At 69.9% G+C, this 55,901-nt stretch carries 50 protein-coding genes (2 of these 50 only partly in view); 18 read left to right on the top strand and 32 right to left on the bottom strand.

What is annotated here, in order from left to right:
• Positions 1–3,737: the 5' portion of an alpha/beta fold hydrolase gene (locus QWJ38_RS05080; RefSeq protein WP_290357950.1), read on the bottom strand. The gene continues 352 nt to the left of window position 1, outside the view; only the first 3,737 of its 4,089 coding nucleotides appear in the window; it begins with the start codon at positions 3,735–3,737; the stop codon falls past the left edge of the window.
• Positions 3,700–5,490 (bottom strand): ATP-binding protein, encoded by a 1,791-nt coding sequence (locus tag QWJ38_RS05075; RefSeq protein ID WP_290357949.1) that lies wholly within the window; start codon positions 5,488–5,490, stop codon positions 3,700–3,702. The genes QWJ38_RS05080 and QWJ38_RS05075 overlap by 38 nt, the downstream gene beginning before the upstream one ends.
• 250 nt (positions 5,491–5,740) lie before the next feature.
• Here QWJ38_RS05075 and QWJ38_RS05070 point away from each other — a divergent pair, with 250 nt between their 5' ends.
• The 3 genes from QWJ38_RS05070 to QWJ38_RS05060 are packed head-to-tail and all read left to right on the top strand — an operon-like array spanning position 5,741 to position 7,520.
• Positions 5,741–6,325, top strand: coding sequence for a cytochrome b (locus QWJ38_RS05070; protein WP_290357948.1), 585 nt, complete (start codon positions 5,741–5,743; stop codon positions 6,323–6,325).
• A complete protein-coding gene (locus QWJ38_RS05065) occupies positions 6,322–6,888 on the top strand; it encodes a YceI family protein (protein ID WP_290357947.1) in 567 nt (188 codons plus the stop codon). The genes QWJ38_RS05070 and QWJ38_RS05065 overlap by 4 nt, the downstream gene beginning before the upstream one ends.
• Positions 6,889–6,944: 56 nt before the next feature.
• A complete protein-coding gene (locus QWJ38_RS05060; protein WP_290357946.1) occupies positions 6,945–7,520 on the top strand; it encodes a YceI family protein in 576 nt (191 codons plus the stop codon).
• An 88-nt stretch (positions 7,521–7,608) separates the two neighbouring features.
• Here QWJ38_RS05060 and QWJ38_RS05055 read toward each other — a convergent pair whose 3' ends face one another.
• Positions 7,609–8,091: a hypothetical protein gene (locus QWJ38_RS05055; protein WP_290357945.1), complete on the bottom strand. Its 483-nt coding sequence runs from the start codon at positions 8,089–8,091 to the stop codon at positions 7,609–7,611.
• 276 nt (positions 8,092–8,367) lie between these two features.
• Between QWJ38_RS05055 and QWJ38_RS05050 the strand changes: the two genes are divergently transcribed.
• Genes QWJ38_RS05050 through QWJ38_RS05040 form a run of 3 tightly spaced genes read left to right on the top strand, consistent with a single transcriptional unit; the run spans position 8,368 to position 11,053 of the window.
• Positions 8,368–9,783 carry a sensor histidine kinase gene (locus QWJ38_RS05050; protein WP_290357944.1) on the top strand — a complete coding sequence of 472 codons (1,416 nt, stop codon included), beginning with the start codon at positions 8,368–8,370 and terminating at the stop codon, positions 9,781–9,783.
• Complete coding sequence (locus QWJ38_RS05045) at positions 9,780–10,190, top strand: hypothetical protein (RefSeq protein ID WP_290357943.1); 411 nt, start codon at positions 9,780–9,782, stop codon at positions 10,188–10,190. Before QWJ38_RS05050 ends, QWJ38_RS05045 begins: the two co-directional genes overlap by 4 nt.
• A complete protein-coding gene (locus QWJ38_RS05040) occupies positions 10,187–11,053 on the top strand; it encodes a LytR/AlgR family response regulator transcription factor (RefSeq protein WP_434063941.1) in 867 nt (288 codons plus the stop codon). The genes QWJ38_RS05045 and QWJ38_RS05040 overlap by 4 nt, the downstream gene beginning before the upstream one ends.
• Before the next feature lie 41 nt (positions 11,054–11,094).
• Here QWJ38_RS05040 and QWJ38_RS05035 read toward each other — a convergent pair whose 3' ends face one another.
• A complete protein-coding gene (locus tag QWJ38_RS05035) occupies positions 11,095–11,778 on the bottom strand; it encodes a lysoplasmalogenase (RefSeq protein WP_290357942.1) in 684 nt (227 codons plus the stop codon).
• Positions 11,779–11,969: 191 nt separating this feature from the next.
• Here QWJ38_RS05035 and QWJ38_RS05030 point away from each other — a divergent pair, with 191 nt between their 5' ends.
• Complete coding sequence (locus QWJ38_RS05030; protein WP_290357941.1) at positions 11,970–13,013, top strand: SGNH/GDSL hydrolase family protein; 1,044 nt, start codon at positions 11,970–11,972, stop codon at positions 13,011–13,013.
• A gap of 37 nt (positions 13,014–13,050) precedes the next feature.
• On the opposite strand, the gene QWJ38_RS05025 is transcribed toward QWJ38_RS05030, so the two are convergent.
• Positions 13,051–15,111: an ATP-dependent helicase gene (locus QWJ38_RS05025; protein ID WP_290357940.1), complete on the bottom strand. Its 2,061-nt coding sequence runs from the start codon at positions 15,109–15,111 to the stop codon at positions 13,051–13,053.
• A 31-nt stretch (positions 15,112–15,142) separates the two neighbouring features.
• Positions 15,143–17,644 (bottom strand): hypothetical protein, encoded by a 2,502-nt coding sequence (locus QWJ38_RS05020; protein WP_290357939.1) that lies wholly within the window; start codon positions 17,642–17,644, stop codon positions 15,143–15,145.
• Between the two features lie 292 nt (positions 17,645–17,936).
• Between QWJ38_RS05020 and QWJ38_RS05015 the strand changes: the two genes are divergently transcribed.
• The gene (locus QWJ38_RS05015; protein WP_290357938.1) at positions 17,937–19,481 is read left to right on the top strand and encodes an alkaline phosphatase D family protein; all 1,545 of its coding nucleotides are present in this window, start codon (positions 17,937–17,939) and stop codon (positions 19,479–19,481) included.
• Between the two features lie 14 nt (positions 19,482–19,495).
• On the opposite strand, the gene QWJ38_RS05010 is transcribed toward QWJ38_RS05015, so the two are convergent.
• On the bottom strand, positions 19,496–20,530 hold the full coding sequence (locus QWJ38_RS05010; protein WP_290357937.1) for a serine/threonine protein kinase: 1,035 nt from the start codon (positions 20,528–20,530) through the stop codon (positions 19,496–19,498).
• 167 nt (positions 20,531–20,697) lie between these two features.
• Between QWJ38_RS05010 and QWJ38_RS05005 the strand changes: the two genes are divergently transcribed.
• Together QWJ38_RS05005 and QWJ38_RS05000 are read left to right on the top strand one after the other, a co-directional pair.
• Positions 20,698–21,663: an AEC family transporter gene (locus tag QWJ38_RS05005; RefSeq protein ID WP_290357936.1), complete on the top strand. Its 966-nt coding sequence runs from the start codon at positions 20,698–20,700 to the stop codon at positions 21,661–21,663.
• Between the two features lie 56 nt (positions 21,664–21,719).
• Positions 21,720–24,140, top strand: coding sequence for an alpha/beta hydrolase family protein (locus tag QWJ38_RS05000; protein WP_290357935.1), 2,421 nt, complete (start codon positions 21,720–21,722; stop codon positions 24,138–24,140).
• A 7-nt stretch (positions 24,141–24,147) separates the two neighbouring features.
• Here the strand turns inward: QWJ38_RS05000 and QWJ38_RS04995 are convergent, their stop codons facing one another.
• Both QWJ38_RS04995 and QWJ38_RS04990 read right to left on the bottom strand, forming a co-directional pair.
• Complete coding sequence (locus QWJ38_RS04995; RefSeq protein ID WP_290357934.1) at positions 24,148–24,588, bottom strand: ion channel; 441 nt, start codon at positions 24,586–24,588, stop codon at positions 24,148–24,150.
• A 15-nt stretch (positions 24,589–24,603) separates the two neighbouring features.
• Positions 24,604–24,963 carry an OmpA family protein gene (locus QWJ38_RS04990; protein WP_290357933.1) on the bottom strand — a complete coding sequence of 120 codons (360 nt, stop codon included), beginning with the start codon at positions 24,961–24,963 and terminating at the stop codon, positions 24,604–24,606.
• A 309-nt stretch (positions 24,964–25,272) separates the two neighbouring features.
• Between QWJ38_RS04990 and QWJ38_RS04985 the strand changes: the two genes are divergently transcribed.
• Positions 25,273–28,398, top strand: a complete 3,126-nt coding sequence (locus QWJ38_RS04985) for a DUF2135 domain-containing protein (protein WP_290357932.1) — start codon at positions 25,273–25,275, stop codon at positions 28,396–28,398.
• Positions 28,395–28,874, top strand: coding sequence for a hypothetical protein (locus QWJ38_RS04980; protein WP_290357931.1), 480 nt, complete (start codon positions 28,395–28,397; stop codon positions 28,872–28,874). Before QWJ38_RS04985 ends, QWJ38_RS04980 begins: the two co-directional genes overlap by 4 nt.
• A gap of 15 nt (positions 28,875–28,889) precedes the next feature.
• Here the strand turns inward: QWJ38_RS04980 and QWJ38_RS04975 are convergent, their stop codons facing one another.
• From QWJ38_RS04975 to QWJ38_RS04940, 8 genes are all read right to left on the bottom strand, one after another.
• Entirely contained in the window at positions 28,890–30,251 is a 1,362-nt protein-coding gene (locus QWJ38_RS04975; protein ID WP_290357930.1) for a sensor histidine kinase, read from the bottom strand.
• On the bottom strand, positions 30,248–31,624 hold the full coding sequence (locus QWJ38_RS04970) for a sigma-54-dependent transcriptional regulator (RefSeq protein WP_290357929.1): 1,377 nt from the start codon (positions 31,622–31,624) through the stop codon (positions 30,248–30,250). Before QWJ38_RS04970 ends, QWJ38_RS04975 begins: the two co-directional genes overlap by 4 nt.
• A 48-nt stretch (positions 31,625–31,672) precedes the next feature.
• Positions 31,673–32,896 (bottom strand): ABC transporter permease, encoded by a 1,224-nt coding sequence (locus tag QWJ38_RS04965; protein WP_290357928.1) that lies wholly within the window; start codon positions 32,894–32,896, stop codon positions 31,673–31,675.
• Between the two features lie 134 nt (positions 32,897–33,030).
• The gene (locus QWJ38_RS04960) at positions 33,031–34,350 is read right to left on the bottom strand and encodes an ABC transporter permease (RefSeq protein ID WP_290357927.1); all 1,320 of its coding nucleotides are present in this window, start codon (positions 34,348–34,350) and stop codon (positions 33,031–33,033) included.
• On the bottom strand, positions 34,350–35,660 hold the full coding sequence (locus QWJ38_RS04955) for a TolC family outer membrane protein (RefSeq protein ID WP_290357926.1): 1,311 nt from the start codon (positions 35,658–35,660) through the stop codon (positions 34,350–34,352). The genes QWJ38_RS04960 and QWJ38_RS04955 overlap by 1 nt, the downstream gene beginning before the upstream one ends.
• Positions 35,661–35,667: 7 nt before the next feature.
• Complete coding sequence (locus QWJ38_RS04950; protein WP_290357925.1) at positions 35,668–36,393, bottom strand: ABC transporter ATP-binding protein; 726 nt, start codon at positions 36,391–36,393, stop codon at positions 35,668–35,670.
• 29 nt (positions 36,394–36,422) lie between these two features.
• Positions 36,423–36,860: a DUF4440 domain-containing protein gene (locus QWJ38_RS04945; protein WP_290357924.1), complete on the bottom strand. Its 438-nt coding sequence runs from the start codon at positions 36,858–36,860 to the stop codon at positions 36,423–36,425.
• A 20-nt stretch (positions 36,861–36,880) separates the two neighbouring features.
• On the bottom strand, positions 36,881–38,152 hold the full coding sequence (locus QWJ38_RS04940; RefSeq protein ID WP_290357923.1) for an efflux RND transporter periplasmic adaptor subunit: 1,272 nt from the start codon (positions 38,150–38,152) through the stop codon (positions 36,881–36,883).
• 187 nt (positions 38,153–38,339) lie between these two features.
• Between QWJ38_RS04940 and QWJ38_RS04935 the strand changes: the two genes are divergently transcribed.
• Together QWJ38_RS04935 and QWJ38_RS04930 are read left to right on the top strand one after the other, a co-directional pair.
• The gene (locus tag QWJ38_RS04935) at positions 38,340–38,789 is read left to right on the top strand and encodes an acyl-CoA thioesterase (RefSeq protein WP_290357922.1); all 450 of its coding nucleotides are present in this window, start codon (positions 38,340–38,342) and stop codon (positions 38,787–38,789) included.
• Positions 38,790–38,804: 15 nt separating this feature from the next.
• Entirely contained in the window at positions 38,805–39,047 is a 243-nt protein-coding gene (locus QWJ38_RS04930) for a hypothetical protein (protein WP_290357921.1), read from the top strand.
• Between the two features lie 21 nt (positions 39,048–39,068).
• Here the strand turns inward: QWJ38_RS04930 and QWJ38_RS04925 are convergent, their stop codons facing one another.
• Together QWJ38_RS04925 and hemE are read right to left on the bottom strand one after the other, a co-directional pair.
• Positions 39,069–41,177, bottom strand: a complete 2,109-nt coding sequence (locus tag QWJ38_RS04925; protein ID WP_290357920.1) for a primosomal protein N' — start codon at positions 41,175–41,177, stop codon at positions 39,069–39,071.
• Between the two features lie 332 nt (positions 41,178–41,509).
• Positions 41,510–42,580: a uroporphyrinogen decarboxylase gene (gene hemE / locus QWJ38_RS04920; RefSeq protein WP_290357919.1), complete on the bottom strand. Its 1,071-nt coding sequence runs from the start codon at positions 42,578–42,580 to the stop codon at positions 41,510–41,512.
• 97 nt (positions 42,581–42,677) lie between these two features.
• Between hemE and QWJ38_RS04915 the strand changes: the two genes are divergently transcribed.
• The 3 genes from QWJ38_RS04915 (at position 42,678) to QWJ38_RS04905 (ending at position 44,810) form a co-directional block, all read left to right on the top strand.
• Complete coding sequence (locus tag QWJ38_RS04915; protein WP_290357918.1) at positions 42,678–43,298, top strand: LemA family protein; 621 nt, start codon at positions 42,678–42,680, stop codon at positions 43,296–43,298.
• A gap of 17 nt (positions 43,299–43,315) precedes the next feature.
• Positions 43,316–44,227 carry a TPM domain-containing protein gene (locus QWJ38_RS04910; RefSeq protein WP_290357917.1) on the top strand — a complete coding sequence of 304 codons (912 nt, stop codon included), beginning with the start codon at positions 43,316–43,318 and terminating at the stop codon, positions 44,225–44,227.
• Between the two features lie 76 nt (positions 44,228–44,303).
• Positions 44,304–44,810 (top strand): TPM domain-containing protein, encoded by a 507-nt coding sequence (locus tag QWJ38_RS04905; RefSeq protein ID WP_290358062.1) that lies wholly within the window; start codon positions 44,304–44,306, stop codon positions 44,808–44,810.
• Positions 44,811–44,814: 4 nt separating this feature from the next.
• On the opposite strand, the gene QWJ38_RS04900 is transcribed toward QWJ38_RS04905, so the two are convergent.
• The 13 genes from QWJ38_RS04900 to QWJ38_RS04840 form a co-directional block, all read right to left on the bottom strand.
• A complete protein-coding gene (locus QWJ38_RS04900) occupies positions 44,815–45,678 on the bottom strand; it encodes a D-hexose-6-phosphate mutarotase (protein ID WP_290357916.1) in 864 nt (287 codons plus the stop codon).
• A gap of 93 nt (positions 45,679–45,771) precedes the next feature.
• Positions 45,772–46,185 carry a F0F1 ATP synthase subunit epsilon gene (locus QWJ38_RS04895; RefSeq protein ID WP_290357915.1) on the bottom strand — a complete coding sequence of 138 codons (414 nt, stop codon included), beginning with the start codon at positions 46,183–46,185 and terminating at the stop codon, positions 45,772–45,774.
• A 69-nt stretch (positions 46,186–46,254) separates the two neighbouring features.
• A complete protein-coding gene (atpD, locus tag QWJ38_RS04890; RefSeq protein WP_290357914.1) occupies positions 46,255–47,676 on the bottom strand; it encodes a F0F1 ATP synthase subunit beta in 1,422 nt (473 codons plus the stop codon).
• Between the two features lie 53 nt (positions 47,677–47,729).
• Positions 47,730–48,602 (bottom strand): F0F1 ATP synthase subunit gamma, encoded by an 873-nt coding sequence (gene atpG, locus QWJ38_RS04885; RefSeq protein ID WP_290357913.1) that lies wholly within the window; start codon positions 48,600–48,602, stop codon positions 47,730–47,732.
• Between the two features lie 58 nt (positions 48,603–48,660).
• A complete protein-coding gene (atpA, locus tag QWJ38_RS04880) occupies positions 48,661–50,220 on the bottom strand; it encodes a F0F1 ATP synthase subunit alpha (protein ID WP_290357912.1) in 1,560 nt (519 codons plus the stop codon).
• Between the two features lie 87 nt (positions 50,221–50,307).
• Positions 50,308–50,841: a F0F1 ATP synthase subunit delta gene (locus QWJ38_RS04875; RefSeq protein ID WP_290357911.1), complete on the bottom strand. Its 534-nt coding sequence runs from the start codon at positions 50,839–50,841 to the stop codon at positions 50,308–50,310.
• Between the two features lie 2 nt (positions 50,842–50,843).
• Positions 50,844–51,314: a F0F1 ATP synthase subunit B gene (locus QWJ38_RS04870; RefSeq protein ID WP_290357910.1), complete on the bottom strand. Its 471-nt coding sequence runs from the start codon at positions 51,312–51,314 to the stop codon at positions 50,844–50,846.
• Between the two features lie 39 nt (positions 51,315–51,353).
• Complete coding sequence (gene atpE / locus QWJ38_RS04865; protein ID WP_290357909.1) at positions 51,354–51,623, bottom strand: F0F1 ATP synthase subunit C; 270 nt, start codon at positions 51,621–51,623, stop codon at positions 51,354–51,356.
• A 53-nt stretch (positions 51,624–51,676) separates the two neighbouring features.
• Positions 51,677–52,555 (bottom strand): F0F1 ATP synthase subunit A, encoded by an 879-nt coding sequence (gene atpB / locus QWJ38_RS04860; RefSeq protein WP_290357908.1) that lies wholly within the window; start codon positions 52,553–52,555, stop codon positions 51,677–51,679.
• A 2-nt stretch (positions 52,556–52,557) separates the two neighbouring features.
• Positions 52,558–53,076, bottom strand: coding sequence for an ATP synthase subunit I (locus QWJ38_RS04855; RefSeq protein WP_290357907.1), 519 nt, complete (start codon positions 53,074–53,076; stop codon positions 52,558–52,560).
• Between the two features lie 138 nt (positions 53,077–53,214).
• Positions 53,215–54,129, bottom strand: coding sequence for an SMP-30/gluconolactonase/LRE family protein (locus tag QWJ38_RS04850; RefSeq protein ID WP_290357906.1), 915 nt, complete (start codon positions 54,127–54,129; stop codon positions 53,215–53,217).
• 71 nt (positions 54,130–54,200) lie between these two features.
• A complete protein-coding gene (locus tag QWJ38_RS04845) occupies positions 54,201–54,689 on the bottom strand; it encodes a GNAT family N-acetyltransferase (RefSeq protein ID WP_290357905.1) in 489 nt (162 codons plus the stop codon).
• Between the two features lie 31 nt (positions 54,690–54,720).
• A complete protein-coding gene (locus tag QWJ38_RS04840; protein WP_290357904.1) occupies positions 54,721–55,407 on the bottom strand; it encodes a cytochrome b/b6 domain-containing protein in 687 nt (228 codons plus the stop codon).
• Positions 55,408–55,535: 128 nt separating this feature from the next.
• Here QWJ38_RS04840 and QWJ38_RS04835 point away from each other — a divergent pair, with 128 nt between their 5' ends.
• Positions 55,536–55,901, top strand: the 5' portion of a protein-coding gene (locus QWJ38_RS04835) for a c-type cytochrome (protein WP_290358061.1). The gene runs 84 nt beyond the window's last position; 366 of the gene's 450 nt are visible here — the first part of the coding sequence; it begins with the start codon at positions 55,536–55,538; the stop codon falls past the right edge of the window.

Here is a 55,901-nt window from a genome sequence, read left to right as displayed (position 1 = left end):
ATGTTCAGGGGCCCGAAGTGGTCATCGATGAAATCGAACACCGGCTGGTCGACGTTCTTGATCGCGAAGTCGCGGCCGTAGAGCAGGTCCATCCGGTGCCGGGTGCCGGTCCAGGGCGTTTTCTTCCAGCGCGGGAACGGCGGATTCTCGATGTCGAACTCCTCGTCCGGATAGGGCAGGCTGGCCAGCAGGCGGTCGAGCAGCTGGTCGACCAGGCCTGGGCTTCCCTCGACGCGGAAGGCATAGTCCTGCAGCGGCAGGAAGCGGCGGATGTGCTGCATCATGAAGGCGCGCAAGGTATTGGTCGGCGAGAAGATCATCTTCGGCGTCACCTGCGAGATCACCAGCCGGCGGATGCGCCCCTGCAGCCGCTGGCGCAGCGGGTAGAAATGCTCGTAGGGCTGCGGCTGCGCCTCCAGCAGCGCCATATGCAGCATCACCGAGCCCATGCAATGGGCGAACACATCGATCTGCTCGAAGCCGCTGGCGCGCACGACATGGTCGACAGCCAGCGGGATGTCGTTCAGCGCCGCCTCCTCGAAGGTCCAGGGCAGGGTCGCCGTCGGCATGCCGGCACTGGTGCGCATGTCCAAGAGCCACACATCCCAGCCGGCGTCCCACAGCAGCTTGGCCGGGCCCGGCTGCACCGAGTGATGGGCGAAGGTCGTGCCGCTGGCGCTGTAGCCATGCAGCATCAGAATGGGCCGCGCACCGGGCCGCGCGGCGCGGTAGCGCGTCAGCCGCAGCATCACCGGCCGCTCGGCCCCGGCGATCGGCTTGGCACAGATCGGCCGGCGCGAGGCGCCGGCCTCGCCGCGCCGGCCGGCGGCCAGCTCGGTGATCTCCGGCGCCGGCAAGCCCGGCACCTCGGCCGGCAGGCGGCGGATCTCGCGCGGCGGCGGCGCATCGGGCTTGCGGAAGCTCCAGACATGCAGCGCGATCAGCATGCGCGCGATATAGGCCAGCAGCGAGCCGACGTCGCGGATCGCGCTGGGCGAGTCCTGCGCCTGCGTCAGCCGCAGCAGCGGCACCCGCTCGCGCGCCAGGTAGAAGAGGCACAGCTCCAGCCGCACGCCACGCGCGCCGGCCGGCGGCCGCAGCGGGCCCGGCTCGTCCAGCTGCAGGCTGCTCAGCTGCTTCCAGGGGTTGCCGCGACGCGTGTAGCTGATGCGCTTGGCCCCGCGCAGGCGCTGGCCGGCCAGCGCGCGCAGCCAGGCCGGCGCATCGGCCGCCGTGGCCTCGCCCAGCTCGATCTCGTACTCCATCAGGCGCAGCTCGCCGGCATGGCTGGCCAGCGCCCAGGCATCGCGCGCCTGCCGGCGCACCTGGCGCCAGAAGCCGGCGCGGCCGGGCTCCGGCGCCTTCGCGTCGCCCAGCGCCTCGAACAGAAACTGCATGCTGTCGCGCCAGCCGCGGTTGCGGAACCAGGCCGACAGCCCGTGCCAGCGCCGCGCCAGCGCCGTGCGCGGCGCGCGCGCGAACAGGCGCAGCTCGGCCGCGCGCAGCGGCAGCACGGCCAGCGCATCGGCATCGGCGCGCTCGGCATGCATCCACAGCTTGTCACCGCTGCCGGCGCGCACCAGCATCGGCCGGCCGCCGCCATCGGGATCGGGCGCGGTGTCGAAGATGCGCAGCCGGCCCTGGCCGCCGCTGTGGTCGAGCCGCAGCCGCCGCTCGGGCCCGGCCCGCAGCAGCGGCTTCAGCGCCGTCGGCGCATAGATGAAGCTGAACTCGGCGTATTTCAGCGCGCTGCCCGGCGCACCGGGCAGCTCGACGAAGCCGCCCATACGCTCGCGGATCTCGATCAGCGTCGGCAGGCCAGGACCATAAACCGGCTCGCTGGCACGCGGTCGCGGGCCCGGCGGCGGCAAGGGCGCGGCCTGTTCGCGCAGGCCCCAGCGGCGCTTCAGCTCGTCGAGCGCGCGCAGCGCCAGCGCGGTGATGGTCAGCGCCGGGTTGATGCCCAGCGAGCCGGGCACGATGGCGCCGTCGAGCACGACCAGGCCCTCGTGCAGCTCGCGGCTATCGCCTTGCCCACAAAAGACCCGCCCCCACTCGTCGACCACGCCGGCGGCCGCGCTGTCGCCCATCGCGCAGCCGCCCAGCGGATGAACGCTGATCATCGGCCCGCGCGCATCGCCGAGCAGATGCTGCAGGCCGGCCGGCAGCAGCCGCCAGAGCGGATTGGCCAGCAGCCGCCCGCCCTGCGCGCGCAGCCGCGCCTGCAGCCAGGCATGGCGCGCATCGACCCGCGCATCGCTGCGCGCGCCGGGCCAGTCCACCGCCAGCGTGCCCTCGGCAGCTTCCGCATCGGCCAGGCTCAGCCGGCCCAGCGCCGCGTCGCTGCCGATGATGGCCAGCGGCAGCATGCGCGCGCCGGCCTCGGCCGTGATGGCATGCGGATCGTCGAAGCTGGCGCCGCCGCCATGGCTGCGCTCGTCGCCGCGCGCCAGGCCGTCCAGGCAGGAGGCCAGCGCGAAGCCCTCCTCGAACAGCCAGCGCAGCGGGCCCGGGATGGCCAGGTCCTGCACGACGAAGCCGTGTGCCTCGCGCTGGTCCAGCATCGCCGTGATCGTCGGGCCGACGCCGCGTGCGGCCGGCTCCTGTGCCTCGTCGGCCAGGGCGTTCAGGTCGACCGGTGCGCGCGTCACCGCCGCCAGCACATCGCCATTGCCGCTGAACCGCTCGCCCAGCCGGTCGGAGACGGCCAGGCCGGCGGCGCGCGAGCGCAGCAGGATCTCGGTCGAGCCGAGGCTGCCGGCGGCCAGCACGACGCGGCGCGCCGTCAGCACCAGCGGCTGCAGCTGGCGGCGCTGCAGGAACTCGTCGGTATGGTTCAGCTCGACCCGCCAGCCCTTGCCCTCGCTCGCCGGCAGCACGCGCAGCACGCCGGCGCCGGTCACCAGCTGCACGCCGCGCTGCTGCGCCTGCAGCAGCAGATTGGTGTCCAGCGACTGCTTGGCGCCATGGTTGCAGCCGGTCGCGCAATCGCCGCAGGCCCGGCAGCGCTGCAGCTCCAGGCCGGCGGCGCTGCGCGGCTGCCCGGCCAGCGCCATCGTGATCGGCGGGCGGCGCGCGCTGTCGGCGTCCAGCATGGCCAGCCAGTCGGCGCGCCGCGGCGCGTAGCCGGCCAGCCGGTCGATGGTGTTCGCGCCCTGCGCGTCGACGGCACCGAGCAAGCGTCGGGCTTTTTCATACCAGGCCCTCAGCGGCGCCGGCTGAGCGCGCAGGCCGCTGGGCCAGGCCGGCTCGGCGAACACCGCGTCCAGCGCCGGCTCCATCACGCCGGCATTGATCAGCGAACCGCCACCCAGGCCATTGGCCAGCGCGACGCACATATCGGGCCCGAGGCGCAGATCGAACAGGCCCTCGCGGCGGCCGCGCGGCGCCTGGTCGCCGGGGCTGGCGAAGCGCACATGGCCGGGCAACTCGGCCATGGTCGCCGGGAACTGGCCGCCGAGATATTCGCGGCCGCGCTCCAGCACGGCGATGCGCAGCGGCCGCCCATCGGCGTCCACGCATTCGGACAGCTGGGCCGCGGCCGTCGCACCGCCATAGCCGCTGCCGACGATCAGCACATCGAAATCCGGGCCCGCCTCGGCGCCGGCCTGCAGACGCTGCTGGGCCAGCCGGTCCAGCAGCACCTCCAGCCCTATCGTCAGCCAGCGCGTCGCCGGCTCGCCAGCCGCGCCGCCGGCCTCAGGCATGCCGGTCGAGCGGCTCTCCCTCGTGGACATTGCGGCTGCCTCCCCTGGGTGCCATCGCGGTTTGAATGGCCGTCAGCAACTGCTCCTCCAGCACCGGCTTGTGCAGCAGCAGCAGGCCGGCCGCATGCGCCTCGCGCAGGCGCTCGGGCGCCGTGTCGCCGCTGATCAGCACGGCCGGCAGGCCCGGCAGCGCGCCGCGCAGCGAGCGCACCGCCGAGATGCCGTCGTCCCCGCCGCGCAGGCGCAGATCGCTCAACATGATGTCGGGGCGGCGCAGCAGGCACTTGACCAGCGCCTCGCGGGTGCTGCCGGCCGTCGTCACCTCGCAGCCATGGCCGCTCAGCAGCGCCTCCATCGCGCGGCGCACCGGCTCCTCGTCGTCCAGCACCAGCACATGCAGCTGCGGCAGCCGAGCCGCAGCCCGGCCGGCGTCGAGCTGCGGCGCGGCCACCGCCTCGGCGGCGCCGATCGCGAGGCTGAAGCTGCTGCCCTGGCCCGGCGTCGATTCCATGCCCAGGTGCAGATCGAGCAGATCGACCAGGCGGCTGACGATGGACAGGCCCAGGCCCAGGCCCTTGGCACGGTCGCGCTCCGGATTGCCGACCTGGTAGAACTCCTCGAAGATGCGCGCCTGCTCGGCCGGGTCGACGCCGCAGCCAGTGTCGCGCACGGTCACCCGCCAGAGCGCGTCGTCGCGCCGCACCCGCACGTCGACCGAGCCCTGCGCCGTGTACTTGATCGCGTTGTCGATCAGATTGCGCAGCACCCGCTCGAGCAGCATCGGGTCGGTCTCGACGAAGACGCCGTCCGGACAGTCCAGATGCAGGGCCAGGCCCTTGCCCTGCGCCGCCGGCTGCAGCTCCTGGCACAGGCGCGCGATCCAGGGGCTGAAGGCGAAGACCTGGCTGTTGACCGGCACCACCTGGGCGTCGAGCTTGGAGATGTCCAGCAGCGCGTCCATCTGCGAGGCCAGCGACTGCAGGGCCAGATTCATATTGCGGCCGATCTCGGCGCTGACCGGGTCGAGCGGCCGGCGCATCAGCGCCGCGCCGAACAGGCTCAAGGTGTGCATGGGCTGGCGCAGATCGTGGCTGGCCGAGGCGAGGAAGCGGGTCTTGGCCTGCATCGCCGACTCGGCCTGCTGCAGCGCCAGGCGCAGCTGCATATTGCTCTTGACCTGCTGCGCGCGGATCTGCACCGACTCGGCAAAGACGCGGTAGGCATCGCGGCCCAGGCCCTGCAGGATGATGGCGAAGCCGAGGATCAGGCCGCCCAGCACCCAGTCGACCCAGCTGACCAGGTGCACGCCGCCGCTGCCGCTGATCCAGGACAGCGCATTGGCCAGCGAGACCGGCACCAGAAAGGCCAGCAGCACCGGCCGGTAGCCGGCGGTGGTGGCGACCGAACCGGCGCACAGGCCCATCAGCAGAATCGTCTGCACCATGCGCTGGTAATCGCTCAGATAGGGCGCGAAGGCCAGCGAGAGGCCGAAGACGACGCCGTTCAGCGCGCTCAGGCCCACCGCCCAGCGCAGGCGCTGGCGCAGCGGCGTGTCCTGCATGCGCGGCAGCCGGCCCAGCATCCACCAGCGCAGCGCCAGCACGGCGAACACCAGCGCCACCCAGGCGCCGCTGAGCCAGAGCGATACGCCATGGCCTGCCATGGCCGCGATGACGACGGCGCTCAGCCCGACCGGATAGGGCACGCGCCGGCCCTGCCGCGCCAGCAGCTGCAGCAGTTCCTCGTCGACACTGCCCAGTTCGGGCAATGGTTCACTGGCCATCGGCATCCCACTCCACATGCTGCGGGCCGGGTTCGATGCCCCGGCTCTCCATAGTCTTTCAGTATCGCCGGCCCTTGCTCCGCCTCCTAGGGGAATATGACCGGAGCAGCCCGGTTCGCCAGCGAACAATCAACCGGTCGAGCATTCAAATCGGCTGAACATTGGCATCAAGTCGGGTGAACTGCCGGGCGGGGACGGACCCACATACTGCGAAGCCTGACGACCGTTCGCAAGCCCCAACGCCGATTCCATGAGCAGCACCTCGACTCTTCGCCCCGCCAGCCCCAGCGCCACCCGCCCGGCCCGTTACGGTGCGGTCGCGATTGCGCTGCACTGGCTGCTGGCCCTGGCCATCGTCGGCGCCTTCGGCGTCGGCCTCTACATGAGCGGCCTGCCCTTTTCGCCGGCGCGGCTGAAGCTCTACAACTGGCACAAATGGGCCGGCGTGACGATTCTGGCGCTGTCGGCCCTGCGCCTGCTGTGGCGGCTGACGCACCGGCCGCCGGCCGATGTGGCCATGCCGGCCTGGCAGGCCCGCGCCGCGCACTGGACCCATGGCGGGCTCTACCTGCTGTTCTTCGCCGTGCCGCTGGCCGGCTGGGCCTACAGCTCGGCGGCCGGCTTTCCCATCGTCTGGTTCGGCCTGCTGCCGCTGCCGGACTTCGTCGCGCCGGACAAGGCGCTGGCCGAGACGCTGAAGCAGGTCCACAAGCTGCTGGCCTATGGCCTGGCGCTGCTGGTGCTGGCCCATCTGGGCGCGGCGCTGAAGCACCATTTCATCGACCGCGACGGCCTGCTGCTGCGCATGCTGCCGCAAAGGAAATCCTCATCATGAAACGACTGCTGCTCTCCACCCTGCTCGCCGGCGCCGCCTCGCTGGCCCTGGCCCAGGCCAAGCCGGCCCAGTTGCTGCCTGCGCAAAGCGAGCTGGTCTTCACCAGCAAGCAGATGGGCGTGCCGGTCGACGGCCGCTTCAAGCGCTTCGACGCCCAGCTGAACTTCGACCCGAAGAAGCCCGAGACCGGCAAGGTCGCCTTCACCATCGATCTGGCCAGCGTCGCGCTGGGCGCACCGGAGCTGGAGGCCGAGCTGGCCAAGACGCCCTGGTTCGACAGCAAGAAGATGCCGCAGGCGAGCTTCCAGAGCAGCGCCGTGAAGGCGACCGGGCCGGGCAAGTATGAGGTCGCCGGCAAGCTGACGATCAAGGGCCAGACGCGCGACATCGTCGTGCCGATCGCGCTGGCCCAGGCCGGCGCGGTCTCCACCGCCAGCGGCGGCTTCGTGCTGAAACGGCTGGAGTTCAAGATCGGCGACGGCGAATGGGCCGACACCTCGATGGTCGCCAACGAGGTGCAGGTCCGCTTCAAGCTGGCCTTCAATGGCCTCGCGCCACTCTGACGATTTTTCCTTTCCTCCCCAACCCCTTCCCACCACCGAACGGAACGATGACGATGATGATCAAGAAGTCCCTGGCGCTCGCCGCCACCCTGCTGGCCGCCGCCACCGCCGCCCAAGCCGCGCCGGCCACCTATGCGATCGACCCGTCGCATACCTTCGTGACCTACGAGATCCAGCATTTCGGCACCTCGACCAACCGCGGCCGCTTCGACAAGAAGGAAGGCACGGTCGTCTTCGACAAGGCCGCCAAATCCGGCAAGGTCGACATCAGCTTCGACATCGCCTCGGTCAACACCGGCGTCGGGCCGATGAACAAGCACCTGCTCAGCGACGACTTCTTCTCGGCCGAGAAGTTCCCGACCGCCAAATTCGTCGGCGACAAGTTCGTCTTCAACGGCGACAAGGTGGCCGAGGTCAGCGGCGAACTGACGCTGAAGGGCAAGACCGCGCCGGCGACCCTGAAGGCCCTGAACTTCAACTGCTACGACAACCCGATGCTCAAGCGCGAGGTCTGCGGCGGCGATTTCGAGGCCGTCATCGACCGCACCCAATGGGGCATCGACTACGGCCTGGCCTATGGCTTCTCCAAGAACGTCAAGCTGGTGATCCAGGTCGAGGCGATCAAGCAGTAAGGCGCCAGACCCGCGCGATTCGGCAAGACAAAGGCCCGCCTAGGCGGGCCTTCTTGCTTGGCGGCGCGGCCCATCGCCGCGCCCGCCGTCACTTGACCGCGGTCGGCGACGCCGCTGCGGCGGTCGTCGTCGGCTGGGCATCCGAGGCCGCCGCAGCCGGCGCCGGCGCGGCCTGGCCGGCCTTGGCCATCATGACCGTCAGCACGGCCGGGTAGTCGTAGGCGGCGCCGGTAGCGACGTCGACGCCGGCGCCGATGACGCCGCCGAAGATGATGTTGCCGAAGGCCATTGCCTTGGTGCTGGACTTGAAGGTGGCCAGGCCCGGCTCGTAGGCGGTCTTCTCGCACTTGACCGCCATGTCCTCGAAGCTGCGCTGCACGGTCACCGTGCCCGGGGTGGACACATACCAGGTGCCCTTGTTGTTGCTCAGCGTGCAGTTGGCGCCGGCCAGCACGCCGGCATCGCTGCGGGCGTCGACCGACACACTCTGGTTCTGACCGTTGACGATCGATGCGCAGCCGACGATCTGGGTCAGTACGAGCGCGATCAGGCCCGTGGACATACGAAGCATCGGGGCTCCCTCCTTGTGATTGATGTGACCGATTTATTGCTTTTCGCCCCGGGATCCTCCGGGGCTGCGCTTTATAACCGGCAATTGGCGGGCGGCCGCCGGTGTATCCCCGACTTCGGGGTTGCACCTAGGCGGGCACGACGGGCGCCGCGGCCTGCACGGACTGTCACGCTTTGCTGCAGTTCAGGCCGCGATCCGGCCCGCGTGTCGCCCGGGCCGCGACCGGCCCGGCGGTGATGCGTACAGTGCGAGGCATAGCACAAGGCCCTCTCCCTCATGAACGCAGCCACCCCTCACTCGCCGACCCTGTACCAACGCTGGCAGCGCTTCTCGTCCGCCGTCGTGCGCGGCTTCCACATCTACGCGAACTGGCTGGTCGGCATCAGCTGGAAGCGCTTCATCCTGCTGTCCCTGGCGCTGCTGATCGGCACCAACATCCTGCAGGACCTGCCGCCGTTCACCTGGCGCATCAGCGAGCATGTCGAGACCGAGGCGCCGAGCCGGCCGCCGCGTGCGCCGAAGCCGCCCAAGCCGGCCGTCTCGACCGACAAGCCCATCCATTACGAGGTGACGATCGACGAACGCGGCATCCGCGTCCATCCGCGCAATGCGGCCAGCGCCGCCAGCGCTGCCAGCGGCGTCGGCGCTGCCAGCGGCATCGGCGCCGCGGCCAGCGGCACCGGTGCGCCGGCCGGCGATCCGATCGACGCCGCCAGCGATCTGCCTTCGATCACGATCGACCTGCCCAAGAGCGCGCGCACCGACGAAATCCGCAAGGCGGTCGAGGAGGCACGCCAGGCGATCGAGGAGGCGGCGCAGGACAGCCGCGAGGCCGCCCGCGAGGCGGCCGAGGCCGAGCGCGAAGCGATGCAGAACAAGCCGCGGGTGCGCACGACGGTGATCCGCCTGGGCGACTTCCTGGTCAATCTGGCGGCCTTCCTGATCCTCGGCTCGGCCGTCATCAAGATCACCTACAAGGGCCGCATCCAGGCCGAGGTCAAGGCCGCGCAGGCGACCGAGACGGCCGAGGCCGAATCGCTGAAGCGCCAGGTCGTCGAGGCGCGGATGGCGGCGATGCAGGCCCAGGTCGAGCCGCATTTCCTGTTCAACACCCTGGCCTCCATCGACCACCTGATCGAGACCGACCCGCCGCGCGCCTCGCAGATGCAGAAGAACCTGATCGCCCTGCTGCGCGCCTCGATGCCGACCATGCGCGAGGCCAATGCCAGCGGCGTGCGCGACCTGGGCCGCGAGCTGGCCGTCATCAAGCCCTATCTGGAGATCCTCAAGGTGCGGATGGAGGAGCGGCTCTCGACCGAGATCGACGTGCCCGAGGGCCTGCAGTCGGCCGAGTTCCCGCCGATGATGATCCAGGGCCTGGTCGAGAACGCGATCAAGCATGGGCTGGAGCCCAAGGCCGAGGGCGGCCTGCTGAAGGTCAAGGCCGAGATCGTGCACGGCAAGCTGGCGGTGACGGTGGCCGACACCGGCCTGGGTTTCGGCCGCGCCGCCACCGGCGGCACCGGCGTCGGCCTGGCCAATATCCGCGAACGGCTGATGCTGCTGTACGGCCCCAAGGCCGCGGTCACGGTGACCGAGAACCAGCCCAGCGGCACCATCGTCACCATCACCGTCCCTTATCGCAGCCGTGTCGATGAGGCAATGCATGGCAATGAAGGAGTGAAGGCATGATGAAGCGCGTGTTCAAGTTCTTCCTGCTGGCCGGCGTGCTGCTGGCGGTGCTGGCCCTGCTCGGTGGCACGGCGCTGTGGCATCAGCTGTCGGTGCAGCCCGACTTCAGCCTCAGCATCAATGGCGAGGATCTCGATCTGCAGGGTCTGGGCGCCGGTCACGGCTTCGGCGACTGGCTCGGTGCCGTCATCGGCCTCTTCGTGGCCGGCCTGGTCTGCGCCATCGTCGTGCCGCTGGCCCTGCTGCTGGGCCTGGGCCTGCCGCTGCTGATCATGGGCCTGGTGTTCGGCGGTCTGCTGCTGGGCGTGGTCAGCCTCGGCGCGCTGCTGTTCTCGCCGATCCTGATCATCGTGCTGCTGCTGTGGCTGCTGTTGCGCCGCAAGCCCAAGGCTAATATCGCGGCATGAACGACACCGCCAACCCGCCCTCTCCCGCCTCCCCCCTTTCTTCTTCGACGCGCGTGCGCGCGCTGCTGGCCGACGACGAGCGCCTGATGCGCGAACAGCTGCGCGGCCGGCTGACCGAGGTCTGGCCCGAGCTCGAGATCGTCGCCGAGGCCAAGAACGGGCTGGAGGCCGTCGAGCTGGTCCAGCAGCACCGGCCGGACCTGGTCTTCCTCGACATCCGCATGCCGGGCCTGACCGGGGTCGACGCGGCGCGCCAGATCGCCCAGCTGCCGGAGGACGACGATTGGCAGTTGCCCGAGATCGTCTTCATCACCGCCTACGACCAGTACGCGGTCGAGGCCTTCGAGCAGGGCGTGGCCGACTATGTGCTGAAGCCGGCCGAGAAGGAGCGGCTGCAGGTCACCGTCGAGCGCATCCAGAAGCGCCTGGCCCAGCGCCGGGGTGAGGAGAGCGCGCCCGCCGACGCCAGCGCCGCGCCGCTGCAGCAGCTGCTGCACAAGCTGTCCGCCCAGCTGAACCCGGGCGGCGCCGCGCGCAGCTATCTGCAATGGATACAGGCCAGCGTCGGCCAGGCGATCCAGATGATCCCGGTCGAGGAGGTGCTGTTCTTCATCAGCGACGAGAAGTACACGCGGGTGCAGACGGCCAAGCTGGAGGCGCTGATCCGCAAGCCGATCAAGGAGCTGGTCGACGAGCTCGATCCGCAGCTGTTCTGGCAGATCCACCGCTCGACCCTGGTCAACGCCCGCGCGATCGACGGCATCACCCGCGACTTCCGCGGTCGCCAGCTGGTCGGCGTCAAGGGCTCGACCGAGAAGCTCGAGGTCAGCCGCAGCTACACGCACCTGTTCAAGGGGATGTGAACCCCTCGCCCGCGCCCTGCGGACGCTGCAGGTCGAGGCGCTCAGCCCGTCGCGCGTGGCGCCAGCCAATTCGCGATGCAGCACTGCGCCGCCCAGTAGGTCGGCAGCACCAGCATCGCGGCCACCGGGAGCGGGCCGGCGAACTTGTTGAAGGCCAGGCAGGTGTCGGACGTCAAAAAGAGCGCACCGCCGAGCGCCAGCAAGGCGTCGCGGCGTGCGGCCGGCGTGCCGCGTCCGAACCAGGCGACGACGGCCGTTTGCGCCGCCATCGCGGCGAGGAAGCAGACATAGAAGGCCACGGGCAGATGCAGGGCGGGCGGGATGCCGGGCCACAAGCGGGTCAGCAGCAGGGCGCTAAGCAGGCCGTAACCGGCGAAGCTCCACGGCCAGGCGGCCAGGCGCCGCACGCGCGTGAAGGCAAGCAGGTAGCAGGCATGCGCGGCCAGAAAGGCCAGCAGCCCCGGCACGAAACCCTGCGGCAGCATCAGCAGCACGTCGCCGGCCAGTGAAGCGACGAGGCCCGCCAGCACCCAGCGGCGCAGCTGGGGCGTCGCGCGGCCGCGCTGCCAGGCAAAGGCGATGATCAGCAGGGTCGTCAGCGGCTTGGCGGCAAAGCCCCACTCGCGCGGCAGCGTCGGCGCGTGCGCGTCGAGGGCCAGGATGGCGACCAGGGCACTGAGCAGGGTCAGCGCCGCGAACAGGCGGGGCGAGGCGGAAAAAATCATGCGGCATTCTGACCGCGCAAGACCTGACGCCCTGCGCGGGTAAGCCCGTGCCCGATCGCCGTCGCGGCCCGTCCGGCCTTGTCATCAAAATGACGGACAAGCCGAGCGCCGCGGAGCGCGCCGGGTCTTGCCTCGGCCAGAATCGCTCGCCGGCCTGTGTCGCCGCATCAACGGAAAGCGAGTGGGAAATCATGACGCCGATCTTCATGTCCGTGCTGCGCCGGGCGGCGCCCCTGATCTTGGGCCTGGCGGCGCTGGCGATGACGCCGGCCCAGGCCTATTCGCAGCTCTATGTGTTCGGGGACAGTCTGTCCGATGTCGGCAACGACCTGCTCGTGACCGGCGGCGCGGTGCCGAACACCACCTACTACAGCGGCGGCGGCATCAGCGGCCGCTTCAGCAACGGGCTGAACTACGCCGACCATCTGGCCACCGGCCTGGGCTTGGCGCCGCTGCTGCCCTCGGTGCAGGGCGGCACGGCCTACGCCTTCGGCGGCGCGCGCATGGATTCGGTGACGGCCGGCCTGCCGCCGACGGCGCTGAGCTTCAACCAGCAGATTGCCGCCTATGGCAGCAATCACGCGCTGGCCGATCCGGACGCGCTCTATGTGCTGTGGATAGGCGCCAACAATCTGCGCGACGGCCTGACGGCCGCGGCCCAGGGCAACCCGGGCGCCGTCGGCACGGCGATCACGACGGTGCTGGGCGGCCTTGGCAGTGCGATCCAGAATCTGGCCGGTCGCGGCGCCAGCCATTTCCTGATTCCGAACATGCCGGACCTGTCGCTGACACCGGCCGTGCGCGCCTTCAACAACGCGACGATCTCGGCCGGCGCGCACAACGCCAGCATCGCCTTCAATAACGCGCTCGGCGGCGTGCTGATGCAGGCGCAAGCCGCGGGCCTCGACATCCGCAGCTTCGATGTCTTCGCCCTGCAGACGGCGACGACGGCCAACCCGGCCGCCTATGGCTACAGCAATGTGGGCAGCGCCTGCTACAGCGGCGACGTCGATGGCAGCGCGCTCGGCGGCGCGCCGCTGACGCTGTGCGCCAACCCGCAGCAGTACCTCTATTTCGACTACATCCACCCCACCGCCGCCCTGCATGCCCAGTTGGGCGCGGCCGCGCTGATGGCGGCAACGGCGGCGGTGCCCGAACCGGCCAGCTGGCTGCTGATGGCGCTCGGCCTGGCCTGGCTGATCAGCCGGCGACACGCCGGCCGCCGCCAGGCCTGAGCCGTCCTCTTCCTCGCGCGGCCGCGGCGCCGCTGGCTCAGGGTTCCTTGCTCTGCGCCGCGGCGCTGGCCGCGCCCTTGGCCGCCAGCGCCTCGCGCAGCTTCTTCAGGCGCTCGCGCGGGTCTTCCTTGTTGCCGCTCTCGTGCAGCTTCATCTCCGAGATGAAGCGGCTGGGGATACCCATCACGATCTCGCGGCTCTTCTTGCGCCGGCGCAGGGTCGACACGGCCAGGGTGGTGCGCGCGCGCGTGATGCCCACATACATCAGCCGCCGCTCCTCCTCAAGCCGCTGCGGGGTCATCTCCTCGTCGTCGGCCTTGAAGGGCAGGATGCCTTCGTTGACGCCGGCCAGGAAGACATGCGGCCATTCCAGGCCCTTCGAGGCATGCAAGGTCGTCAGCGTGACCTGGTCCTGCTCGTCCCCGCGCTCGGCCAGCGAGAGGATCACGCTGATCGTCTGCGCAACCTCGAGCACCGTCTGCGTCGGCTCGACGAAGCTGATGCCGTCCTCCTCGCTCTTCTGCCCGCCGCAGCGCTTGGCCACCCAGTCGACGAAGTCCAGCACATTGCCCCAGCGCGCAGCGGCGATCTTCTCGTTCTCCTCGCTCTCGAGCAGGTGCTGCTCGTAGCCGATGTCGCTCAGCCATTCCAGCAGCAGCTTGCGGGCGGCCTCGTCGCCCTCGGTGTGGCGGCAGCGGTATTCGAGCTCGTTCACATAGCGGCCGAACTCGTGCAGCGAGCCGATCGCCTTCTTGGAGAGCACGGTGCCGAGGCTCTCGGCGAACAGCGCCTCGTACATGCTGCACTTCCACTTGCCGGAGAACTCGCTCAAGGCGCCCAGGGTCTGGTGGCCGATGCCGCGCTTGGGCGTCGTGATCGCGCGCAGGAAGGCCGGGTCGTCGTCCTGGTTGACCAGCAGGCGCAGCCAGCCGCACAGATCCTTGATCTCGCTCTTGTCGAAGAAGCTCTGGCCGCCGCTGACCTTGTAGGGGATGTCGGCGCGGCGCAGTGCCTTCTCGAACACGCGCGCCTGGTGATTGGCGCGGTAGAGGATGGCGAAGTCGGCGAACTTCGGCGCCCGGCCATCGCCGCGCAAGGCATTGATGCGCGCAACGGCGCGTTCGGCCTCATGCTCCTCGCCGTCCGACTCGACCAGGGCGACCGGATCGCCGTCGCCGAACTCGCTCCACAGCTTCTTCTGGAACAGCTTCGGATTGATGGCGATCACGTTGTTGGCCGCGCGCAGGATGGCGCCGGTCGAGCGGTAGTTCTGCTCCAGCGGGATCACCTTCAGCTGCGGATAGTCGAGCGGCAGCCGCTTCAGGTTCTCGATCGTCGCGCCGCGCCAGCCATAAATGCTCTGGTCGTCGTCGCCGACGGCGGTGAACATCGCGCGCTCGCCGACCAGCTGTTTCAAGAGCTCGTACTGCACCGCGTTGGTGTCCTGGTATTCGTCGACCAGCACATAGCGCAGGAGGTCCTGCCATTTTCCGCGCGCCTCGGCGTCCTCGGTCAGCAGGCGCAGCGGCAGCGAGATCAGGTCGTCGAAGTCGACCGCGCCATAGGCGGCCAGCCGCTCCTGGTAGCGCGCCATCACGATGGCGGCCGTGTGCTCGTCCTCATCCTTGGCGGCGGCGGCGGCCTGCTGCGCGTTCAGGCCCATGTTCTTCCACAGCGAGATCGTCCATTGCCAGCTGCGCGCCTGGTTGGCATCGACGGTGCCGCCGGCGTCGCGCAGCACGCCCAGCACATCGTCGCTGTCCAGGATGGAGAACTGCTCCTTCAGCCCCACCCGCGAGCCTTCGCTGCGCAGGATGCGCACGCCCAGCGAATGGAAGGTCGAGATCACCAGGTCCTTGGCGGCGCGAGCGCCGATCAGGTGCTTGGCGCGCTCGCGCATCTCCTGCGCCGCCTTGTTGGTGAAGGTGATGGCGGCAATGTTCTTGGACTGGTAGCCGGCCTGCAGCAGGCGCGCGATCTTCTGCGTGATCACCCGCGTCTTGCCCGAGCCGGCGCCGGCGATCACCAGGCAGGGGCCGTGCAGATGGTGGACGGCCTCGAGCTGGGCGGGATTCAGGGAAGGAGGAGCGTCGGCCATGGCAATACTTCGGTGCGGCCGAGCATGATAGCTATCCCGCTTTTTCGACCACGGCGCCGGGCAGCGCCCGCAGGCCCAGTCCGACACCCAGCAGCGCATAGAACATGAAGCCGATGCGCGGAGCATCGATCAGGCTGTCGAACAGACCGACGGCGAGGAAGCCCAGCAGGCTGGCGACCAGGGCCGGGGCCAGCACATGCTCGCGGCCGCGACCGAAGCTGAGTCGCCACAGCGCCAACAGCACCAGCAGCGTCAGCAGCGCGACGCCGATCAATCCCTGCTCGAGCAGCACATGCAGGCCCAGGCTCTTGGCATGCCAGGGCAGGTGGTGGCGGTCGCTGGAGAAGAACCAATGCGCCATGCCGTCCGAGAAGTCCGCATTGGCCAGCAATTCGCGGCCGCTGACATCGCTCAGGCGCAGCGCGGCGATCTCCGCGACGCTGCCCGGCTGGTTCATTGCAATCGCGAAGCTGATCAGGCGCGGCGCATACCAGGCGCCGCCCATCGCCGGCGCGCGGCCCAGCGGCAGACTCAGTTCCTGCCATTCGCCCGGCTTGGCCTTGGCGCCGAGCACGCCGCCGAGGCAGTTCTGGATATAGAGCAGATGCCGCTCGCAGATCTCGGCCTGCAAGCTGACATCCTGCGTCGCCCGCACGCGCGCGCGCAGCAGCACCTCGCCCTGCGGCGGGGCGATCCGCTGCGAGACGCGGAACAGCTCGCCATAGCCCAGCACATGCTTGCCGCCGCTGAGCACCAGATAGAACCGACCATCGGTGCCGCTCTTGAGCCGGTAGTCGCCGGTGTGCTGGGCAGCCGGGCCGGTGAAGAAATGATTGGCGACGAAGCGGCCGGCGCCCTTGCCGAGCAGCCAGTCCTGCGGCGTCTGCAGCATCGCCAGCCCTTCGTTCCAGTGATCGAAGCGGACCTGCAGATCCTGGCGCCAGTTCGAAACCCGGTCGCGCAGATAGGCGCCGCCGGCCAGCGCCGAGATCACCGAGGCCGCCAAGAGCAGGCCGCCGAACAGCAAACCGCGATCGCGCCAGCCCGGAATGCCCTGAGCCTTGAACGGCCACAGCGCCGGCCGCATGAGCATCAGCGGCCACAGCAGGGTCAGCAGCAGCAGCGGCCGGAACGCATCCCAGCGCGCGATCGGGCCGCCCCAGTAGTCGGCAACGGTGACGACGCCGGCCAGCAGCCAGAACCAGCTGGCGGTCAGCAGGCAGGCATGGATGGGCTGCGCCTGGCCCGGCTTGTCGCGCCAGCGCAGGAACAGCGCGCAGGCGAGCGCGAGCAGATAGGTCGCGTAGGCGGCCTTGGGCACCGCCATCGACAAGGCCAGACAGGCGCCGGACAGCAGCGCCGCCAGCGCGCCGCCGGCCAGCACGGCCGTCACGCGCTGCCCGGTGCTCGGCAGCCACAGACTGGCCGGCATGATCAGCAGCACCAGCATCGCGCCGAGCAGGGCCAGCAGGCCGCGGTAACCGCTGCTGCCGAACATCAGCGCCGCGGCGCCGACAAAGGCGGCCGCCAGCAGCAGGCCACCCAGCTTGGCGGCCGGCGGCACCGACATCAGCGGCGCCGTGTTCGCGCCGGCCACTCGAATCGCGCGCCGGCGCTGGCCGCCGCGCAGCAGCACCAGGGTCGCCAGCCCCAGCGGCACGGCCAGGTAGACGCCGCGCGAAAACGTGGTCAGACAGACATAGGCGGTCAGCATGGCCAGCAGCATCATCGCCATGAACTGCGCCGGCGTGCGCGCGCGCAGCAGCGCCAGCACGGCAAAGGGAGCCGTCAGCGCCAGGCAGCCGTCCAGCGCGGCGCCGCCGACATGCATCTCCCAGAACAGGGCGGTGCTGCGGTAATCGGTGCTGAAGTCCAGCAGGCCGGTGAAGGCGTGGCGCTCCCAGATCGCGGCCAGGCAGCAGCCGGCCAGCGCCAGCACCATGCCCCACAAGAGCGCGCGGCTCAGCTCGCCCGGCCGGCTGGCCCCGGCCTGCTTCCACAGCGGCAGCAGCAACGCAACGAGGAAGAAGCTCTTGCTCAGGCGCAGGCTGTTCATGGGCTCGTGATAGCCCTGGTACCAGCCGAAGACGAAGCCGCCGGCATCGGCAATGCCGCGCTGCAGCGCCAGCAGCAGGGAGGCGCCAAACAGGGTCAGCAACAGCAGCACCAGCGGCGAATAGACCAGCATATGGCGCCAGGCCGGCGCGCGTTCCTGCTGCGGCGCGAGGCGCAGGGCCACGCCGGCATAACCGCCTGCCGCGCAGGCCAGCACCAGCAGGTCCAGTTCCTCGAAGCTGATCCAGCCGCTCCAGGGCGCGAAGCCGACGATGGGCAGCAGACCCAGCAGCAGCGCCGGCGTGCGCGGCCACCAGCGCAGCGCCGCCAGCGCGACGGCCAGCCAGACGCCGACGGCGGCCGGCGCCGACAGCGGGTAATGCAGGGCCAGGAACAGGCCGGCGCCGGCGCAAAGGCCGGACAGCAACAGGGCGGCCCACAGCGAGGCTCGGTTCGGGATCGAGGCGACAACGGTCATCGTGGCAGCAGCGGCATGGGCGTGACTGCCAGGGCTTGGCCGTCGCGCGGCATCATAGGATGCCGGCAGGCCGTGGGCCGGATGGCTGCTGTTCAAGCGCGGCGCTGGCGGGCCAGCGACAGGAGGCCGGCGCCTGGCAGCGCGCACTGAAGTCGTTGGCGGCTGAGCTTCATCGGAGCGAACTCGCGGGCAGATGGTGGCTTGATTGTTGAGGCTGGGGCGAGCAGCAACCATCCCTAGCAGGGCGCGGCAAGGGTTGGAACGTCATTGGCTGCCCGCTATGCTGGCCGGCATGGAGCCGAAGTCAAGACCCGACCCGCTGCGCCGCGGCCTGCTGCTGACCAGCCTGGCCGCCGGCATGGCGCCGCTGTTCGTCCGCCATGCGCGCGGCGCCGAGGTGGAGCCGCGCTTCGCGCTGGGCGTCGCGTCTGGCTGCCCGCGGCCGGACACGCTGGTGCTGTGGACCCGACTCGTCGGCGCCGCGCTGCCGGACCAGGTCGAGGTGCGCTGGGAACTGGCCGAGGACGAGCGCTTCGAGCGCATTGCCGCGCGCGGCGTCGAGCGGGCCGTGGCCGCCGACGCGCACAGCGTCCATGCCGAGCCGGCCCGCCTGGCGCCCGAGCGCTGGTACTGGTATCGCTTCACGGCGCTGGGCCAGCGCAGCGCCGTCGGCCGCACGCGCAGCGCGCCGGCGCCGGGGGCCGCTGCCCCGCGGCTGCGCTTCGCGATCGCCTCCTGCCAGCGCTGGGACCACGGCCTGTACACCGCCTGGGGCGATATGGCGCGCCAGGATCTGGATCTGGTGCTCTTCCTCGGCGACTACATCTACGAATACGCGACGCCGGCAAACAGCGACCGGCCGCGCCGCCATCAGGGCGGCCATTGCCGCACGCTGGACGACTACCGCCGCCGCTACGCCCAGTACAAGAGCGATGCGCAGCTGCAGGCCATGCACGCGGCCGCGCCCTGGATCGTCACCTGGGACGACCACGAGATCGACAACGACTGGGCGGCCAATGTCTCGCAGGAGCTGGAGCCGCAGTTCGAGCTGCGCCGCGCCGCCGCCACCCAGGCCTATTGGGAACACATGCCCTTCCCCAAGGCGGCGCGGCCGCAGGGCTTTCGCATCCGGCTCAACGAGCGCTACGACTGGGGCCGGCTGGCCCGCATCATCACCGTCGACGACCGCCAGTTTCGCAGCCAGCAGGTCTGCCCCAAGCCGGGCCGGGCCGGCTCCAACACCGTCGCCCTGGCCGACTGCCCCGACTTTCTCGACCCGCAGCGCAGCCTGCTCGGCGGCCAGCAGGAGCAATGGCTGGCGCAGAGCTGGGACGCCTCGCGGGCCTGGAACCTGCTCGGCCAGCAAACCCTGATGGCGACGCTGAACTGGGAGGCCCGTCCCGAGCGCTCACCCCGCTTCTGGACCGACGGCTGGGACGGCTACCCGGCCGCCCGCACGCGCCTGCTGCGCGAGCTGGCCGAGCGCCGCGTGCCGAATGCGGTCGTGCTCGGCGGCGATGTGCATGCGAACTATGTCGCCGACCTGAAGCTGGACTTCGCCGACCCGGACGCTGCGGTGCTGGCGACCGAGTTCTGCGGCACCTCGATCAGCAGCGAGGGCCTGGCCCAGTCGCGCCTGGACGCCGCGCTGCCGCACAACCCGCATCTGCGCTATGGCCGGGCCGACCAGCGCGGCTATATGCGCTTCGAGCTGCGCGAGCAGCGGCTCGAGGCCGAGCTGCGCAGCGTGCGTGCGATCTGGGATCCGGCCAGCCCGGTCGATGTGGCGGCGCGCTTCGCGGTCGAGGCCGGCCGGGCCGGCGCGCAGCCGGCCTGACCGTCAGCCGGGGGTCAGAGCAGGCCGTGCAGCCGCGCCGCCGCGGCGGCGGCGATCAGCGCGGCAATGGCCAAGCCGCCCAGCAGCCAGCGGCGCGGGCCGGCCACGCTGTGCGGCCAGGCCGGCACCGCCGATTCGACGGCGATCGTTCCGGCGGCGGCCGGTGCCGGCATCGGGGTCAGCGCCAGCGCCGAATGGCCGTCGCCGGCCAGCCAGGCGCGCAGATCGTCGGCCAGCGCCTCGGCGCTTGGATGGCGCTTGGCCGGCTGCGGCGCGACCGCCTTGCGCAGCAGCGCATCGAGGCTGATCCGCTCGGCCATGCCCAGGCTGGGCCAGGCCGCGGCCAGCGAAGCGTCCTCGATGCCGTCGCCCAGCTCGGCCGGCTGGCGGCCGTCCACCAGGCTGCACAGCAGCACGCCCAGGCCATAGACCTCGGTCGTCAGGCTGGCCGGTTCGCCGGCCAGGCGCTCGGGCGCCTGGTAGCCGGGGGCGGCCAGCAGGCCGCTGCCGCGCTCGAAGGGGTCGGCCGGGTCGGGCATGTGCGCGAGGCCCAGGCCCATCAGATGCAGGTGCTGCTGGGCGTCCACCCACAGCATGGCGGGATCGAGCTCGGCCAGCAGCCAGCCCTGCTGATGCGCATAGCGCAGCGCCTCGCAGAGCTGAACGACCAGCTGCAGGCGCTCGCGCAGCGGCAGGCCGCTGCCGGCCAGCAGGATGGGCCGGCCATCGACCGGCTCGAGGATCAGATAGGGCTGGCCGGCGGCGGTGACGCCGCTGTCGCTGGGCACGCGGATGCCGGCATGCTGCAACTGGCCCAGCTCGCCGGCCTGGTCGGCATAGCGCAGCATCTGGTCGGCGGCGCGCTCGCTGCGGTGCAGCACCAGCACGGCGGCCGAGCGGTCGGCCGCCAGCGCATGCTGGGCGCCGTACCACTGGCCGCCATCGCAGGCGTGCAGCGGCTGGGTCAGGCGCCAGACGCCCAGGGCCAGGCCTTCGCCAAGCAGGGGCATGGCGGCGGCGGGCGGCAAGGCGAGTTCGGGCATACGCATGGCAGGCCGGATTGTCGGCGCGGCCTGCACCCGATTCGCCCCGCGAACCGGGGGAGCGTGAGCAATCGCTCACGCGCAAGCCGGCTTTCTGCGTGCGCCCGCAGAGCGCCCCGCATTCGGGGGGCGCTGGCGCAGCGGGCCCGCGCGCTTGCGATACTCGCGGCGCCATGCAAGCCGTGCTCGCCGTCACCCTGCCTTTTTTCGCGCTGGTCCTGTGCGGCTATCTGGCGGCGCGCCGCGGCGTGCTGGCCGAGTCCACGATCCCCGGCCTGAACGGCTTCGTGCTCTTCTTCGCCCTGCCGTGCCTGCTGTTCCGCTTCGGCATGAACACCCGCGTCGCCGAACTGCTGAACCCGGTCGTGCTGGGCGTCTACCTGACGGCGGCGGCGGCCATCGTCGCGCTGACCCTCTTCGCGACCCTGTCGGCGCGCGTGCGGCTGAAGGATGCCGCCTTCGGCGCGCTGGTCGCCGCCTTTCCGAACACCGGCTTCATGGGCGTGCCGCTGCTGGTCGCGCTGCTGGGCGGGGCGGCGGCCGGGCCGGTGATCTGCACCGTGCTGGCCGATCTCTTCTTCACCAGCTCGCTGTGCATCGCGCTGGCCAGCGCGCACGATGCCGGCGGCGGCCACGGCGCGCGCCGGGCGCTCGGTCTGGCGCTGCGCGGCGCGCTGTCGAATCCGCTGCCCTGGGCGATCGCGCTGGGCGCGCTGGCCTCGGCCACCGGCCTGCGCCCGCCCGGCCCGGTCGACGCGGTGATCAGGATGCTGGCCGATGCGGCGACGCCGGTCGCGCTGTTCACGATAGGCGCGGTGCTGTGGCGCGCCGGCCTGCATGCGCACACGCGCACGCCGGCAGCGCTCTACCTGCCGGTCGCGCTGATCAAGCTGCTGCTGCATCCGGCCCTGGTGTACGGCCTGGGCAGCGCGGCGCGGGCGCTGGGCCTGGCGCTGTCGGACTTCCAGCTGCTGGTGCTGACCCTGGCCGCGGCCCTGCCCAGCGCCAGCAATGTCTCGCTGCTGGCCGAGCGCTACCGCGCCGACAACGGCCGCATCGCCCGCATCATCATGGCCTCGACCGCGCTGGCCTTTCTGAGCTTCAGCGCCCTGGCCTGGCTGATGGGGGCAAAGCCTTGAAGACGGGCCGCAGCGCAGCGGTTATCGTTGCGGCCGACAACGCATTCGGAGACAAGATGGACGTCCGCAAGCTGCTGGCCGGCCTCGCCCTGGCCGTCGCCTGCCTGCCGGGCCTGGCCGCCGATGCCGGCGGCTACCAGCAGCCCTCGCCCGCGATCCGCGAACTGCTCGATGCGCCGCAGCTGCCGCGGCTGCTGATCTCGCCGGACAAGCAGAGCCTGGCCGTGCTGGAGCTGCGCCGCTTCGCGACGATCGAGGAGCTGGCGCGGCCGGTGCTGCGCCTGGCCGGCCTGCGCTTCGATCCGGGCTGCGCCTGTCCGCAGCAAATCACGCCGGTCCAGCGCCTGAAGCTGCGCAGCCTGCTGAACCCGGACGCGCCCGAGCGCCAGGTCGAACTGCCGGCCGGCGGCGTCTTCCACAGCTTCGGCTGGTCGCCGGACGGCCAGCGCTTCCTGCTCGAGCGCCGCATGGAGCAGGCCAGCGAGCTGTGGGTCGGCGACACGGCCAGCGGCCGTATCCGGCCGGTCGCCTTCCTGCGCCTGAGCACCGTGCTGGCCCAGGGTGACCCGGTCTGGCTGAATGCGCGCGAGCTGATCGTCACGACGGTGCCCGACCGCCGCGGCCCGCTGCCGCAGGCGGCCCGCGTGCCCGGCGGCCCGGCCGTGCAGGAAAGCGTGATTCCCGGCCGCGCCTCGCCCGAGCGCAGCCATGCCGATCTGCTGCGCAATGCGCACGACGAGGCCTTGTTCGACTACCACGCGCGTTCGACCCTGACCCTGGTCGACGTGGTCAGCGGCCTGTCGCGCGATCTGGGCGGGCCGGCGCTGTTCAGCAGCGTCGCCAATGTCGGCGAGGGCCAGTACCTGCTGACCGAGCGGCTGATCCGGCCCTTCAGCCTGAGCCTGCCCTGGGACGATTTCCCGCGCGTGATCGAGCTGCGCCAGCGCGACGGCAAGGTGCTGCGCGAGCTGGGCCGGCTGCCGCTGAAGCAGGGCGTGGCCCTGGACGGCGTGCTGCCCGGGCCGCGCGCCTTCTTCGCCTCGCCGGGGAACGATGCGGCCGTGTTCTGGGTCGAGGCGCTGGACGGCGGCAACCCGGCCGCCCGCGTCGCCTACCGCGACCGCATCATGCGCCTGGATGCGCCCTACACCGGCGAGCCGCAGGAGGTGCAGCGCATGCCGCACCGCTTCTCGCGCCTGATCTTCCTGGATGACGGGCAGAACGCGCTGTTCAGCGAGATCGACCGCCAGCGCGCCTGGACGCGTACCTATCTGCTGCCGCTGAACGGCGCGCAGAGCCGGCCGCTGTTCGACCATTCGCTGCGCGAGCGCTACCGCCATCCGGGCACGCCGCTGACGCGCGTGCTGCCCAGCAATGGCCGCACGGTCGCGATTGCCGCGCAGGGCGAGCTGCTGCTGAGCGGCCCCGGCGCAGGGCCCAAGGGCGAGCGCCCCTTCCTCGACCGCTTCTCGCTGAAGGACCTGACGACGACGCGGATCTTCCAGTCGGCCGAAAGCGTCTACGAGCAGCCGCTGGCGCTGCTGGACGGCGGCCGCCTGGTCACGCAGCGCGAGAGCGCGATCGAGCCGCCCAACCTGTTCCTGCGCGACGGCACCGGCAGCAGCGCGCTGACCCGGCTGAAGGACCCGACGCCGCAGCTGCGCAAGATCCGCCGTGAGCTGATCACGTTCAAGCGCGCGGACGGCGTCGAGCTCTCCTTCTGGCTCTATCTGCCGCCCGACCACAAGGAGGGCGAGCGCCGGCCGGCCCTGATCTGGGCCTATCCGCTGGAGTTCGCCGACAACGACACCGCCGGCCAGATCAAGGGCTCGGGCAACCGCTTCTCGGTCTGGAGCGGACTGAGCCCCCTGCATCTGCTGATGGACGGCTTTGTCGTGCTGTCTGACGCGACCATGCCCATCGTCGGCGACCCGCGCACGGTCAACGATTCCTTCGTCGAGCAGATCACCATGAATGCGCGCGCCCTCATCGACAAGGCCGAGGAGCTGGGCGTCGTCGACATCAAGCGACTGGCGATCGGCGGCCACAGCTATGGCGCCTTCATGGCCGTCAATCTGCTCGCCCACACCGATCTGTTCAAGGCCGGCATCGCGCGCAGCGGCGCCTACAACCGCACGCTGACGCCCTTCGGCTTCCAGAGCGAGCGGCGCAATCTGTGGGAAGCCAAGGATGTCTACCTGAAGCTCTCGCCCTTCCTGTATGCGAACCAGATCAAGGAGGCGCTGCTCCTGACCCATGGCGAAGCCGACAACAACTCGGGCACCTCGCCGATCCAGACCGAGCGCCTCTACCAGGCGCTGGCCGGCACCGGTGCGCCGGTGCGTTATGTCTCGCTGCCCTACGAGTCGCATGGCTACACGGCGCGCGAATCGGTCGGCCATGTGCAATGGGAGATGAGCCGCTGGCTGACGAGCTATCTGGGCGACCCGCGCGCCCCGGGCGAAGCGGGCAAGTAGGGCCGGGTCAGCGCGCGACGTCGCCGGGAAACTGTACGCGGATCAGCTGCTGCAGGATGGTCATCAGGGCGGCGCTGGTCATGCCGAACATCAGCACGCCGTTGGCCGCCTCCAGCGGGCCCAAAAGCTTCCAGCGCGTGCTCATCACCACGTCGCCATAGCCCAGCGAGCTGAAGTTGACGGCCGAGTGGTAGACCGCCTCGTAGAGCTCCTTGAACTCGCCCAGCAGCATGAAGAGCAGGCCCCACAGCGTGATCTGCAGGAAGTTGCCCAGCATCAGCACCACCATCACCGCCAGCAGCGGCCGCAATTGCTGGAAGGCGCTGTCGCCGGCGCCCAGCCGGTGCGAGCGGCGCGTGAAGTAGCGCACGCACCAGAAGCTGAACGCGGCCTGCAGGAACAGGCACAGCAGCATCGTCGGCAGGCCGAAGAGCAGGTTGCGCAGCATCGCGGCGAAGCCGTCTCAGCGACCCATGCGGCGGTTGTAGGCGGCGGTCCAGCGCTCCTGCAGGGTCGGGTTGCTTTCCTTGGCATCCGGCGCGTTGAAGGCGACCTTCAGGCTGCCGTCGGCCTGCTGGTTCAGGTCGATATAGACGGCGGCGCCCGCCTTGTTGCCGCGGATGCGGCCGCTGGCCCGGTCGGCGCTAGTCACCTGCACGCCGGCATCGTTGGCGGCGCCCAGCGCGGCGTCCCAGGAGCGGTCGAAGCTGGCCGGCGTCGAGACGGTGCTCGGATAGCCATAGGGGTAGGTGTAGCAGCCGCTCAAGAGCGCGGAGCTGGCAACGAGGGCGGAGATCGCGGCAAGAAGAGGAAGGCGGCGCATGGCAGTTCTCGAGTAGCGACGCTCCATCCTAGTCCTCCGCGCGCGCGCCGGCAAAGCCCGGCACCGGCAGCGATGGCGGCGCGCAACGCCGGCGGCCGCGGGGGGCGGCCGCAAGACGGCGCAGGAAGTTCCAACAATTGCGCGGCCGGGGCCGGATCGTGCGCCTTCGGGCAGCCGGCGCCCCGGCGCAGCACCCCAGAATGGGTGGGTGACCGCGCCGGCTGTGCACCGGCACCGCCGCTGCTGCGTTGAGCCGGCGAGCAAACCCCGCCACCGGGCCCGACCGACAACAAGCAACTCGAACACCGCATGCCCCTCTCATCGAACGGTTCCCCAGGCGCGCTGCGCCGCCTGCTCGCCGCGCTGGCCACCGCCTCCGGCCTGGCGCTGCTCGCCACCACCGCGCTCGCGCAGGCACCGACGCCACCCGGCGAGACGACCCGCGTCGCGCCACCGCGCCGCCCGCCGCCCCCCCCACTGCTCATCGTCCCCGAGGCGCGCATCCCGGTGCGGCTGGAGAGCGCGACCGTGCGCACGCTGATCGTCGGCGCGACGGCCAAGACCCGCATCGAGTTCACGCTCTACAACCCGAACGAGCGCGTGCTCGAGGGCGAGCTGCAGTTCCCCCTGCTCGAGCGGCAGACGGTCACCGGCATGGCGCTGGACATCGAGGGCCAGCTGCGCGAGGCCGTCGCCGTGCCCAAGGCCAAGGGCCGCCAGGTCTTCGACGACGTGACCCGCCAGCAAGTCGACCCGGCCCTGCTGCAGATGAGCAAGGGCAATAACTACAGCCTGCGCGTCTATCCGCTGCCGGCACGCGGCCGCCGCCAGGTGGCGCTGGAGCTGAGCGAGCCGCTGGACCTGGCCCGCGCCGGCGCCGGCAAGCCGGCCGCGGCCACCTTGCGCCTGCCACTGAACTTTGCCGAGCGGATCGCCAAGCTCGATGTCGAGGTCAGCCTGCCCGGCGTCGCGCCCAGCCAGGTGGCGGCCACCTGGCGCGCCAGCCGGCCGGCCCGCAGTGCGGACGGCCAGGGCGGCACCGTCGTGCGCCTGCAGCAGTCGCCGGCCGAGGCCGGCGGCGGCGAGCTGGTGGTGCAGCGTGCGCACAGCGAGACGAGCTTCGTCAGCACCGAGCTGTTCCGCGGCAAGCGCTATTTCTATGCCGAGCTGCCGGCCAGCACCGAGTCGCAGCCGCGCGCGGTGCCGCGCACGCTGGGCCTCGTCTGGGACGCCTCGGGCTCCGGCGCGCGGCGCTCGCGCGAGCAAGAGCTGACCCTGCTGGACGCCTATTTCCGCCGCCTCGGCAAGGTCGACGTCGCCCTGCGCGTCGTGCGCGACGTCGCCGAGCCCGACGAGCGCTTCGAGGTGCGCGATGGCCAATGGCAGGCGCTGCGCAAGCGCCTGGCCGGTCTGGTCTATGACGGCGCCTCGAATCCCGGCGCGATGACCGTGCCGGCCGGCGCCGAACTGGGCCTGCTGGTCAGCGACGGCCTGTTCAACTACGGCGATGCGCCGCTGCCCAAGCCGCAGCAGCCGCTGCTGATCGTCGGCTCCGGTGCCGGCGCCGACCTGACCCTGCTGCGCCGCAGCGCCGAGGCCAGCGGCGGCGAGCTGGTCGACCTCGACGGCCTGCTCGCGCGCATGCCGCTGGCCGAGGCGGCCGCCGAGGGCACGCGCCTCTTGACCCGCCAGCGCAGCCATCTGGCGACGCTGGACGGCGTCGGCACGGCCGAGCTGATCGCCGCCTCGCGCTACGAGGAGGGCGGCCGCTTCGTCGTGGCCGGCGTGCTGCTGCAGCCGACGGCCGAGTTGCGCCTGGGCCTCGTCTCGCCCGCCGGCGTGAAGACCACGCGCAGCCTGCGCATCAATGAGAACGACGGCGCCGCCAGGAACGGCACGGCGATCGCCGCCCAGCAATGGGCGCGCTTGCGCTGGGCCGAGCTGGCCGAGGACGAGCTGCGCCAGGCCAAGGCGATGGAGCGCCTGGGCCTGCAGTTCAATCTGCTGACGCCGCAGACCTCGCTGATCGTGCTCGACAACGGCCTGCAGTACGCGCGCTACGGCATCGCGCCGCCGGCCTCGGACAAGAAGCTGTTCGCCGAATACGAGTCCATCGTCGCGCTGATGCAGCGGGACGAGGAGCGCGCGCGCAGCACGCAGCTGGCCCGCGTCACGCGCGACTTCGAGCAGCGCGTGCAGTGGTGGCAGCGCGAGTTCCCCAAGGACGCGCCGCCGGAGGAGATGCGACCGAGGGCGACGGCGATGGCCGTCGGCGCGGCGGCACCCGCACCGGGCTTCGCGCCGCCGCCCGCTCCGGCGCCGGCGCCGGCACCGCCCCCCGCGCCGGTCGCGACCAGCCCCGCCGCGGCCCGGGCCGCCGCGCAGGCGGCCGCTGCCGAACGCGAGCGCGCCGAGGCCACGCAGCGCCGCGCGGCCAGCGCGGCCAGTGAGGCCCGTTCGGCCGAAGCCGCCGCCAAGGCCGCGGCCGCCGGCGGCGGCGCCGGCTCATCGACGACGATCGCGCTGAAGAAATGGGCGCCGGACAGCGCCTATGCCCGCCGCATGCGCGAGGCCGCGCCGCAGGACGTCTACGCGATCTATCTGGACGAGCGGCCCAACTACGAGAACAGCACGGCCTTCTTCCTCGACGCCGCCGACATCCTGCTCGACAAGGGCCAGCCCCTGCTGGCCGCGCGCGTCGCCTCCAACCTGGCCGAGATGAAGCTGGAGGACCGCCACATCCTGCGCATCCTCGCCTACCGCCTGCTGCAGTTCGGCCGCGTCGAACTGGCGCTGCCGGTGCTGCAGCGCGTGCTGGCCCTGGCGCCGGACGAGCCGCAATCCTGGCGCGATCTGGCCCTGGCCCAGCGCAGCGCCGGCGCCTACCAGCGCGCCGTCGACAATCTCTGGCACATCGTCACCCAGCCCTGGCAGGGCCGCTTCCCCGGCATCGAGGTGATCGCGCTGAGCGAGCTGAACGCCATCGTGGCCGAGGCCAGGAACAAGGGCCAGGCGCTCAACACCGAGGCGATCCCGGCCACGCTGCTGCAGAACCTGCCGGTGGCGATGCGCACGGTGCTGAGCTGGGACGCCGACAACACCGACATCGATCTCTGGGTCACCGACCCGAACGGCGAGCGCGCCTACTACGGCCGCCAGCTGACCTATCAGGGCGGCCTGATGTCGCGCGACTTCACCGGCGGCTACGGACCCGAGGAGTTCTCGCTGCGCGATCCCAAGCCGGGCACCTACAAGGTTCAGGCCCAGTTCTATGGCCACCGCCAGCAGATCGTCGCGCCGTCGACGACCTTGATGCTGCAGTTCATCAGCGGCTTCGGCACGCCGCAGGAGAAGCAGCAGAGCGTGATCCTGCGCCTGTCCGGCCGCGAGCAGATCGTCGACGTGGGCGAGTTCGAGGTCAAGGCACCGCAATGAGCCGCGCCTCGATCAAGCGCCTGCTCGGGGCCGGCCTGCTGATGGCGGTGGCCCTGCCCGCGCGGGCCGAGCTGTCGCCGATGCTCTATCTGTGCTGGGCACGTCAGGCGCCCGAGGCGCTGCAGGTGCAGGTGCTGAACATCGAGACCGAGCCGGTCCAGGGCGAGCCGGAGCTGATCGCCCGCGTGGCAAGCTTGCGCGTGACGGCCGTGCGCCGCAGCGCCGATGGCCTGAAGCCGGGCGCGCAGATCCGCATCCGGCAGATCGAAAGCAAGCACAAGCCAGCCGCCGGCGCGCCCATGCCGGGCCCGGCACCGATGCCGAGCTTGCAGCAGGGCCAGGCCTTGAGCGCCTTTCTGGAGCCCGATGGCCAGCTGCGCGGCTTCTACCAGCCGGCCGCGCGCGGGCAATCGTTCAGCCCCTATCTATGGGCCGACGAGGCCGACCCGGCCCAGCGGGCCGCCCCATCCTGCTAGAGCCGCCGCCCCGCCTCAGGCCAGCGGCAGGCTCAGGCTGACCCGCAGCCCGCCGCCATCGCCGCGGTTGGCCAGCGCGATGCGGCCGCCATGCGCCTCGGCGATCTCGCGCGCCAGCGCCAGGCCCAGGCCGGTGCCGGCGCGCTTGGTCGAATAAAAGGGCAGCAGCGCCTGCGCCAGCACCGCCTCGCTCATGCCGGGGCCGCGGTCGGCGACCTCCAGCCGCAGCTCGCGCGGGCCGGCGGCGATTGCCAGGGTCACCTCTTGCGCCGGGCCGCCGGCCTCGTGCGCGTTCTTGATCAGATTGATCAGCGCCTGCTCGACCTGGGCCGCGTCGAAGCGAGCCGGCGCGGCCGGCGGCTCGCCGATCAGGCGGAACTGGCAATGCGCGGCCAAGCCCTGCAGAAAGGCGGGCCAGTCGACCGACTGCAGCTGCGGTTGCGGCAGCTTGGCAAAGCGCGCATAGCCCTCGAGGAACTGGTGCAGATGCGAGGCGCGCGCGCCGATGCTGGCAAACACACCGGGCAGGCGCTCCAGATGCTCGGCGCCGCCGCGCCGCGCCAGCTCGGCACCGCTGTGCGCCAGCGAGGAGATCGGCGCCAGCGAATTGTTCAGCTCATGGCTGATCACGCGGATCACCCGCTTCCAGCTGCCGACCTCCTGGCGCGAGAGCTCGCGCGTCATGCGCCGGATCAGGCGCAGGCGGTGCGGCCGGCCCTGCAGACGGAACTCGCGCTGCGACAGATGGAAGGTCTCCTCCTCGCCGCCCTCGACCGCCAGGCTGAACAGGCAGTCGTCGCCGCCGGCCAGCGCGCGGCGCATCGCCTCGGGCGCGCGCTCGCACAGCGCGGCGAAGTCGACGCCGCTCAGGCTGCGCCCGTCGCCCAGCAGCTGGCGCGCGGCGATATTGGCGATCGCGACGCGCTCCTGCGCATCGGTCAGGATCAGGGCCACCGGCGTGTTCTGCACCACCGTGTCCAGCAGCAGCTCGCGCTGCGCCAGATGCTGGCGCTGCTCGCGCAGGGCCTGGCCCAGCTCGCTGTGCAGATGCAGCAGCTCGCCGAGCTCGCCCGAGCCGCGCTCGGCGATCGACATGCTGTAGTCGCCATCACGGTAGCTGAGCACCGCGCCCTGCAGCGCGCGCAAGAGCCTTTGCAGCGGCGTCAGCAGCCAGCCGGCCAGCGCGATCAGCAGGGGCAGCAGCAGCGCCAGGCTCAGCGCCAGCGCCGGCCAGCCGAAGGGCGCCGGCGCGGCCAGGCCCAGATCGGCCCAGGCCAGCAGCTGCGGCAGCGGCCAGACACTGAGACCGGCATGGAGGGCCAGCGCGACAGCGGCCGTGGACAGCAGCAGCAGCGTCAGCCGGACCTGCAGCTTCATCCGCCGCCTTGTACCTGGCCGGCCAGGCCGTAGCGCTCCATGCGCCGGTACAGCGCCTGGCGCGACAGGCCCAGCGCCTGCGCGGCGCGGCTGACGACGCCGTCGGCGCGCGCCAGCGCCGCCTGCACCGTCTCGCGGCTGGGCTCGTCCAGATTGCGCGCGCTGGCGGCATGCGAATGCTCGGCCGGCAGGGCCAGCAGCTCGGGCGTGACGAGCTGCCCCTCGCCGGCCAGCAAGGCCGCGCGCGCAATCACATTCTTCAGCTCGCGCACATTGCCGGGCCAGCGGTAGGCCAGCAGCGCCTCGCGCGCCGCCTCGCCGAGCCGCGCCTTGTTCCCCGATGTCGCGGCGAGGAAATGCTCGGCCAGCGGCAGCACGTCCTCGGGCCGCTCGGCCAGGGCCGGCAGCGCGATCTCGATCACATTGAGCCGGTAGTACAGGTCCTCGCGGAAGGTCCCCGCGCGCACCATCGCCTTCAGGTCCGAGTTGGTCGCGCTGAGCACGCGCACCCGGGTCTGCCGTGCGCGGCTGGAGCCCAGGCGCTCGTAGCGGCCGGTCTCGAGCACGCGCAAGAGCTTGACCTGGCCGGCCAGCGGCAGGGTGCCGATCTCGTCGAGGAAGAGCGTGCCGCCATCGGCCGCCTCGAAGCGGCCCTCGCGCGCCCGCGTCGCGCCGGTGTAGGCGCCGCTCTCGCTGCCGAAGAGCTCGGCCTCGATCAGCTCGCCGGGCAAGGCGCCGCAGTTGACGGCCACGAAGGGGCCGTTCTTCACCGCCGAGTTCGCGTGCACGATGGCGGCAATGCGCTCCTTGCCGCTGCCGTTGGGCCCGGTGATCAGCACCGGCACCTCGGCACGCGCCACCTGGCAGGCCAGCTCCAGGCTGCGCAGCATGGCCTCCGACTCGTGGACGATGCCGCCCAGCTCGTAGCGCGCGGCCAGCGCCGTGCGGCGCGCGCGCCGCTGCAGATGGCCGGCGCGCGCCTGCCGGCTCGATTCGGCCAGCTCCAGCAGGTTCTCGACCGTGGCCGAGAGCTTGGCATCGTCCCAGGGCTTGGCCAGGTAGTCGGCTGCGCCGGCCTTGACCAGCTCGACGGCGGCCTCCAGCCGCGTCCAGGCGGTCAAGAGGATCACCGGCAGATCGGGGCAAAGCTCGCGGATGGCGCGGAACAGGGCCACGCCCTCCTCGCCCGAGGTCGTGTCGGCGCTGAAGTTCATGTCCTGGATCACCAGGCCGATGCCAGGCTCGCGCGCCAGCAGGGCCAGGCCCTCTGCCTGACTGGCCGCGTACAGCGGCCGGATATCGCGCAGCGACAGCAGCAGCGACAGCGCCTCGCCGACGCCGGGGTTGTCGTCAATGATCAGCACCGTCCTCATGGGGACCGATTGTGGCGCGGCATCTTCAGAAAAAAACCAAGGGCAGACTCAGCTTCGCAGCGCCGCCACCGGCGGCAGTGCCGCGGCGCGCCGCGCCGGCGCCCAGACGGCCAGCTGGCCCAGCGACCAGAGGATCAGCGCGCCCAGCGGCAGATAGAACCAGGGCAGGCGCGGCAGCTCGTAATGGCGCATCAGCAGCAGGCTGATGCCATAGGCGGCCAGCATGCCCAGGGCGATGCCCAGGGTCGAGAGCATGAAGTTCTCGGTCTGGAAATAGCGCAGGATCTGGCCCTGGGTGGCGCCCAGCGCACGCCGCGTGCCGATCATGCGCGTGCGCTGCTGCACCCAGAAGCTGGCCAGGCCGACGATGCCGAAGGCGGTGACGATCAGCAGGCCGAGGCAGACGCCACCGAGCAGCCAGACCATGGAGCGGTCCTGCTGGTAGTAGCTCGTGCGCATCTCGCTGAACAGCTTCTGGTAGCGCACCACCCGCTTGATGCCCTGGCTGCCAGCATCCAGCGCCTCGACGGCCGCCTTCAGCACCGCCTCGCGCTGGGCCGGCTCGCAGCGGATCATGTAATAGCCGCCGCGGTAGCTGGGGCGGATGGGCAGCACCATGCCGAAGCGGTCGTCGCTGCCGGCGCGGGGATAGGGCGGTATCAGCTCCTCCACCACGCCGACCACGCGCTGCGGCTGCTTGCCGTAGACATACAGCGACTTGCCCAGCGCCGATTCGTTGGGGAACAGGCGCTGCGCCAGCCGGGCGTTGATGATGATGGCCGGGACCTTGGGGTCCTCCTGCGTGTCGACGACGCTGCCGTAGACATATTCCTCCGGCGCGAAGTCGCGGCCCTCCTTGATCTTCAGGCCGAAGCTCTGCAGCCAGCCCTCCGACAGCGCGTACTGCGAGGCGCTGACCGGCGCACGCACATTGGTGTCCGGCGTCAGGCGCACGCTGCTGTTGTTGGAGTTCTCGCCATAAGGCATCTGGTTGGCGATGCTGACGCTCTTGACGCCGGGGATCGCGCGCAGCGCGGCCAGGTCGGCGGCGGTCTGCGGCTCCGGATTCTCGACCCGCTTCATGCCGGACGCGGCGACGACGATCAGCTCCTCGTCCGGCATGTAGCTGGGCGCATTGATGGTGGCGATGCGCTCGCTGATCAGGAACAGCGCATTGCAGACGATGGCGCAGGTCAGCGCGATCTGCAGCACGATCAGGCCCGCGGCGGTCTTGTGGCGCTTGAGCGTGGAGAGGATAGGAAGAATGTCCATGTCAATCATCCTTGACAGGTGAGGCGGCGCGAGGACCGCAGCAGGCCGAGCGGCACCCGTGGATCCGGCTTTGCCGGGCCACCGGGTGCGCCCCCTTGAGGGGGAGGCGCGAAGCGCTTCGGGGGTGGGTCATCTCATTGCACCTTGAGCTGGAGGGCGGGCGTGATCTGGCAGGCACGCCAGGCGGGCAGCAGGCCGGCGGCCAAGCTGGCGGCGATGGCCAGGCCGAAGGTCGTGCCGAACATGGCCCAGTCGAGCTGGGCCAGCGCCGCGTAGGGGCTGGGGTTCTGGCGCACGATCCACAGGCCGCAGCAGGTCAGCAGCAGGCCCAGCGCGCCGCCGGCCAGGCCCAGGCCGCCGGCCTCGACCAGGAACTGCTGGAAGATCGCGCCGCGCGAGGCGCCCAGGGCGCGGCGCACGCCGATCTCGCCCGAGCGGCGCAGGCATTTGGCCAGCAGCAGGCCCACCGCATTGGTCAGGCAGACCAGCAGGAAGCCGAAGGCCAGCCAGGCCTGCAGGCGGATGTCGCTGGGCACGGCCTTGCGCACCGCCAGCCATTCCATCACCGGCCGCAGGCGCGGGTTGGGCGGGCGCTCGAAGCGGCCGGCCGCCTTCTGCTGGGCCGAATACTGCACCAGGTAATCGCGGTAGGCGGCCTGCTGCTGCGGCGTGTCCAGCTGCACCCAGTACTGCAGCCAGGTGCAGGGCACGTTGGGCCCCAGCACGTCCTGGCCGGTGGCGTCGCCGAAGCAGTTCATATTGCCGCTGCGGCCGAACTTCAGCTCCAGCGAGGTCTGGATCGGCAGGTAGATCTCGGCCGGCTTGGCATAGGCGCCCAGGGTCAGGTCGAAATAATGCGGAGCCGGACGCCAGTCGTCGAGCACGCCGACGATGGTCAGGTCCTTGTCGCGCAGGCGCAGCGTCTTGCCGCGCGAATCGGCGCCGTCGAAGAGCTTGTCGTTGAGCTCCTTGGAGATCACCGCCACGCGCGCCTTGGCCTCGTCGTCGGCGCCGGACCAGCCGCTGCCATAGAGGAACTTCGGCTCGAACATCGGGAAGAAGTCGGCGCTGGTGTAGCGCGAGCGCGAGAAGAAGGGCCGCATCTCGGCCTTGCCCGAGCCGGCCGGATCGACGGCGATATTGCCGCCCGTCATCACCACCTGGTGCACGCCGCGCTTGTCGCGCAGCAGGGCCTCGGCATCGAAACGGGTCAGCTGCAGATCGGGCTCGCCGCCGGGCTCCAGGTCGCGCAGGCGCTGCGCATCGAGCTGCACATTGAAGAGCTTGTCGCTCTTGTGCGGGATCGGGTCGCCGGACAGCACATGGAAGACGGTCAAGGTCGTCATGCAGGCGGCGACGCCCATCGCGATCGACAGCAGCACCAGCACCGTCAGCGCGCGTGCCGCCCTGAAGCTGCGAAAGCCCAGTTCGAGGTAATAGCCCAGCATCTTCATCAGGAGTCCTCCGCGGGTTTGGCCGCCACGAGCAATTGGTTGACGGCCGCCAGCTCGGCCTCGTTGAGGCCGCCGGCCGCCTGCTGCAGCAGCAGCTTGGCCAGCACATAGCGATGGCGCGCCTGTTCGTAGGCGTTCTGCGCATTCGCCAGCGTCTGGATCGCCAGCAGCAGATCGGTCATCGTGCGCGTGCCCAGCGGCTGGCCGGCGCGCGTCGAGGCCAGCATCTGTTGGCTGGCGGCGACGGCCGCGCGCGTGCTCTGCATCAGCGCGACGCCGGCCTGCACTGCCTGGTACTGCGCCTGCGTTTCGCGCACCAGCGCGCGGCGGCCGAGCTCCAGCTGCTCGCGCGACAGGTCGCGCTGATAGGCGGCCTGGCGCACCTGCGATTCGGTCGCGCCGCCGGCAAAGATGGGAATGTTCAGGCGCAGCGCCAGCTGCGTGTTGGTACGGCCGTAGTCCTGCGGGGCGACGCCATAGCCGCGCAGATTGGCGCTGTCGACGCCGGCGACCAGGGTCGGCCAGTGGGCGGCGCGCGCGGCGCCGATGCGCTGCTCGCTGGCGTCCAGATTCAGGCGCTGCGCCTGCAGCTGCGGATTGGCCTGCAGCGCCTGGGCGATCCAGGCCTCGGGCTGCTGCGGCTGCGGCGGCAGCGCCGGCAGCTCATCGGCCAGGGGCTTGAGCGCGCCGGGCATCTGGCCGGTGATCTGCACCAGCGCCTCGCGCGCATCGGCCAGCACCTGGCGCGCCTGCACGGTCGCGCCGCGCGCCAGCTCGTGATAGGCGCGCGCCTGGTCGACGTCGACCGCCGCCGACAGGCCGGCATCGAAGCGTGCCTGCGCCTGCTGCACCTGCTGCGCAAAGGCACCCTCGTTGGCGATCGTCGTTGCCAGGCTGGCCTGGGCCGAGAGCACGCCGAAATAGACGACCGCGACGCGCGCGCAGAGCTCCTGCTCGGCCGCGCGCACGGCGGCGTCCTGCGCCGACAGCTGAGTCTTGGCCGCGTCCCAGTTGCGCAGCTGGCCCAGGTCCAGCAGCACCTGGCTGATATTGCTCGAGTACTGCTGCAGCCGCGTGCCTTCCTGCTGGGTCCGGCTGTCGACCGCGTTCAGCGACCATTGCGGCAGCAGGCCGGCGCGCGCCTGTACGCTGAGCTCGCGCTGGATGCCGCGCTGCGCATCGGCGCTGGCCAAGAGCGGGTCGACCGCGCGCGCCTGCGCATAGATCTGCAGCAGATCCTCGGCCGCGGCCAGCGCCGGCGCCATGCCGAGCAGCGCCGCGAGAAGGAGAAGACCAGGACGAAACGGCATCGTCGTCTCAGCCCTGGGTGGCAGGCGAGGCCTGGCGCAGCAGGCCGGGGTCCAGGTGCAGCTCGGCGGCGATGTCGACGACCTGGCCGTCGATCACATGGACATTGCGCTGCGCGCGCGCGGCCAGCTGCGGGTCGTGGGTGACCATCACGATGGTGGCGCCGTCGCGGTGCAGCTCTTCCAGCAGGTCCATCACGCTGCGCGCCATCGAGCTGTCCAGATTGCCGGTCGGCTCGTCGGCGAGCAGCAGGCGCGGCTCGCCGGCCAGCGCGCGGGCGATCGCCACGCGCTGCTGCTGGCCGCCCGAGAGTTCGGCCGGGTAATGCTTGGCGCGCGCCGACAGGCCGACGCGGGCCAGCGCATCGGCGGCGCGCTTCTTGCGCTCGGCCGCGCCCATGCCGCGGTAGCGCAGCGGCACCTCGATGTTGTCGAGCACGTTCAGGTCCGGGATCAGATTGAAGGCCTGGAAGATGAAGCCGATCTTCTCGTTGCGGATGCGCGAACGCTGGGTGTCGTTCATGCGGCTGACGTCGACGCCGTCGAGCTCGTAAGTGCCGCCCGAAAAGGCCTCCAGCAGGCCGGCGATGGTCAGAAAGGTCGTCTTGCCCGAGCCCGAGGGGCCCGTGACGGCGACGAACTCGCCTTCCTTGACCTGCAGATTGAAGTTGCGCAGCGCATAGGTCTCGACCATCTCGGTGCGGTAGACCTTGGACAGGGCGTTCATTTTCAGCATCGCTTGCTCCTTGGATTCGTGGTGTCTTCTTAGCGCGGCGGCAGCGCGTTCATGTTGTCGATGTCGGCGGCGATCAGCCAGCGGCCGCCCTCGCTCGCGCGCTGGAGCACCAGCACGAACTTGCCGAAGTCCGGCCGGCCCGCGGCCGACGCGAAGCCGCCGACGATATAGGCCATGTCGCCCGCGGCCGAGAAGCTCAGCGCGCGCAGCGCCAGCGGCGTGCCCGCGTTCTTCGCATAGGCGGCGGCGATCGCGGCGGCGCCGCGCGCCGGCCGATCGCCATTGGGCAAGGCCATGCCATCGACGGCGAACAGCGCCGCCAGCGCCGCCGTGTCCTTGCGCTGCCAGGCGCTCTCGTAATCGCGCAGCACGCGCTCCAGCTCGGGGGGCAGCGTGACGGCGGTCTCGGCCGCATGGGCGGTCCATGCGGCGAGGCTCAGAAAAATGGCGGTGGCGAAACGGCGCATCGTGTTCTCCTGCTTCCTCATCAGCGGCTGATCGCGACGCGCGGCGCGCCGTTGAAGGCCTCGGCGCCGGAAACGATCACCTTGTCGCCGGGCTTCAGGCCATCGAGCACCTCTATCTTGTCCAGGCTGCGCGCGCCCAGGCGCACCGGCACCCGCTCGGCCATGCCCTCGCGCAGCACATAGGCATGCGCGCCGCCGCCCTCGTCGGCAAAGCCGCCGCGGCGCACGGTCAGCACGTTGTCGCGGCGGTCCAGCAGCACGCGCACCGACAGGCGCTGGTTCTGGCGCAGCTGGTCGGGCGGCTCGCCATCGAAGCGCAGGCGCGCCGCGACCTCGCCATTGACGACCTCGGGCGAGACGCTGCTGATCAGACCGCGCCAGGCACGGCCGCCGCCGCTGATCTCGCCCGGCATGCCGATCGCCAGATCGCGGGCGAAGCTCTCGGCCACCTGCATCTGCACCTCCAGCGCCGACAGATCGATCACCGTCAGCAGCTGCGCGTCCTTGGCCACCGTGGCGCGCTCGGCCACCAGCAGCTGGCCGACCTGGCCCTCGACCGGCGAACGCAGCTGCAGCTCGGCGACCTGGCGCTGCAGGTCCTTGACCAGGCTTTGCTGGCGTTCCAGCGCCGCCTGCTTGGACTGCACTTCGAACTTCAGCGCATCCTCCTTCAGGCCGCGGCCCGCATTGGCATGGGCCAGGGTCAGGCGCGCCTTTTCCAGCGTGTCGCGCGCATGGTCGACCTGCATGCTGGCGGCGGCGCCGGCCTTGAAGGCCTGGGTCTGGCGATCCAGATCGTTCTGCGCGGTCTTCAGATCGATGGTCGCGTTCTCCCAGTCGCGCTGCAGCGCCGCGTTCTGCTGCCGCGCCTCGACCTGGGCGCGCATCAGCTCGGCGCGCATCGCCTCGGCATTCGAGCGCTCCTGCGCCAGCCGCGCGGCGAGCTCGGGGCTGTCGATCTCGGCCAGGACCTGGCCCTTGGCCACCTTGTCGCCGGCATGCACGCGCAGAGTGACCGTGCCGCCATTGGCCGCGTAGAGGGTCGGCGCATTGGCGGCGACGACCTTGCCCTCGCCGGCGACGTCGCGCACGAAGGGGCCGCGCTCGACCTCGGCGATGGACAGCCGCGTCTCGCTGACCGAGGCATTGGTCGAGACCATGCGCTGCAGGCCCGGCCAGGCCAGCACGCCCGCCACCAGGACGGCGGCCACGCCGCCGATCAGCAACAGCTTGCGCCGGCGGCCGGGGGCGGGCTCTATCAGGCGGTCCTGGGCGGAGGTGTCACGGATCATGGGTTTTCTTTTCGGCTCGATGAACAAGCCTTTCGTTGCAATGAGCGTGCCTGCGTCCGGTCCGTGGACCCAGCCATATGAATCAAGCACTTGGCGCCACGGCGGCGAACAAGAAACTGTCCGCGGACAGTGACCGGACAGTCGGCCGGCAGCGGACGCTCCCCGACGCTCGATAAGATCGGCGCCCATGAACTGGGACCATGCCAATCCGTTCACGCTGGACGTTCGCCCGCAGGCCGACGATATCGACGGCCTGAACCACACGAACAACGCCGTCTATGTCCAATGGTGCGAGAAGGTCGCCTGGGCCCATTCGGAGGCCCTGGGCCTGAGCCTGGCCGACTACCAGCGCCTGGACCGCGCGATGGCCATCCGCCGCGGCGACTACGAGTACCTGCTGCCGACCTTCGTCGGCGAGGACTTGCGCCTGGGCACCTGGCTGACCGCCAGCGACGGCAAGCTGACCATGGAGCGCCGCTTCCAGCTGATCCGCGCCGCCGACGGCGTCACCGTGCTGCGCGGGCGCTGGGAGCTGGTCTGCATCGAACTTGCGAGCGGCCGGCCGCGGCGGATGCCGGAAGAGTTCTGCGAGATCTATCTGCGGGCGATGGTGCCGGTAGCGGGTGTTGCGGACTGAGGCGCTGCTACGGCGATGAAGCAGCCATCGGACGTGGACATGGGCTTTAGCTACCGCCAGCGCAAGAACGAGGTCGTCGAGCTCTTGCACCACGGCCGCCTGGCTTCGCTATTACGTGGCAGGGACGCGCTGGACTTCATGGCCAGGGTCCAATCCGCGGAGCCCGCAGAGGTCCAGCGCCTGATGGCCCGCATCACCGGCAACTACAAGCGGGGCAACGAGCGCCTGGCCGCCAGCCATGGCCGCCATCGGCGCTAGGCGCCGCCGGCGCCGCTTCGCTCAAATCGCCAGCGGATCGACATCAACCGCCCAGCGCATCAACCCCTTGTGCTCGCGCTTGAGCGCACCGAGCTCGGGCAGCCACAGGCGCAGCAGGCGCTGCAGTGCGGCGCGGCTGCCGGCCTCGACCAGCATCTGCACACGCTCGACGTTGGCGACGCGGGCGATGCTCATCGGCACCGGCGGATAGATCAGCATCTGTTGCTGCTGCGCCTCGGGCTGGGCCTCGGCCCAGGCAGCGGCGGCATCGAGAAAGGCCTTGGCGACGGCGGCGTCACGGGCCTCGGCCCGCAGCAGGGCCAGGTGTGAATAGGGCGGCAGGCCGGCGCCGGCGCGTTCGGCCAGCTGGTTCTTGGCAAAGGCCTCGAAATCGTGCCGGGCCAGCGCTTGGTAGAGCGCATGCTCCGGGTGCCAGGTCTGCACCCACATCTCGCTGGGGCCCAGCGTCGCCGCCTCGGCGTCGCGGCCGGCGCGGCCCGCCGCCTGCATCAAGAGCGCGAACAGGCGTTCGGGCGCGCGGAAGTCGCTGCTGAACAGGGCGCCGTCGGGGTTGACCGCGGCGACGAAGCCGATGCGGCGGAAGTCATGGCCCTTGGTGATCATCTGCGTGCCGACCAGGATGTCGACCTCGCCGGCGTGCACCGCACCGAGCTGCGCCTCGAGCTCGCCCTTGAGCTTGGTCGTGTCGGCGTCGATGCGGGCGATGCGGGCACCCGGCAGCGCCTCGGCCAGCTGTTCCTCGAGCCGCTCGGTGCCGCGGCCCAAGGGCGCGATGTCCAGATTGCCGCAGGTCGGGCAGGCGCTGGGCACACGCTCGCTGAAGCCGCAGTGGTGGCAGCGCAGCGTGCGATCGGCCTTGTGGAAGACGCGCCAGGCGCTGCAATGCGGGCAGTCGCTCTTCCACTGGCACTCGCCGCAATGCAGCACCGGCGCATAGCCGCGCCGGTTCAGGAACACGAGGCTCTGCTCGCCGCGCGCGAGCCGCTCGCGCAGAGCCTGCAAGAGCGGCGCGGTCAGCGCCGTCATCACGCCCTTCTTGACCGGCAGGGTCTTCATGTCGAACAGGCGCACCCGCGGCAGCGCGGCGCCGCCGATGCGCGCCGGCAGGGCCAGGCGTTGATAGCGGCCCTCGTTGGCGTTGTGCCAGCTCTCCAGCGAGGGCGTGGCCGAGCCGAGGATGACCGGCACCTTCTCCAGCCGCGCCCGGTAGACGGCCAGGTCGCGCGCCGAGTAGCGGGCGCCGTCCTGCTGCTTGTACGAGGGATCGTGCTCCTCGTCGACGACGACCAGGCCCAGCTGCGGCAGCGAGGCGAAGACGGCCAGCCGCGTGCCCAGCACCAACCGCGCTTGGCCCAGATGCGCGGCCAGCCAGTTGCGCAGGCGCTGGGCCGGCGTCAGGGCGCTGTGCAGCGAGACGGTGGCGACGCCAGCGAAGCGCTCGGCGAAGCGCGCCTCCAGCTGCGGGGTCAGATTGATCTCGGGCACCAGCACCAGCACCTGGCGCCCCTGCGCCAGCGCATGCTCCGCGGCGCGCAGATAGACCTCGGTCTTGCCGCTGCCGGTGACGCCGTAGAGCAGCAGCGGCGGCGGCGCCGCCTCGGCGCCGGCCTGCCGCAGCAGGCCGTCCAGCCGCGCCAGCGCCTCGGTCTGGGCGGCGCTCAGCGTCGGCAGGACCGGCGCGGCGTCCGGCGTCCGGGCGGCCTGCTCGGCCGCCCATTTGGCGACGCGCTTGAGCCGCAGCTGCAGCTGCGTACCGTCGAGCTCGCGCAGCTGCGGCGGCAGCACCGACAGCGCCAGCTCGCCGACCGAGCGCTGGTAATAGCCGGCGGCGAACTCGATCAGCTCGCACCAGCGCGCGCTCAGCGGCGGCAGGCCCTCGAGCACGCCGAGGATGGGGCGCAGCAGCTCGGCCGCGGTCGCCTGGTCCGACTCGCCGGGCCAGACGATGCCCATCAGCTCGCGCTTGCCCAGCGGCACGCGGATCAGGCTGCCGGGCGCAAGCGCCTGCTCGCTCAAATAGTCCAGCGGGCCGGTCAGGCCGCTGTGCTGGGGCGTGTCGACGGCGACGCGCACTCGGCCCCCGGAGGCGCTGGCCTGCAACTCGCTCATCGCTCAGCCCGCCTGCTCGTGCAAGCCATGAGCTTCAGCGCCTAAGTGCATGATTTGCAAAGCCAAGCGACTTACGCACCGATTCTGTGGATAACTTTGTGGGAAACGCAGACCCGGGCTCGCAAGCCCGGCACGCTCGCCGCCCCGCCTCTTCAGCGACGGCTTCCCATATCGCCGTCGGCTTTCTAAGCAAATCAAGGACTTAGGATTCAATCGGGAAAACGAGAAGCTGCACCGCAGCATTTCCCAAGTGAGCGTCTCGCTTCGAGATTTTTGGGGATAAGTCCCCAGCTGAGTGCTCACTTCGGCAGCGGTGGCCGGCATCGCTGGGCTCAGGCGCCGGCGCGCAGGCGGCGCGAATGCGCGTGCACCTCGTCGACCAGGGCCGTCACCGCCTCGGGCGGCGTGTGCTGGCTGATGCCATGACCCAGATTGAACACATGGCCGGGGTGATTGCCGAAGCTGTCCAGCGCCGCGCGCACCTGCTCGCGCACCGCCTCGGGCGGCGCGAACAGCACGTTCGGGTCCAGATTGCCCTGCAAGGCGACCTGGTCGCCGACCCGCGCGCGCGCCTGGCCGAGGTTCATCGTCCAGTCCAGGCCGACGACATCGGCGCCGGCCTCGGCGATCTGGTCCAGCCACAGGCCGCCGCCCTTGGTGAACAGGATGCGCGGGATGCGTTTGCCCTCGTGCTCGGTCTTGACCTGCGCCAGCACGCGCTTCGAGTAGTCCAGGCTGAAGCGCTGGAACATGCCGTCGGCCAGCACGCCGCCCCAGCTGTCGAACAGCATCACCGCCTGCGCGCCGGCCTCGATCTGGGCGTTCAGGTATTGCGCCACCGCGTCGGCGTTGACCTGCAGGATGCGGTGCATCAGGTCCGGGCGCGCATACATCAGGCTCTTGACCTGGCGGTAGTCGTCCGAGCCGCCGCCCTCGACCATATAGCAGGCCAAGGTCCAGGGGCTGCCCGAGAAGCCGATCAGCGGCACGCGGCCGTTCAGCGCCTTGCGGATCGAGCTGACGGCGTCGAACACATAGCGCAGCTTGTCCATATCGGGCACGGCCAGGGCAGCGACGGCCGCCTCGTCGCGGACCACCTTCTCGAACTTCGGGCCCTCGCCGATCGCGAAGGACAGGCCCAGGCCCATCGCATCGGGCACGGTCAGGATGTCGCTGAACAGGATGGCCGCGTCGAGCTTGTAGCGCTCCAGCGGCTGCAGGGTCACCTCGGTCGCGTAGTCGCGGTTGGTGGCCAGGCCCATGAAGCTGCCGGCCTTGGCGCGGGTGGCACGGTATTCGGGCAGGTAGCGGCCGGCCTGGCGCATCAGCCAGACGGGCGTGTAATCGGTCGGCTGGCGCAGGCAGGCGCGCAGAAAGGTGTCGTTTTGAAGTTCGGCGCTCATGGGCGACATTATCCGCTGCGATACTTCGACGGGCCTTGATTCATGCCGCGGCGCCGCCATCTGCGCGTCAACGCGGACCACCGACCGGAGGACTTCAATGCTTTCGACCCTCGTCAAGCGTGGCTTCACGGCCACCCTCTTGCTGGCGGCTACGCTGGCGCTGTCCGGCTGCGGCTACAACGAGTTCCAGCGCCTCGACGAACAGGTCGGCGCAAACTGGGCCGAGGTGCTGAGCCAGTACCAGCGCCGCGCGGACCTGATCCCCAATATCGTCAACACGGTCAAGGGCGAGGCGAACTTCGAGCAGGAGACGCTGACCCGCGTGATCGAGGCGCGCGCCAAGGCCACCAGCATCCAGGTCACGCCCGAGCTGGCGAACGACCCGGAGGCGCTGAAGAAGTTCCAGGCCGCGCAGGGCGAGGTCAGCAGCGCGCTGAGCCGGCTCTTGGTCGTCAGCGAGAACTACCCCAACCTGAAGGCCAACCAGGGCTTCCAGGACCTGCGCGTGCAGTTGGAAGGCACCGAGAACCGCATCACCGTCGCGCGCAACCGCTACATCAAGTCGGTGGCCGACTACAACGTCCACACCCGCTCCTTCCCGAACAATCTGACCGCGATGATGTTCGGCTACAAGACCAAGCCCAGCTTCCAGGTCGAGAATGAGGCGACGATCAAGACGGCGCCGACGGTCAGCTTCGACAAGCCGGCATCCAAGTAAGCGGCAAGCCACCCGCCATGCGCGCCTGGCTGCTGTTGCTGTCCCTGCTGAGCGCCCTGCTGGGCCTGCCGGCCCGCGCGCAGGACGTGCTGCCGGTGCCGGCGCTGAGCGCTCGCGTGATCGACCAGACCGGCACGCTGGACGCGCGCGAGCGGGCGGCGCTGGAGACCAAGCTGGCCCTGTTCGAGTCGCAGGCCGGGCCGCAGATGGTGGTGCTGATGGTCGACAGCACCCTGCCCGAGGACAACGCCAGCTATGCGCAGCGCGTCGCCGACACCTGGAAGATCGGCCGCCGCGAGGTCGGCGACGGCCTGCTGATCGTCGTCGCCAAGAGCGACCGCAAGGTGCGCATCGAGGTGGCCAAGGCGCTGGAGGGCGCGGTGCCGGATCTGGCCGCGCGGCAGATCATCCAGAACGCGATCTCGCCGGCCTTCAAGCGCGGCGACTATGCCGGCGGACTCTCGCTGGCGGTCGACCAGCTGCAGGCCCGCATCCGCGGCGAGGGCTTGCCGGCGCCGACGCGCCAGGGGCCGCGTGCGCCGCAGCAGCAAGGCCTGGACTTCGAGAGCCTGGGCGCGCTGTTCTTCATCGGCGTGCCGGTGCTGGGCGCGGTGCTGACCGGCCTCTTTGGCCGCAAGCTGGGCAGCGTCGTCACCGGCGGCGCGGCCGGCGCGGCCGGCTGGTTCATCGGCGGCAGCCTCATCATGGCCGGCCTGGCGGCTTTTGCGGCCCTGGTGCTGGTCGGCGTGCTGGGCATAGGCGCGGCGCGGCGGCGCGGCGGGCTCGGTGGCGGCGGCCTCGGCATCCCGCCGGTGATCTGGGGCGGCGGCGGCTTCGGCGGCCATGGCGGGGGTGGCTTCGGCGGCGGCGGGTTCTCGTCCGGCGGCGGCGGAGATTTCGGCGGCGGCGGCGCCTCGGGGGATTGGTGAGCCCGTCGCCGAGCCGCCTCAAGACGGGCGCGCCCCCTCGGGGGGCCGGCGCGGAAGGCGCCTTGGGGGTATGAAGATGGGGCGTTTGGCACGCTTGCTGAAGCACCGCCTCTGGGACGAGGCCGATGCGCGCCGCGCACTGCCGGCCGATGCACTGCAGCGGCTGCAGCAGCGCGTCGCCGACAGCGAGGCGCATCACAGCGGCGAGATCCGCGTCTGCGTGGAGGCCAGCCTGCCGCTGAGCTATCTATGGCGCGGCGCCTCGGCGCGCGAGCGGGCGCTGGCCATCTTCGGCAAGCTACGCGTCTGGGACACCGAGCAGAATAACGGCGTGCTGATCTATCTGCTGCTGGCCGAGCACGCGATCGAGATCGTTGCCGACCGCGGCCTCGACCGGCGCATCGCCGCCGGCGACTGGCAGGCGCTGGTCGCGCGGCTCGGCGAGGCGCTGCGCGCCGGTCGCTTCGAGCAGGGTCTGGCCGAGGCGATCGACGCGATCGACGCGCCGCTGCGCGCGCATTTCCCGCTGGAGAGCGGCGCAACCAATCCGGACGAACTGCCCGACGCGGTCGTGCTGCTTTGAGGCCTCAGAGCAGGGTCAGGATTTGCATGCCGGCCCAGCTCTCGCCGGGCTGCAGCTCGATCGGGCGCATGATGGTCGCGGCCTCGACGCAGAGCATCTGCCGGAAGCCGTCCGCCGGCATATCGGCCAGCGCCGCGCATTTGTCGGCGCCCGGATTCCACACCACCGCGTCCTCGAAGCCCTGCTGGCGGATCAGCAGGCGGCGCTCGCTGCCATCCGGCAGTTGCTCGTGCAGGGTCAGCTCGCGCTCCAGCACCTGCTCGTAGATGCGGTCCAGCTCGCCGCTGGGCAGCAGCAGCTCGACGCGCTGCGTCTTCTCGCTCCGGTCCACCGAGTCGAAATAGCGCAGGCCCGACAGGCCGGCGAGGCTGGCCGCATCGAGATCGCCCAGGCGCAGATAGCTGTGCAGCGCAGTGGCGAAGCTGAACGCCGCCTCGCCGCGGTTCTCGCAGGCCAGCTCGATCTCCAGCGTGCGGCCGGCGACGCGCACGCTCAGCTCGGCCTCGAAGGCATGCGGCCACAGCATCCGCGTCGCGGCGTCGTCCCTCAGGCGCAGCACGGCCAGCGCATCGTCCTCGCCCTGCTCGGCCGACACCAGCTGCCAGGGCTTGGTGCGCGCGAAGCCATGCTTCTGCAGCGGCCCACGCTCGGCGAACTGCGGGAACACGACCGGCACGCCACCGCGCACCGCCTGGCCCGAGGCATAGGCGGTCTTGGGCGAGACATAGAGCTGCTCGTCGGCGCCGGCCGGGATCCAGGACAGCACATGGGCGCCGTGCAGCAGCACGGTGGCGCGCGCGCCATCGGGGGCGACGAGCTCGACGGCTTCCATTCCTTGGTGGCGGGTGATGGCGATCGCTTGGGGCATGGTCGGGAGTCTATAAACAAAAACGCCCGCGGACTCGGTCGGCGGGCGTTCGGCTCGATGCGGCGACGAGGGCCGCCGGCATCCAGCGCGGGATTACTTCTTGCGGAACTTGCGCAGCGCGGCGATCTGGGCGGCCATGGCGGCGAACTCGCCCTGGGCGGCGGCGAAGTCGATATCGCTCTTGGCGTTCTTCATCGCTTCCTCGGCCTGCTTCTTGGCCTCGGTCGCCTTCGCCTCGTCCAGGTCCTTGCCGCGGATGGCGGTGTCGGCCAGCACGGTCACCGTGCCCGGCTGCACCTCGAGGATGCCGCCGGCCACGAAGACGAACTCCTCGCCGCCATCGGCCAGCTCGATGCGCACGGCGCCGGGCTTGATGCGGGTGATCAGCGGCGTGTGCTGGGGCAGGATGCCCAGCTCACCGCTCTCGCCCGGCAGCGCGACGAACTTGGCTTCGCCGGAGAAGATCTGCTCCTCGGCGGACACCACGTCAACATGAAGGCTTGCCATGTTCAATCTTTCCTAGCTGTCAGAAGAGTCGGTCTGCTGTCGCAGCGGGGCTCACGCCCCGCCCGGACATCAGGCCGCCAGCTTCTTCGCCTTTTCGAACGCTTCGTCGATCGTGCCGACCATGTAGAAGGCCTGCTCCGGCAGCGCATCGCACTCGCCGGCCACGATCATCTTGAAGCCGCGGATCGTTTCCTTCAGCGGCACGTACTTGCCCGGCGAGCCGGTGAAGACCTCGGCCACGTGGAAGGGCTGCGACAGGAAACGCTGGATCTTGCGGGCGCGGGCCACGGCCAGCTTGTCTTCCGGCGACAGCTCGTCCATGCCCAGGATTGCGATGATGTCGCGCAGTTCCTTGTAGCGCTGCAGCACGGCCTGCACGGCGCGGGTCGTGTTGTAGTGCTCTTCGCCGACCACGTTCGGGTCGATCTGGCGCGAGGTCGAGTCGAGCGGATCGACGGCCGGGTAGATACCCAGCGAGGCGATGTCACGCGACAGCACGACGGTAGCGTCCAGGTGGGCGAAGGTCGTGGCCGGCGACGGGTCGGTCAGGTCATCCGCCGGCACGTAGACGGCCTGGATCGAGGTGATCGAGCCGACCTTGGTCGAGGTGATGCGCTCCTGCAGACGGCCCATTTCCTCGGCCAGCGTCGGCTGGTAGCCCACGGCGGAAGGCATACGGCCCAGCAGCGCCGACACTTCGGTACCGGCCAGCGTGTAGCGGTAGATGTTGTCGACGAAGAACAGCACGTCACGGCCTTCGTCACGGAACGACTCGGCGATCGTCAGGCCGGTCAGCGCGACGCGCAGACGGTTGCCCGGCGGCTCGTTCATCTGGCCGTAGACCATCGCGACCTTGGAGTCTTCGAGCTTGTCCTGCACGACGACGTTGGAGTCCGACATCTCGTGATAGAAGTCGTTGCCCTCGCGGGTACGCTCGCCGACGCCAGCGAACACCGACAGACCCGAGTGGGCCTTGGCGATGTTGTTGATCAGCTCCATCATGTTGACGGTCTTGCCGACGCCGGCGCCACCGAACAGACCCACTTTGCCGCCCTTGGCGAACGGGCAGATCAGGTCGATCACCTTGATGCCGGTTTCCAGCAGATCCTGCGACGGCGACAGCTCGTCGTAGGCCGGGGCCGCGCGGTGGATCGAGGCGGTCAGCTCATGCGAGACCGGGCCGCGCTCGTCGATCGGGTTGCCCAGCACGTCCATGATGCGGCCGAGCGTTGCCTTGCCGACCGGCACCTTGATGTTGTCGCCGGTGTTGTAGACCTCGGTGCCGCGGCGCAGGCCGTCCGACGAACCCAGGGCAATCGTACGCACGACGCCGTCGCCCAGCTGCTGCTGGACTTCCAGCGTCAGTGCCGAGCCTTGCATCTTCAGCGCGTCATAGATCTTGGGCATCTGGTTGCGCGGGAATTCCACGTCCACGACGGCGCCAATGCACTGAACGATCTTGCCAACCGCGTTGGTTTGAGTGTTCGACATATCAGTTCCTATCAATCAGTATTCGTAGCAATCGGTTGGGCGGGTGGCGGGGATCAACCCACCGCGGCCGCGCCACTGACGATCTCGGACAGTTCCTTGGTGATCGCGGCCTGGCGGGTCTTGTTGTAGACCAGCTTCAGCTCACCGATCAGGGTGCCCGCGTTGTCGGTTGCGGCCTTCATCGCCACCATGCGTGCCGATTGCTCGGACGCCATGTTCTCGGCCACGGCCTGGTAAACCAGCGCCTCGGTGTAGCGCAGCAGCAGGTCGTCGATCACCGTGGCGGCATCGGGCTCGTAGATGTAGTCCCACGAGTGCGAGCCACCGGCCGTCTTCATGCTCTCGGCGGCCAGCGGCAGCAGCTGCAGCACGACCGGCTCCTGCTTCATGGTGTTGATGAAGCGGGTGTAGCAGAGGTAGACGGCGGACAGCTTGCCTTCGGCATACTGGTCCAGCAGCACCTTGACCGGGCCGATGATCTTGTCCAGGTGCGGCTGGTCGCCCAGCTGCACCGCATGCGCGACGACCTTGGCACCGATGCGGTTCATGAAGCCCAGGCCCTTGTTGCCGATGGCAACGACCTCGGCCTGCTGGCCGGCGGCTTCCATGTCCTTCAGCTTGCTCGTCGTGGCGCGCAGCAGATTGGTGTTCAGACCACCGCACAGACCCTTGTCCGTCGTCACCACCACATAGCCCGCGGTCTTCGCCTGCTCGTTCTTGACGAGGAAGGGATGCTGGTACTCGGGGTTGGCCTGCGACAGATTGGCCGCGATATTGCCGATCTTCTCGGCGTAGGGACGGGCCGCGCGCATCCGATCCTGCGCCTTGCGCATTTTCGAAGCGGCGACCATTTCCATGGCCTTGGTGATCTTCTTGGTGTTCTCGACCGACTTGATCTTGCCGCGAATTTCCTTGCTTGATGCCATGATTTCTCCTGTTAGGGCCGGGCCGCTTGAATTGCTTCAGTCAGCCCGGTCATGGTCATTAAGCGAAGGACTTCTTGAACGCGGTGATGGCGGCGTTCAGTTCGGCCTCGGACTTGCCTTCCTTGTCGAAAGCCTGGTCGGCTTCCAGCTTGGTCAGCAGTGCGGCGTGGCTGGTCTTCAGGTACTGATGCAGACCATGCTCGAAGGCCAGGACCTTCTTGGTGTCGATGCTGTCCATGAAGCCCTTGTTCACCGCATACAAGGTCGCGGCCATCAGGCTGATCGACTGCGGCGAGTACTGGGCCTGCTTCAGCAGCTCGGTCACGCGGGCACCGCGGTCCAGCTGCTTGCGGGTCGACTCGTCCAGGTCCGACGCGAACTGCGCGAACGCGGCCAGCTCACGGTACTGCGCCAGGTCGGTACGGATACCGCCGGACAGGCCCTTGATCAGCTTGGTCTGGGCAGCGCCACCGACGCGCGACACCGAGATACCGGCGTTGATCGCGGGACGGATGCCGGCGTTGAACAGGCTGGTTTCCAGGAAGATCTGACCGTCGGTGATCGAGATCACGTTGGTCGGAACGAAGGCGGACACGTCACCCGCTTGGGTTTCGATGATGGGGAGCGCGGTCAGCGAACCGGTCTTGCCCTTGACCTCACCCTTGGTGAAGGCCTCGACGTAGTCGGCGTTGACGCGAGCGGCACGCTCCAGCAGACGGCTGTGCAGATAGAACACGTCGCCCGGGTAGGCTTCGCGGCCCGGCGGGCGGCGCAGCAGCAGCGAGACCTGGCGGTAGGCGACGGCCTGCTTGGACAGATCGTCATAGACGATCAGCGCGTCTTGGCCGCGGTCGCGGAAGTACTCGCCCATCGTGCAGCCGGAGTAGGCCGACACATACTGCATCGCGGCCGATTCGGAGGCCGAGGCGGCCACGACGATGGTGTACTCCATCGCGCCGGCCTGCTCCAGAGAGCGCACCACGTTCTTGATCGACGAAGCCTTCTGGCCGATCGCGACGTAGACGCAGGTCATGTTCTGACCCTTCTGGTTGATGATGGCGTCGATGGCCACGGCGGTCTTGCCGGTCTGGCGGTCGCCGATGATCAGCTCGCGCTGGCCACGGCCGACGGGAACCATCGAGTCGATCGACTTCAGGCCGGTCTGCACCGGCTGGTCCACCGACTTGCGCGCGATCACGCCCGGGGCGACCTTCTCGATCACGTCCGTCATCTTGGCGTTGATCGGGCCCTTGCCGTCGATCGGCTGGCCCAGCGCGTTGACGACACGGCCGATCAGCTCGGGGCCGACCGGCACTTCCAGGATGCGGCCCGTGCACTTGACGGTGTCGCCTTCCGAGATGTGCTCGTAGGCACCCAGAATCACGGCGCCGACGGAGTCGCGCTCGAGGTTCAGGGCCAGGCCGAAAGCCGGCTGGCCATCGGCGCCGGCCGGGAACTCCAGCATTTCGCCTTGCATCACGTCTGAGAGGCCGTGGATGCGGCAGATGCCGTCGGACACCGACACGACGGTGCCCTGGTTGCGAACGTCCGTCGAGGCGCCGAGGCCCTCGATGCGGCTCTTGATCAGTTCAGAAATTTCTGCAGGATTCAGTTGCATTGCTTGCTCCCATCGTGTGGCTGTCGGGGTCTGGCAGACACAGGGGTGATTCGGTCGGTGTCGTTACACGGCCCGATCCTTGGCGGATCAGGCCGTCAGCGCCACTTTCATGCGTTCCAGGCGGGCCTTGACGGAGGTGTCCAGCACCTCATCGCCAACCACCACGCGAATGCCGCCAATCAGCGAGGGTTCCAGCGACACATGGGCTTCGAGCTTGCGACCGAAGCGCTTCTCCAGCGCGCCGACGACCTCGGCCAGTTGGCCGTCGGCGATCGGGTAGGCGCTGAAGATCTGCGCATCGGCCACGCCTTCGGCGGCATTGGCCAGAGCATGGAATTGCTCGACCATTGCCGGCAAAGCCGCGAGCTTGCCGTTGGCGATCACCTCGCGCAGGAAGTTCTGCACGCCCTCGGCCAGCGGCTGCTTGACAGCGGCGGCGGTGACGTCGAACACCTGCTCGGCGGTGGCCTTCGGGTTGTCGGCGAACTGGCGCAGCTCGGCGTTGCCGGCCACCAGGGCCAGCGCCTCGAGCTGCGTGCTCCAGGCCTTCACGTCATGCGCCTTGGCGACCTGGTACAGCGCTTCGGCATAGGGACGGGCAATGGTTGCGAGCTCAGCCATGCTTACAGCTCCGTCTTCAGGCGGCCCAGCAGCTCGGCGTGCACCGAGGCGTTGACCTCGCGCTGCAGAATCTGCTCGGCACCCTTGACGGCCAGCGCGGCGACCTGCTCGCGCAGGGCCTCGCGGGCGCGCACGACCTGCTGCTCGGCCTCGGCCTTGGCAGCGGCGACGATCTTGGCGCCTTCGTCTTCGGCACGCTTCTTGGCTTCTTCCACGATCGCCACGGCGCGCTTTTCGGCGTCGCCCAGCAGGCGGGTGGTCTCGCCGCGCGTCTGCGCCAGCTGCTCGTCGACCTTCTTGTTGGCGTTCGCCAACTCGGCCTTGGCCTTGTCGGCGGCCGCCAGGCCGTCGGCGATCTTCTGCGCCCGCTCGTCCAGCGCCTTCGTGATGGGGGGCCACACGAAACGCATGGTGAACCACACCAGGACCGCGAAGACGATCGCCTGGAGGAATAGGGTTGCGTTGATATTCACGGCACGATCCCTTTCAAGTCGTGAAAGGTACGGTGGGAATTAGTGCGCAACGTTGGCCAGCAGCGTGGCGGCGAACGGGTTGGCGAAGGCGAACAGCAGGGCGATAGCCACGCCGATCAGGAAGGCGGCGTCGATCAGGCCGGCCAGAATGAACATCTTGGTTTGCAGTTCGTTCATCAGCTCGGGCTGGCGAGCCGAGGACTCCAGGAACTTGCCGCCCATCAGCGCGATGCCGATGGAAGCGCCGATAGCGCCCAGACCAACGATGATGCCGCAAGCCAGTGCAACGAGGCCGAGGATGTTTTCCATTTGAAGCTCCTAGAGAGAAAAAGAAAGAGAGAAAGAAATAAACGAGGGAAAGATCAGTGGGCGTCGTGCGCCTGACCGATGTAGATCAGCGTCAGCATCATGAAGATGAAGGCTTGCAGCGTGATCACCAGAATGTGGAACAGCGTCCACACCGTGCCGGCAACGATATGGCCGACGGCCAGACCGATACCCGCAGCCGAGAGCGTGAACGCGCCGCCCATCAGCGCGATCAGCATGAACACCAGCTCGCCGGCAAACATATTGCCGAACAGACGCATGCCGTGCGAGACCGTCTTGGCGACGAACTCGATCAGCTGCATCAGGAAGTTGAACGGCCACAGCGCGGGGTGCGCGCCGAACGGTGCCGAGATCAGCTCATGGCCCCAGCCGCCCAGGCCCTTGATCTTGATGCTGTAGAAGAAGCACATCAGCAGCACGCTGGTCGACAGGCCCAGGGTCGTCGACAGGTCGGCGGTCGGCACGACGCGCATATAGGCGTGGTGCGGGTCATGGCCGGTGGCGGCGTTGTAGTCGCCCCAGAGCTTCGGGATCAGGTCGACCGGCAGCATGTCCATGCCGTTCATCAGGAAGATCCAGACGAACACGGTCAGCGCCAGCGGAGACACCAGCTTGCGGCTGCTGGCGTTGTGGATCACGCCCTTGGCCTGGTTCTCGACCATCTCGGACAGGATCTCGACCGCGGCCTGGAAGCGGCCCGGCACGCCCGAGGTCGCCTTGCGCGCGGCGCGCCACAGGAAGAAGCAGCCGATCGCGCCGAGCAGGATCGAATAGACCAGCGAGTCGAAATTGAACAGGCCGAAGTCGACGATGCTCGTCTGCTTGACGTTCTCGAACGCGAAGTTCTTCTGGAAATGTTGCAGGTGGTGGGTGATGTACTCACCTGCGGTGGGCGCGTGTTCTGCGGCTGCCATCTTCAGTGTCCGTCTCGCTTCTTACGGCCCCGCCAGAGCAGGGCCAACCAATTGACTTTCAAGCACCCGATCAGCGCCACCAGCAGGGCCGGCCAGCTCAGATCGGGCATCCACTTCGCGGCCGCCGCCAAGATGGCAACGGCCAACATGATCTTGATCAGTTCCCAGAACATGAAGCCCAGCACCGCGGCGCTGGGAGCCGTTCCGAGAACCCGGGCCATGCCCCATGCCATCAAGGCATTCGGCATCACCACCGCGGCCGCGCCACAAAGGGCCGACCCCGCTTTGCCGCCCGATCCGGTGGCCAGCCACCAGACCAGAGCGATCACTCCACCGACCACCGCCTGCAGCGCAACCAGGCGCCAGGGCGACAGCAACTCACCTTGCCGGACCCGCAAGGCCTGCGCTTCTTCTCGCGTCAGGACCTTGAAGGGCGGCTCGGCGACCTCATCCTCCCAATCCAGACCCGCCCCGGCCGGCCGCTGGGCTTTGATCGGCCCGTCGCTGGCGGAATGGGTCATGGCAATCGGGATGGCAGTCGGCAAAACCCAAAGATTATATGTGGAAACCCGCGGTTTCCCGCCAGGGCTGTTGATGTAGCCTTCTGGTCCCCCGGCGCGCGGCGCCCTTGTCGGGCGCGCCAAGTTCTGGCAGGCGCTTTACAGACGGGCAATATTCGCCGGCAATCCGGCCACCTCGACGCGCAGCCGCAGCAGACAGCCGGCCCAGGCTTGGGCCGCCAGTTCCGCGGCCGGGCGCTTCTCGCGGGCCGTCGTCAGGTACACCGTGCGCAGATCGGGGCCGCCAAAGGCCGGCATCGTCGGGCAGCGCACCGGCAGGCGGATCTCGCGCAGCAGTTCCCCGTCGGGCGACAGGCGCAACAGGCGCTGTCCCTCGTACATCGCGACCCAGTAGCAGCCCTCGACGTCGACCGCGGCACCATCGGGCCGGCCGCCGTACTCGTCGAGCGACTGCTCGGCCGCGCGCGGCGCGAACTTGGCGAACAGCTGGCGCTCGCCGATCGCCCCGGCGGCCGGATCGAAGTCCAGGCGGTAGATCTCATGCGCCTTGGTGTCCGACCAGTAGAGCCGGCCTTGGTCCGGGCTCCAGGCCAGGCCGTTCGAGGTGACGATGCCGCCCGCCATCGCCGCGAAGCCGCCATCGGCCCAGCGGTACAGCGTCGCCTGCGGCAGCCGCGCATCGTCGATCGTGCCGATCCACAGCCGCCCCGCTCCATCGGGCTTGCCGTCGTTGAAGCGCTGCTTCGCGCTGTCGAATGGCGCCGCGGCGACTTGCGTGTGGGCGCCCGTGGCCGGATCGAGCCGCCACAGGCCATTGCGCTGCGCGACCGCCAGCGCGCCATCGGCCAAGAGCGCGATGCAGCCGGGCTCGGCGTCGAGCTGCCAATGGCGCAGCGCACCGTCGGCCGGGTCGAAGCGCAAGACCCGGCGCTCGGCAATGTCGACGTAGTAAAGGCATTGCTCGGCCGCGCTCCACAGCGGCGATTCGCCTAGGGTGGCGGGGGCGGGATGGGCCGCTTCGACCCGGTAGAGCTGGTTGTCGCTGATCGTCATGCCGGCGATGCTAAGCCCGTAATCGCCGGTAACTCAAATTCGGCCGCCGCTCGCGCTTGCAAGCGCGAGGCTCAGAGATCGGTCTTCAGATAATGGGCACCCGGGATCGGGTTGAAGTAGTAGGGCGGCACCGACTCAAAGCCCAGGCTCTCGTAGAGACCGCGCGCGGCTTCCATATCGTCCAGCGTGTCCAGCAGCATCGCCGAATAGCCGGCCTCGGTGGCGCGGTCGATCAAGGCCTGCGCCAGCAGGCGGCCGAGGCCGAAGCGGCGAAAGGCCGGACGCACGAACAGCCGCTTCATCTCGCAGGCGTTCGGATAGTCGACATCGGGCAGATTGCGAAAGCCGCCGCAGCCGGCCACCTGGCCATCGACCAGGGCGAGCAGCAGGATGCCCGAGGGCGGCGCATAGTCGCCCGGCAGGCCGGCCAGTTCGGCCTCGAAGTTCTGGAAGCACAGATCGATGGCCAGGCTGGCGCTGTAGTCGCGCAGGATCGCGCGTGCCGCCTCCCAATCCTCGGCGGTGTCGGGGACGATCAGGCGTATCTCGGGGCTGTCCATCGGGCCGCAGTTTACTGATTGGGTGCGCGCTTCAGGGCGTCTCCAGGCTCACCAGCAGATAGACCGCCGCCGCGCAGGCGCCCAGCAGGGTCAGCGCGAACAGCCGCGTCGCCAGCGAATCGCGCGCCGCCGGCACCTGGACCGACAAATGCTTGTCGCCGCTGAACATGGCGCCCAGCAGATTGCGGCCCCTGCCCAGCCGGTAATAGAGGATGGCCAGCACATGCAGGCTCACCAGCGCGTACAGCCCCCATTGGCCCCAGCTCTTGTGATACGAGGTCCAGGCCAGGCTGACCTCGCCGCTGACGAAGCGGATCAGCGGGCCCGTGGTCGCGATCTCGTCGTCGGCGATCAGACCCGACCCCACCTGCAAGAGGATCCAGACCAGCATGGCCAGCACCGAGACCGCGCCCAGCGGGCTGTGGCCGACCTCGAAATGATCGTCGGGCCGCGGCCGGCCGCGCAGATAGCGGATCAGCGCCGCCGGGCCGTACAGAAAGGCCGAGAAGCGCGACCAGTGGCCGCCGAACAGGCCCCAGAGGATGCGGAAGCCCAGCAGCGCCAGCACCGCATAGCCCAGGCGCATATGCCAGACCATCGCATTGCCGCCGAGCTTGGCGCTGGCGACCGAGCCGATCACGCACAGCACCAGCGCCCAGTGGAACAGCCGCGTCGGCAGATCCCAGATCCTGACCTTCTGAAGCAAGCCCTCAGCCATGCACAAATCCTTCCGATGGGCGCCAACGATAACGCAGCAGCCAAATCTGCGCAGCTTCACTACACTCGGTCGCGCGGCCGGACCGGCTGTCGGCCGCCACTCAAAAACCATCGAAGGATGCCAGCATGATGATGAAGCAAACCCTGTTCGCCCTGGCCTGCGCGGCCGGGATCTGTGCACCGGCTCACGCGCAGTTCCAGAAGCCCGAAGACGCGATCAAGTACCGCCAGGCCGCGTTCACGCTGATGGGCAATCATTTCGGCCGCATCGCCGCGATGGCCCAGGGCAAGGCGCCCTTCGACGCCAAGGCCGCCGCCGCCAATGCCGAGATCGTGCTGCTGGTTTCCAAGCTGCCCTACAGCGCCTTCGGCGAGGGCACGGACCTGGGCAACACCAAGGCCAAGCCCGAGATCTGGAAGGAAGCCCCGAAGTTCCGCGAGGCGGCGGAGAAGATGCAGGCCGAGGTCGTCAAGCTCGATGCCGCCGCCAAGAGC

It is taken from the genome of Roseateles violae (genome assembly GCF_030410485.1).
GTDB classification, from domain to species: domain Bacteria; phylum Pseudomonadota; class Gammaproteobacteria; order Burkholderiales; family Burkholderiaceae_C; genus Roseateles_D; species Roseateles_D violae.
This window is presented reverse-complemented; position numbering and strand designations above follow the sequence as displayed.

Coding starts and splice junctions, on each gene's coding strand:
- QWJ38_RS05075 (WP_290357949.1), bottom strand. CDS start 5,490: ATGGCCAGTGAACCATTGCCCGAACTGGGCAGTGTCGACGAGGAACTG.
- QWJ38_RS05070 (WP_290357948.1), top strand. CDS start 5,741: ATGAGCAGCACCTCGACTCTTCGCCCCGCCAGCCCCAGCGCCACCCGC.
- QWJ38_RS05065 (WP_290357947.1), top strand. CDS start 6,322: ATGAAACGACTGCTGCTCTCCACCCTGCTCGCCGGCGCCGCCTCGCTG.
- QWJ38_RS05060 (WP_290357946.1), top strand. CDS start 6,945: ATGATCAAGAAGTCCCTGGCGCTCGCCGCCACCCTGCTGGCCGCCGCC.
- QWJ38_RS05055 (WP_290357945.1), bottom strand. CDS start 8,091: ATGCTTCGTATGTCCACGGGCCTGATCGCGCTCGTACTGACCCAGATC.
- QWJ38_RS05050 (WP_290357944.1), top strand. CDS start 8,368: ATGAACGCAGCCACCCCTCACTCGCCGACCCTGTACCAACGCTGGCAG.
- QWJ38_RS05045 (WP_290357943.1), top strand. CDS start 9,780: ATGATGAAGCGCGTGTTCAAGTTCTTCCTGCTGGCCGGCGTGCTGCTG.
- QWJ38_RS05040 (WP_434063941.1), top strand. CDS start 10,187: ATGAACGACACCGCCAACCCGCCCTCTCCCGCCTCCCCCCTTTCTTCT.
- QWJ38_RS05035 (WP_290357942.1), bottom strand. CDS start 11,778: ATGATTTTTTCCGCCTCGCCCCGCCTGTTCGCGGCGCTGACCCTGCTC.
- QWJ38_RS05030 (WP_290357941.1), top strand. CDS start 11,970: ATGACGCCGATCTTCATGTCCGTGCTGCGCCGGGCGGCGCCCCTGATC.
- QWJ38_RS05025 (WP_290357940.1), bottom strand. CDS start 15,111: ATGGCCGACGCTCCTCCTTCCCTGAATCCCGCCCAGCTCGAGGCCGTC.
- QWJ38_RS05020 (WP_290357939.1), bottom strand. CDS start 17,644: ATGACCGTTGTCGCCTCGATCCCGAACCGAGCCTCGCTGTGGGCCGCC.
- QWJ38_RS05015 (WP_290357938.1), top strand. CDS start 17,937: ATGGAGCCGAAGTCAAGACCCGACCCGCTGCGCCGCGGCCTGCTGCTG.
- QWJ38_RS05010 (WP_290357937.1), bottom strand. CDS start 20,530: ATGCGTATGCCCGAACTCGCCTTGCCGCCCGCCGCCGCCATGCCCCTG.
- QWJ38_RS05005 (WP_290357936.1), top strand. CDS start 20,698: ATGCAAGCCGTGCTCGCCGTCACCCTGCCTTTTTTCGCGCTGGTCCTG.
- QWJ38_RS05000 (WP_290357935.1), top strand. CDS start 21,720: ATGGACGTCCGCAAGCTGCTGGCCGGCCTCGCCCTGGCCGTCGCCTGC.
- QWJ38_RS04995 (WP_290357934.1), bottom strand. CDS start 24,588: ATGCTGCGCAACCTGCTCTTCGGCCTGCCGACGATGCTGCTGTGCCTG.
- QWJ38_RS04990 (WP_290357933.1), bottom strand. CDS start 24,963: ATGCGCCGCCTTCCTCTTCTTGCCGCGATCTCCGCCCTCGTTGCCAGC.
- QWJ38_RS04985 (WP_290357932.1), top strand. CDS start 25,273: ATGCCCCTCTCATCGAACGGTTCCCCAGGCGCGCTGCGCCGCCTGCTC.
- QWJ38_RS04980 (WP_290357931.1), top strand. CDS start 28,395: ATGAGCCGCGCCTCGATCAAGCGCCTGCTCGGGGCCGGCCTGCTGATG.
- QWJ38_RS04975 (WP_290357930.1), bottom strand. CDS start 30,251: ATGAAGCTGCAGGTCCGGCTGACGCTGCTGCTGCTGTCCACGGCCGCT.
- QWJ38_RS04970 (WP_290357929.1), bottom strand. CDS start 31,624: ATGAGGACGGTGCTGATCATTGACGACAACCCCGGCGTCGGCGAGGCG.
- QWJ38_RS04965 (WP_290357928.1), bottom strand. CDS start 32,896: ATGGACATTCTTCCTATCCTCTCCACGCTCAAGCGCCACAAGACCGCC.
- QWJ38_RS04960 (WP_290357927.1), bottom strand. CDS start 34,350: ATGAAGATGCTGGGCTATTACCTCGAACTGGGCTTTCGCAGCTTCAGG.
- QWJ38_RS04955 (WP_290357926.1), bottom strand. CDS start 35,660: ATGCCGTTTCGTCCTGGTCTTCTCCTTCTCGCGGCGCTGCTCGGCATG.
- QWJ38_RS04950 (WP_290357925.1), bottom strand. CDS start 36,393: ATGCTGAAAATGAACGCCCTGTCCAAGGTCTACCGCACCGAGATGGTC.
- QWJ38_RS04945 (WP_290357924.1), bottom strand. CDS start 36,860: ATGCGCCGTTTCGCCACCGCCATTTTTCTGAGCCTCGCCGCATGGACC.
- QWJ38_RS04940 (WP_290357923.1), bottom strand. CDS start 38,152: ATGATCCGTGACACCTCCGCCCAGGACCGCCTGATAGAGCCCGCCCCC.
- QWJ38_RS04935 (WP_290357922.1), top strand. CDS start 38,340: ATGAACTGGGACCATGCCAATCCGTTCACGCTGGACGTTCGCCCGCAG.
- QWJ38_RS04930 (WP_290357921.1), top strand. CDS start 38,805: ATGAAGCAGCCATCGGACGTGGACATGGGCTTTAGCTACCGCCAGCGC.
- QWJ38_RS04925 (WP_290357920.1), bottom strand. CDS start 41,177: ATGAGCGAGTTGCAGGCCAGCGCCTCCGGGGGCCGAGTGCGCGTCGCC.
- hemE (WP_290357919.1), bottom strand. CDS start 42,580: ATGAGCGCCGAACTTCAAAACGACACCTTTCTGCGCGCCTGCCTGCGC.
- QWJ38_RS04915 (WP_290357918.1), top strand. CDS start 42,678: ATGCTTTCGACCCTCGTCAAGCGTGGCTTCACGGCCACCCTCTTGCTG.
- QWJ38_RS04910 (WP_290357917.1), top strand. CDS start 43,316: ATGCGCGCCTGGCTGCTGTTGCTGTCCCTGCTGAGCGCCCTGCTGGGC.
- QWJ38_RS04905 (WP_290358062.1), top strand. CDS start 44,304: ATGGGGCGTTTGGCACGCTTGCTGAAGCACCGCCTCTGGGACGAGGCC.
- QWJ38_RS04900 (WP_290357916.1), bottom strand. CDS start 45,678: ATGCCCCAAGCGATCGCCATCACCCGCCACCAAGGAATGGAAGCCGTC.
- QWJ38_RS04895 (WP_290357915.1), bottom strand. CDS start 46,185: ATGGCAAGCCTTCATGTTGACGTGGTGTCCGCCGAGGAGCAGATCTTC.
- atpD (WP_290357914.1), bottom strand. CDS start 47,676: ATGTCGAACACTCAAACCAACGCGGTTGGCAAGATCGTTCAGTGCATT.
- atpG (WP_290357913.1), bottom strand. CDS start 48,602: ATGGCATCAAGCAAGGAAATTCGCGGCAAGATCAAGTCGGTCGAGAAC.
- atpA (WP_290357912.1), bottom strand. CDS start 50,220: ATGCAACTGAATCCTGCAGAAATTTCTGAACTGATCAAGAGCCGCATC.
- QWJ38_RS04875 (WP_290357911.1), bottom strand. CDS start 50,841: ATGGCTGAGCTCGCAACCATTGCCCGTCCCTATGCCGAAGCGCTGTAC.
- atpE (WP_290357909.1), bottom strand. CDS start 51,623: ATGGAAAACATCCTCGGCCTCGTTGCACTGGCTTGCGGCATCATCGTT.
- atpB (WP_290357908.1), bottom strand. CDS start 52,555: ATGGCAGCCGCAGAACACGCGCCCACCGCAGGTGAGTACATCACCCAC.
- QWJ38_RS04855 (WP_290357907.1), bottom strand. CDS start 53,076: ATGACCCATTCCGCCAGCGACGGGCCGATCAAAGCCCAGCGGCCGGCC.
- QWJ38_RS04850 (WP_290357906.1), bottom strand. CDS start 54,129: ATGACGATCAGCGACAACCAGCTCTACCGGGTCGAAGCGGCCCATCCC.
- QWJ38_RS04845 (WP_290357905.1), bottom strand. CDS start 54,689: ATGGACAGCCCCGAGATACGCCTGATCGTCCCCGACACCGCCGAGGAT.
- QWJ38_RS04840 (WP_290357904.1), bottom strand. CDS start 55,407: ATGGCTGAGGGCTTGCTTCAGAAGGTCAGGATCTGGGATCTGCCGACG.